Here is a 54,822-nt window from a genome sequence, read left to right on the forward strand (position 1 = left end):
AGGCTGAGAAGTACCTGGTGCTTGCCACGCTCAACCTCGTGGAGTGCATCGCCTTCGTCGGATCGGTCTCAGCAGTCAGATAGCTTCGCGCCCCGAACTGGTCAAGGTGGCGCGACTGGACGCTCACCATGTGGCTGTCGGCCGAGCCCATCGACATGCGTGCTGGCACCGAGCGACTGCTCGCCCGCGTCGTACAGGTATTCGGTGTCGCTCAGGCCCACCACGGCTACCTCTTCGCCAATGCGCGCGGCACGCGCATCAAGCTGCTCGTGCACGACGGTTTCGGCATCTGGTGCGCTGCCCGGCGACTCAATGCCGGCCGCTTCGTGTGGCCGGTGACAGCCAACGTCACGCCCTCGCTGGCGCTCACACCGGCGCAGTTCGACGCGCTGGTGTTGGGCCTGCCCTGGCAGCGCCTGCCCGAGCTGAGCGCCATCATGCGGGCCTGAGCAATGCGCGCACGTCGGCCGTGAATCGGTTGACAGTGCATGTGCCGATCGCTCCCATCGGCGAGCTCTGGCACGATGCCACGCATGCTTGGCATGCGTGGTCTCCCTCCCAACAGTCCTCAGGGCCTCTCGCCCGAGGTCGCCGCGCTCATCGCTCAGCTGCAGCAGCAGGTGCAAGACCAGGCGCAGCAGCTGTCAGAGCATGACGAGACCCTCGCGGCGCGAGATATCGAACTCGCCCAGCGCGACGCGCTGCTGCAGCGCAAGGACCGCGAGATCGCCCTGCGCGAGGCCAAGATCGAGAAGATCAACTTCGAGCTGGCCCGCTTGAAGCGCTGGACCTACGGGGCGAAGTCCGAGGCCATGAACGCTGACCAGCGGCGTCTCTTCGAAGAAACCTTGGCCGAGGACGAAGCCGCGCTGCAGGCCCAGCTGGAGCAGCTGCGCCGTGAAGCCGAGGCTGCTGCTGCCGCCGCGGCTGGCACCAAGCCCAAGGCGCCGCGCAAACCGCGTCGCCAGGCTCTGCCGGAGCACCTGCGTCGCGTCGAGCATCGCCATGAGCCCGACAGCACCGACTGCCAAGACCAGGACTGTGGACGGCCCATGAAGCGCATCGGTGAGGACGTCACTGAGCGGCTGGACATCGTGCCCGCCGAGTTCTTCGTTCACCGTCACATCTACGGCAAGTGGGCGTGCCGGCACTGCCAGGTCCTCAGGCAGGCGCCGAGCGTGCCGGAGATCGTCGAGAGCGGCATTGCGGCCAGCGGGCTGCTGGCGCACACGGCCATCAGCCGCTTCGTGGATCACGTGCCGTACTACCGGCAGGAGAGCATCAACGCGCGCTCTCGCGTGCACACCCCGCGCTCGACATTGGCGGCCGGGACGGGTCAGGTGGGCGCGGCGCTGGAGCCGCTGTACGAACTTCACAAGCGCTTCATCCTCGATTGCCGTGTCGTGCACGCCGACGAGACGCCGGTGGCCTTGTTGGACCCCGGAGCAGGCAAGACGCGCCGGGCCTACATGTGGGCCTACGCGCGAAGTTGGCACGACGCGGCGCCAGGCGTCATCTACGAGTTCTGTCGAGGACGCGGCGCTCAATACCCGGTCGCGTTCCTGAACGGCGACGAGAGGCTCGGCGAGCGACGATGGTCGGGAACGCTGCTCACCGACCGCTATGGCGCGTACGACACCGTCGTGGACCCGCAGCATTTCCCCGGGCGCATCAGCGCGGCATGCGCTGCCCACGCGCGCCGGAACTTCGAAGAGCTGACGAAAGACGGCACGAGCCCCGTGGGGCTGGACGCGCTGCGCAGGTTCGCTCGCATCTACCAAGTCGAGGGGGAGCTCAAAGACCTCAGCGACGACGAGCGCCGAGCTCAGCGACAGCGCCTGGCCAAGCCGTTATGGGACGAGCTGCGCCAGTGGCTGGAACTCGAGCGGCGCGTGGTTGCAGACGGCAGCGCGACGGCCAAGGCCATCAACTACACGCTGGGCCACTGGACCGCGCTCACGCACCACCTCGAGGACGGCGCCGTGGCGCTTGATAACAACCACTTGGAACGGCAGATCAAACCGTGGGCCATGGGGCGCAAGGCATGGCAGTTCGTGGGCAGTGAACTCGCAGGCCAGCGCGCCGCCATCATCATGAGCCTGGTGCAGTCGGCGCGCCCGAACGGGCATGAGCCCTGGGCCTACCTGCGCGACGTGCTGGAGCGGCTGCCAACGCAGCTCAACGGCCGTCTCGAAGAGCTGCTGCCGCATCGGTGGCAACTCCGATCGAGCGTCGTCACATGAACAACCTCGAGATCTTGATCGAGGACGGTGGCGACGTCTCTATCGGCCCAGAGGATGGCTATCCCTTCGTTGCGATTGCGCGTGACGCCGAAAATGTCGTCGCCCTGCTCGTACGCGAAAAAGGTGAAGCGCTGACCGCGTTGCTGCGTCGTCTTGATCGCGCCGTCGGCAAGTTCTTCGAGAACGGCGAGGTTGTTGACGAGGTCTACGACCTACCATTCACCACGCCCACTTCACCAAGGTGAGATAGCTAGCCGCTCAGTACCGATCTTCAAGATGGTCTGACCAGACGCTCACGCCGACCGAAAACTGGGCTCAAAGTTCGGTCGGCGCCAACAGGTCAAGCGCATCCTGCGCAAGTACAAGTACCCGCCGGACATGCAGGACGCGGCGGTGGAGTTGGTGCTGCAGCAGGCGCAGGCGTTGGGGGAGAGCTGGTCATAGCCAGTCAAAAACGCGGGCCATGTCCCAATGGTCGTTTCGCCGCACCATCAAAACGGCCAGGGCCACGCATGGGCCAAGTCTGGGCCACAGATGGGCCATGGAGCCAGAAACGACAAAGCCCGCACTTGGCGGGCTTTGCTAAGTCCTTGTCGGACTTGGTATTTCTTGGTTGCGGGGGCCGGATTTGAACCGACGACCTTTGGGTTATGAGCCCAACGAGCTACCAGACTGCTCCACCCCGCGACTGAAGCTGGCAGTATAGCGCACTTTTTGCGTCGCGCACAAGAACTTCGAAAATACCTCAGACCATGCTCCGCTGTTGCGCCATCACAGGCCCTGACCCCTCCATGCCGCCACACCGCAGGCAGTCGTTCTGAATCTCAAACGCGTGATGCCGCAGCCCTGAAAAAAGTGACCGTCGCGCCCTACGACTCAAGAGAGCCCAGCCCGTCGCCGAGGCACTCAAGCAGTAGCTCGACGAGTACTGGCAGAAGGTCGCGCTGCTGCCTTGCACCGCGCTCAGCGCCCAGGTGCTGCCGCGCGCGCTGGGCGTGCCCCGCTTGTTGAGCTGGTGGACGATGTGCTGCACGCTGTGCCCATCGACGAACTGCTCGAAGACCCAGCGCACCACCGCCGCTTCGGTCTCGTCGATGACCATGCGCCGGCTCTGCCCGTCCTCGGCGACGGCGCTCGTGCATCCGTAGACCCGGCCGCCAGCGTGGAAGCCGCGTTCGAACTGCCCGGCCAGGCCGCGATGCGTTCTCTCGCGGAGATCATCGAGATACAGCGCGTTCACCAGGCCACGCGCGATGCGCATGACCTTGCGGCCTTTGGTCTCGGTGTCGTAGCTATCGGCCGTGCCGATGAAGCGCACGCCGCGATGCTCCCCGTTCCCCTTGTAACTGCTGTCCGTGGCTCCCCGGCTTTGTCGTTTCTGTGCTTTGAGCCGATGGTCGTGTCGTCGCGGCTTTGGGTTCGATGGCTTGCTGCATCGGCTGCGCGGATACATCCACATCGTCTGCAGCATGGCTGCCGGGGCAGGCTCATGAAGTGCGCGTGGTCGGACAGCGCAGGCGCGAGACTCGTGGCGGCATCCGCGCGGGTTCGATGCCTGGCGGGTATCGAACCCGTCCCAAGCAGTCTTGGACGTCCGCAGGGCCGCTCCCTAGGATGCCTGTCGATGTTGCGCCGGACGGGCGGTGCCTTGCACCGGCACGGCGCAGCGCCAGGAGACACAAGCATGATCGACAAAAGGACGGCGTCCGCAGCGGCGGCACTGGCCGATGTGCGCGATGGCGCCACGGTGATGATCGGCGGCTTCGGCACCGCCGGCCTGCCCAATGAACTGACCGAGGCGCTCATCGACGGCGGCGCGCGCGATCTCGTCATCGTCAACAACAACGCGGGCAACGGTGACACCGGTCTGGCGGCACTACTGGCCGCCGGCCGCGTGCGCAAGATCATCTGCTCCTTCCCGCGACAGGCCGACAGCCATCATTTCGACGCGCTCTACCGCGCTGGCCGCATCGAGCTGGAACTGGTGCCCCAGGGCAACCTGGCCGAGCGCATCCGCGCGGCGGGCGCCGGCATAGGCGGCTTCTTCACGCCCACCGGCTACGGCACGGTGCTGGCCGCAGGCAAGGAGACGCGCGAGATCGACGGCCGCATGTACGTGCTGGAGTCACCCATCAGGGCGGACGTCGCCCTCATTAAGGCCGAGCGCGGCGACCGCTGGGGCAACCTGAGCTACCGCATGACGGCCCGCAACTTCGGCCCCATCATGGCCATGGCGGCCACCACCACCATCGCCAGCGTCCACGAGATCGTCGAACTCGGCGCGTTGGACCCAGAGGCCATCGTCACGCCGGGCCTCTTCGTGCAGCGCCTGGTGCTCGTGCCGCGCGCCGCCACGCGCGCGGGCGGCTTCAAGCAGGCGGCCTGAAGGAGATCCCATGACTGAACTTCTGAACGGCGTGCGCCGATGGACGCGCGACGAGATGGCCGCCCGCGTGGCCGCCGACATCCCCGACGGCGCCGTCGTCAATCTCGGCATCGGCCTGCCCACGGCCGTGGCCAACCACCTGGGCGCTGGCAAGGAGGTGGTGCTGCACTCCGAGAACGGCGTCATCGGCATGGGCCCCGCGCCCGCAGCCGGCGAGGAGGACTACGACCTCATCAACGCCGGCAAGCAGCCCGTCACGCTGTTGCCGGGTGGCTGCTTCTTTCACCATGCCGACAGCTTCGCGATGATGCGCGGCGGTCACCTCGACTACTGTGTGCTCGGCGCCTTCCAGGTGTCAGCCGGCGGCGACCTCGCCAACTGGCACACCGGTGCGCCCGACGCTATTCCCGCCGTGGGCGGCGCGATGGACCTGGCCATCGGCGCCAAGAAGACCTTCGTGATGATGGACTACCTCACCAAGGCCGGCGAGGCCAAGCTGGTGCCTGCTTGCACCTGCCCGCTTACCGGCATGGCGTGTGTGAGCCGCCTCTACAGCGACCTCGCGCTGATCGAAATCATGCCGCAGGGGCCGGTCGTCGTGGAACTCGCCCCGGGCCTCAGCCTGAGCGCGTTGCAAGCCCTGACCCCCGGCGTTCACCTGCTGGCCGCCCACACGCTGACGGAAGCCGCATGACCCGCCACGCCTACATTTGCGACGCCCTGCGCACGCCCTTCGGCCGCTACGGCGGCAGCCTCTCCGGTGTGCGCGCCGACGACCTCGGCGCCGTGCCGCTGCGCGCGCTGATGGCACGCCACCCGCAGCTGGACTGGGAAGTCGTGACCGATGTGATCTACGGCTGCGCCAACCAGGCCGGTGAAGACAACCGCAACGTGGCCCGCATGTCGGCTCTGCTGGCCGGCCTGCCCATGGCTGTGCCGGGCGCCACGGTCAACCGGCTGTGCGGTTCGGGCATGGATGCCGTGGGCAGCGCCGCCCGCGCCATCAAGAGCGGCGAGGCCGGCTTGATGATTGCCGGCGGCGTGGAGAGCATGAGCCGCGCCCCCTTCGTGATGCCCAAGGCCGAGAGCGCCTTCAGCCGCGCCAACGCGGTGTACGACACCACCATCGGCTGGCGCTTCGTCAACAAGCTGATGAAAGCCCAGTACGGCGTGGACGCCATGCCCGAAACGGCCGAGAACGTGGCCACCGACTTCCGTATTGGCCGTGAAGACCAGGACCTGATGGCGCTCGCCTCACAACGCAAGGCCGTCGCGGCGCAGCAGGCCGGCGTGTTCGACAGCGAGATCACGCCCGTCAGCGTGCCGCAGAAGAAGGGTGACGCCCTGTTGGTGGCGAAGGACGAGCATCCACGCGACACGTCTCTCGACACGCTGGCCAAGCTCAAACCCGTGGTGCGGCCAGACGGCACCGTCACCGCTGGCAATGCCTCCGGCGTGAACGACGGCGCCTGCGCGCTGCTGCTGGCCGACGAGGCCAGCGCCGCGCGCCACGGCCTCACGCCGCGCGCCCGCGTGGTGGCCATGGCCACGGCCGGTGTGGCGCCGCGCATCATGGGCATCGGCCCGGCGCCGGCCACGCTGAAGGTGCTGGCCCAGGCGGGCCTCACGCTGGACCAGATGGACGTCATCGAGCTCAACGAGGCCTTCGCCGCGCAAGGCCTGGCCGTGCTGCGCCAGCTCGGCCTGCGCGATGACGACCCGCGTGTGAACCCCAACGGTGGCGCGATTGCGCTGGGTCATCCGCTCGGTGCCAGCGGCGCCCGGCTCGTGATGACGGCCGTGAACCAGCTGCAGCGCAGCAGCGGCCGCTACGCGCTGTGCACGATGTGCATCGGCGTGGGGCAGGGCATTGCCGTCATCGTGGAGCGGGTGTGAGCAAGGCCGACCTGCATCACGATCTGCTGCTGCCCGCGGGCGGCACGCCGTCGGGCCTCACGCTCATGCTCAGCCATGCGCTGGGCTGCGACCTGCGCATGTGGGACGACCTGAGCGCTCACCTGAGCGCCCAGGGCCACCGCGTGCTGCGCTACGACCAGCGCGGCCACGGCCGCAGCGCGGCGCCGCCCGGGCCGTACACGATGGCGATGCTGGCCGACGACGCGGCTGCGTTGATCGAACGCCTGGGCGTGGGCCCGGTGGTATGGGTGGGCCTCTCCATGGGCGGCATGGTGGGGCAGGAACTCGCGCTGCGCCACCCGCGCGCCGTGCGCGCCCTGGTGTTCGCGAACACGACCTCAGGCTATCCGCCCGAGGCCCAGGCCGGCTGGGCGCAGCGCATCGAGGGCATCCGCCAGGGCGGCCTGGAGGCGGTGGTGGATGGTGCCTTGCAGCGCTGGCTCCACCAGGGCTTCCGTACCGCGCACCCGGGCACCGTCGCGCTGTGGCGGGAACGCGTGTTGCGGTGCGACGCCGCCGGCTACATCGCCTGCTGCGAGGCGATCAGCCAGGTCGACACCACGCGGCGCCTGCCGGCCATCGGCGTGCCGGCGCTCGTCATCGCCGGTGAGCTGGACGCCGGCACGCCGCCCGCCATGGCCGAGCGCATCGCCGATGCCATCCCGGGCGCGCTGCTCGTCGTGCTGCCGGGCGCTTCACACCTGAGCGTGCTGGAGCAGCAGGCCGCCTTCGCCACCGCGGTGGACACCTGGCTCGCCGGGCTGCCACGAGGCTGAGTGTGCTGGCCGCGCTCCGCCGCGACGCCTCGCTGTCGGCCATTGCCGCCGGCTTCCTGGCGGTGTTGATCTCCTACGCCGGGCCGCTGGTCATCGTGTTCCAGGCTGCGCAGGCCGCCCAGGTGTCGCCCGAGATGACGGCGTCGTGGGTCTGGGCCATCTCGGTGGGCGCGGGCTTGAGCGGCATCGTGCTGAGCCTGTGGCTGAAGGCGCCGGTCATCACCGCGTGGTCGGCGCCCGGCACGGCGCTACTCATCACGCTTTTCCCGGGGTTGTCGCTGAACGAAGCCGTGGGCGCCTACCTGACGGCGGCCGTACTCATCGGCCTCATTGGCTTCACGGGCAGCCTCGACCGCCTCATGCGCCACCTGCCACCGGCCATTGCCAGCGGCATGTTGGCCGGCATCCTGTTCCAGTTCGGCGCGCGGGCGTTCAAGGCCGTGGAGGCCGCGCCCCTGCTGGGCCTTGGCATGTTGGCCGGCTACCTCGTGTTCAAGCGGCTGTGGCCGCGCTATCACGTGGTGGCGGTGCTGGTGCTGGGGCTTGTGCTGACGGCGGCCCTCGGGCAATGGCCCGAGCGCGCGCTGACGTGGCAGTTGGCCGCGCCGAAGTTCATCTCGCCCGCATGGTCCTGGGCGTCGGCGCTGAGCCTGGCGCTGCCGCTGGTGCTCGTCAGCCTGTCGGGCCAGTTCCTGCCCGGTATGGCCATCCTGCGCTCGGCGGGCTACACCACGCCAGCCCGGCCCATCCTTGCGGTGACCAGCCTCGGGGCGCTGCTGACGGCGCCGTTCGGCGGCGTCACGACGGTGCTGGCCGCCATCACGGCGGCACTGTGCACCGGCCGCGAGGCCCATGCCGACCCGTCACGGCGCTACGTGGCCGGGGTGGCCAATGGCGTGTTCTACCTGTTGGCGGGCAGCCTGGGGGGCAGCCTCATTGCGCTCTTCCTGGCGCTGCCGCCGGCGCTGGTGGCGGTGCTGGCAGGGCTGGCGCTGCTGGGCGCTATCGGCGCCAACTTGACCGCGCTGGTGCAGGACGCTGCCCACCGCGAGGCCGGCCTCATCACCTTCCTGGCGACCGCCTCGGGGCTTAACTTCCTGGGGCTGGCTTCGGCCTTCTGGGGCGTGGTGTTCGGCGGCGCGGCCTATGTGCTGCTGAGGCCCTCGCGCGCCTGAGCCTCGGCCGCCTGGCGCGCGGCGAGTGCGGCGCGCTGCTCGGCGTAGATCTCGTCGATGAGCTGGCGCATCAGCGTGATGTCGGCTGACTGATCCTGCAGCCGCGTGCTCATGATGATGGGCGACACGGCCTGCGGCTCGGCCAGCGGGCGGTAGACGACCTCGTCGGGCCGCAGGCGATGCACGCTGGCGGGCACCACGCACAGGCCCATGCCGGAGGCCACGAGGCCGAGCGCGGTCTGCATCTCCTGCACCTCCAGCACGCTGGCCGGCTCCAGCGCCAGGTCGCGTAGCAGCGACAGCACCTGGTCGGCATAGCTGGGGCGTGGCGTGCGCGGGTAGACGAGCAGCGGGTGCGGAGCGACCTCGTGAAGCGTCAGTGGGCCCTCGTCGCGTGCGAGCTCATGCTCGCCGGGAATGGCCACCACGAGGCGCTCCTCGCGCAGGATCTCGCGCTTGATGGACGGGTCGTCCAGCCGCACGCGACCGAAACCCACGTCGATGCGTCCGGTCTTGAGCGCCTCGATCTGCTCGACGGTGCTCATCTCGGTCAGCGCGAGTTCGGTCTGCGGGCTGGCCGCGCGGAACTTGCGCACCAGCAGCGGCAGCGCGCCATACATCGTCGACGACACGAAACCCACCACCAGCCGCCGCTCCAGCTGTGCGATGCGTTTGGTGGAGCGCACCGCCTGCGCCGCCTGCTCCAGCAGCCGCGTGGCGTGGCCGTAGAAGAAGCGCCCGGCGTCGGTGAGCTTCAGCGGCCGTGAGCCGCGCTCGAACAGCGGCGTGCCCAGCTCCTCCTCCAGGTCCTGGATCTGGCGGCTCAGCGGCGGTTGGGAGATGTGCAGCCGCTCGGCAGCGCGGGTGAAGTTCTGCTCGTCGGCAACCGCGACGAAGTATTTGAGGTGGCGGAAGTCCATGGGGGTCCCCAGCTGGGGCATCGTCTATTCAATACCTAAGGGGTATCAAGGCAGTCTAAGACGGTCTTGGACGGCGGGCAAGGCGCTTCCTACCATCACTTCACTTTCCCTTCATGACACCGCCCACCATGTCGTCCAGCCCCCGTATCCACGCCGTCGAGACCTTGCTGGTGGATGTGCCGACGATCCGCCCGCACCGCCTGTCGGTGGCAACGATGAACCACCAGACGCTGGTGCTGGTGCGCCTTCAATGCTCCGACGGCATTGAAGGCTGGGGCGAGGCTACCACCATCGGCGGCCTGGCCTATGGCGAAGAGAGCCCCGAAAGCATCAAGGCCAACATCGACACCTACATCGCGCCGCTGCTGGAAGGGCAGGACGCCAGTGCCGTGGCTCAGCAACTCGCCCGCGTGGCGAGCCAGGTGCAGGGCAACCGCTTTGCCAAGTGCGCGATCGAGACGGCGCTGTACGACGCGCAGGCGCGGCGCCTCGGGGTGCCCTTGAGCGAACTGTTCGGCGGCCGCGTGCGCAGCAGCCTGCCGATTGCCTGGACGCTGGCCAGCGGCGACACCGCCCGCGACATTGCCGAGGCCGAGAAGATGCTGGACCTGCGCCGCCACAACATCTTCAAGCTCAAGATCGGCCTGCGCGCGGTGCGCGACGACGTGGCCCACGTGGCCGCCATCAAGGCCGCGCTGGGCGCCCGCGCCAGCGTGCGGGTGGATGCGAATCAGGCGTGGTCGGTCACGGAGGCGCTGGATGGCATGCGCGGCCTGGCCGATGCGGGCGTGGACATGGTGGAGCAGCCCATCGTCGCGCATGACAAGCTGGGCCTGAAGCGCCTGACCGACGCGAACATCATCCCCATCATGGCCGATGAGGCCCTGCACGGCCCGCGCGATGCCTTCGAGGTGGCTGCGGCGCAGGCGGCGGACATCTTCGCGGTGAAGATCAACCAGTCCGGCGGCCTGCGCGGCGCGGCCCGTGTGGCTGCCATTGCCGAGGCGGCCAACATCGCTTTGTACGGCGGCACGATGCTGGAAGGCGCCGTGGGCACCATGGCCTCGGCCCAGCTGTTCAGCACCTTCGGCGAGCTGGCCTGGAGCACCGAACTCTTTGGTCCGCTGCTGCTGACCGAGGAAATCCTGCAGGAGCCCCTGCAGTACCGCGACTTCGCGCTGCAGCTGCCCACCACGCCGGGCCTGGGCATCACGCTGGACACCGACAAGCTCAAGCGCCTGCGTCGCGCCTGAACCCCCACCCGAGGACACCGCCATGCTGTTCAAAGTCGAGATGACTGTGCGCCTGCCGGCCACGATGCCCGCCGCCGAAGCCGATGCGCTGAAGAAAACCGAGCGCGAGGTCGCCCAGGGCCTGATGCGCGATGGCACGTGGCGCCACCTGTGGCGCGTGGCGGGCCGCTACGCCAACGTGAGCATTTTTGATGTGGACAGCGTTGAGCAGCTGCACCAGCTGCTGTCGGGGCTGCCGCTCTTTCCGTACATGGACGTCGAGGTGGTGCCGCTGTGTCGCCACCCGTCGTCCATCCGTGACGACGACCGCTGATTCCAACCCCCATACCGACACCAGGAGACAAACCATGAATGCCCAACAGATCGACACCCTGCTCGACCGCTTTGAAACCACCGGCGTGACCGGCCCGGGCAACGCCCGCGTGAAGACCGTGGTGCGCCGCCTGCTGCGCGACCTGATGCTCGCGATGGAAGACCTGGACATCCAGCCCGAGGAGTTCTGGGCTGGCCTGAACTACCTCGGCCAGGCGGGCGCCCGCGGCGAGCTGGGCCTGATCGTGCCGGGCATCGGCCTGGAGCATTTCATCGACCTGCGCATGGACGAGGCCGAAGCCCGCGCCGGCCTGAAGGGCGGCACGCCGCGCACCATCGAGGGCCCGCTGTACGTGGCCGGCGCGCCGGTCTGTCAGGGCGAGGCGCGCATGGATGACGGCACGCTGCCGGGCGAGGTGGTGCTCATGTCGGGCGTGGTGCGCGGTGCCGATGGCAAGCCGCTGGCCGGCGCCAAGGTGGAAGCCTGGCATGCCAACCACCTGGGCAATTACTCCTACTTCGATCCGTCGCAAAGCGCGTTCAACCTGCGCCGCACCATCGTGACCGACGCGAACGGCCGCTACCAGTTCCGAAGCATCATGCCGCTGGGCTACAGCGTGCCCCCGGGCGGCTCCACCGAGCAGCTGCTGAACCTGCTGGGCCGCCACGGCCACCGCCCGGCGCACATCCACTTCTTCGTTAGCGCCCCTGGCCACCGCAAGCTCACCACGCAGATCAACATCGAGTCCGACCCGCACCTGTGGGACGACTTCGCATTCGGCACCCGCGAGGGCCTGGTGCCGCCGGTGCGCACCAACGCCGACCCGGTCGCGATGCAGGCGCTGGGCGTGGACCAACCCTTCCACGAGATCAGCTTCGACTTCGACCTCCTGAGCGATGAAGTCAAGGCCCCCGCCACCGACTTCGCCCGCCCGCGCGCCGCCGCCTGACGCGCCACACCTCCCACGAACGCTGCAGCTCCCGCCCACCGGCGTGACCGGTGGGGCGCGCGGAGCGCTGCGCGCACACCACGGAGACGCCAATGACCCACGCCACCGCCCCCGCGGACCTCGAGCAGCGCCTGGCCGGCATGCTGGTCGAGGACACGACCCGCCATGTCTACAAGCTGCACCGCGCCGCCTTCACCGATGCGGAGCTCTTTGACCTGGAGATGCAGCACATCTTCGAAGGCAATTGGATCTACCTCGCCCACGAGAGCCAGATCGCCAACGTGAACGACTACCTGACGACCCAGATCGGCCGCCAGCCCATCGTCATTACGCGCAACAAGGCTGGCGAGCTCAACGCCATCATCAATGCCTGCTCGCACCGCGGCGCCACGCTGTGCCGGCACAAGAAGGGCAACAAGGCCAACTTCACCTGCACCTTCCACGGCTGGACCTTCAACAACAGCGGCAAGCTGCTGAAGGTGAAGGACGCGAACGAGGCGGGCTACCCCGAGTCCTTCAACCAGGACGGCTGCCACGACCTGAAGAAGGTGGCGCGCTTCGAGAGCTACCGCGGCTTCCTGTTCGGCAGCCTCAACCCGGATGTGCTGCCGCTGACCGAGTTCCTGGGTGAGTCCACCAAGATCATCGACATGATCGTGGATCAGTCCCCCGAGGGGCTGGAAGTGCTGCGCGGGTCGAGTACCTACACCTTCGACGGCAACTGGAAGCTGCAGGCCGAGAACGGCGCGGACGGCTACCACGTCAGCTCGGTGCACTGGAACTACGCGGCCACCACCAACCACCGCAAGCAGTCCGCCGCCGGCGACAACATCAAGGCGATGGACGCTGGCAGCTGGGCCAAGCAGGGCGGCGGCTTCTACAGCTTCGAGCACGGCCATATGCTGCTGTGGACGCGTTGGGCCAACCCCGAGGACCGGCCCGCGTTCAAGCAGCGCGCCGAGCTCGTCGAGCGCTGCGGCCAGGCCACGGCCGACTGGATGATCAACCACTCGCGCAACCTGTGCCTCTACCCCAACGTCTACCTGATGGATCAGTTCAGCTCGCAGATCCGCGTGCTGCGCCCCATCGCGGTCGACAAGACCGAGGTGACGATCTACTGCATCGCACCCAAGGGTGAGCCGGCCGAAGCCCGCACGCGGCGCATCCGCCAGTACGAGGACTTCTTCAACGCCACCGGCATGGCCACGCCGGACGACCTGGAGGAGTTCCGCGCCTGTCAGCAGGGCTATGCCGGCATCGCGCTGCCCTGGAACGACATGTGCCGCGGCGCCACGCACTGGGTGCAGGGCGCCGACCCGGCCGCGCAGGAGATTGGCCTCAAGCCCGTGCTCAGCGGCGTGAAGACCGAAGACGAAGGCCTCTACACCGAGCAGCACCGCTACTGGCAGCAGAGCCTGCTGCAGGCCGTTCAAAAGAGCGCGCAAGGCGCGCCCGTGGGCTGCGGACACGACCACGCCCACGGCGACAGCTGCCACCACAGCGCCTGAAGGAGACCTCCATGAGCACCCTGACCCATGAGCAGGCGCAGGCTTTCCTGTACCGCGAAGCCCGCCTGCTGGACGACCGCCAGTGGGACGACTGGCTGGCTTGCTACCACCCCGATGCCGAGTTCTGGATGCCGTCGTGGGACGACGACGACCAGCTCACCACCGACCCGCAGCGCGAGATTTCGCTCATCTACTACCCGAGCCGCGCCGGGCTGGAGGACCGCGTCTTCCGCATCAAGACCGAGCGCTCCGCGGCCAGCATGCCGGAACCCCGCACGGGCCACAACCTGCACAACCTCGAGATCCTGTCGCAGACCGAGGGTGAGGTGCAGCTGCGCTTCAACTGGCACACGCTGAGCTACCGCTACAAGACCACGGACAGCTACTTCGGCACCTCGCACTACACGCTGGACACGACGGGCCCCGCGCCCCTCATCAAGCGCAAGCACATCGTGCTGAAGAACGACTACATCCACCACGTCGTCGACGTCTATCACGTCTGATCGGGACGCTGCCATGACTCACCAGATCGCACTGCAGTTCGAGGACGGGGTGACCCGCTTCATCGACGCCAAAACCACCGAGACCGTCGCCGACGCCGCCTACCGCCACGGCGTGAACCTGCCGCTGGACTGCCGTGACGGCGCCTGCGGCACCTGCAAATGCTTCGCCGAGTCGGGCCGTTATGAAATGGGCGAGTACATCGACGACGCGCTGAGCGAGTTGGAAGCGAAGCAGGGCTTCGTGCTGACCTGCCAGATGCGCGCGCAAAGCAACTGTGTGGTGCGCGTGCCGGCGTCGTCCGCCGTGTGCCGCACGCAGCAGGCCCGCTTTGATGCGGCCATCAGCCGCGTGGAGCAGCTGTCGCCCAGCACCATCTCGCTGTCGCTGCGAGGCGAGGCGCTGAACAAGCTGGCCTTCCTGCCGGGCCAGTACGTGAACCTGCAGGTGCCGGGCAGCACGCAGACCCGCGCCTACTCCTTCAGCTCGCTGCCGCGGGATGGCGAGGTGAGCTTCCTGATCCGCAACGTCTCCGGAGGGCTGATGAGCAGCTTTCTGACGCAGCTCGCCAAAACTGGCGACGCGATGACGCTGACCGGGCCGCTGGGCAGCTTCTACCTGCGCGACATCACGCGCCCGCTGCTGCTGCTGGCCGGCGGCACGGGCCTGGCGCCCTTCACCGCCATGCTGGAGAAGATCGCCGAGCAGGGCACGCCGTACCCGGTGCACCTCATCTACGGCGTGACGCACGACGCCGACCTGGTGGAGATGAACAAGCTCGAGGCCTTGGCCGCGCGCATTCCGCAGTTCACCTTCACCGCCTGCGTTGCGAGCGAAGACAGCGCCTGGCCCAAGAAGGGCTACGTGACGCAGCACCTGGAGCCGGCCCACCTGCACGACGGCGAGGTGGACGTGTACCTGTGCGGCCCGCCACCGATGGTGGAGGCCGTGAGCCTCTACATCCGCGAGCGAGGACTGCAACCCGCGAACTTCTTCTACGAAAAGTTCGCCGCCAGCGCCTGAGGTTCGCCATGAGTTCACAACGATTCACTGACCGCACGGCGGTTGTCACCGGCGCCGCGCAAGGCATCGGCCGCCGTGTCGTCGAGCGGCTGCTGGACGAAGGCGCGCAAGTGGCCGCCGTCGACCGCTCCGAGCTCGTGCACGAGCTGCGCGCGCTGCCCGGCGCGGCCGGCCGCGTGCTGACGCTGACGGCCGATCTGGAGAATTTCGCTGACTGCAGCGCCGTCATGGCTGCCACGCTGGAGCGCTTCGGCCGCATCGACGTGCTGGTCAACAACGTCGGCGGCACGATCTGGGCCAAGCCCTTCGAGCACTACGGCGAGCGCGAGATCGAGGCCGAGGTGCGGCGCTCGCTCTTTCCCACGCTCTGGTGCTGCCGCGCGGCGCTGCCGGCCATGCTGGAGCAGGGGCGCGGCGCCATCGTCAATGTGTCATCCATCGCTACGCGCGGCGTGAACCGGGTGCCCTATGGGGCGGCCAAGGGCGGCGTGAATGCGCTGACCGCGTGCCTGGCCTTCGAGACCGCGCAACGCGGTGTGCGCGTGAACGCCACAGCCCCCGGCGGCACCGAAGCACCACCGCGCCGCATCCCGCGCAACGCCGCGCCGCAAAGCGAGCAGGAGAAGGCCTGGTACCAGCAGATCGTGGACCAGACCGTCGAGTCCTCGCTGATGAAGCGTTACGGAACCATCGACGAGCAGGTCGGCGCCATCCTCTTCCTGGCCTCCGAAGAGGCGGCCTATATCACCGGCGTCACGCTGCCTGTCGGCGGCGGCGATCTCGGCTGAGCGCGTTCCCCTGACAAGCCCCGCAAAGACGGGGCTTTGCTTTTTTAACAACCACGGAGACAGGCCATGAGCCGAGAAACCATCGACGTGTCGCGCGTGATCGACGACGCGCGCTTCAACCGCTTTCACTGGATGGTGCTGTTCTGGTGCGCCCTCATCATCATCTTCGACGGCTATGACCTCGTCATCTACGGTGTCGTGCTGCCAGTGCTGATGAAGGAATGGGCGCTCACGCCGCTGCAGGCCGGCGCACTGGGCAGCTATGCGCTGTTCGGCATGATGGCCGGCGCGCTGCTGTTCGGGCCGCTCTCCGACAAGATCGGCCGCAAGAAGGCCATCACGATCTGCGTCGTGCTGTTCAGCGGCTTCACCGTGCTCAACGGCCTGGCGCGTAACCCGACGGAGTTCGGGCTGTGCCGCTTCATCGCCGGCCTGGGCATCGGCGGCGTGATGCCCAACGTGGTGGCGCTGATGAGTGAGTACGCGCCGCGCAAGATCCGCAGCACGCTGGTGGCCATCATGTTCAGCGGCTACTCGGTGGGCGGCATGCTGTCGGCGGGCTTGGGCATGGTGCTGCTGCCGAGCCATGGCTGGCAGTCGGTGTTCTTTGTCGCCGGCGTGCCGCTGCTGCTGCTGCCCATCATCATGAAGTTCCTGCCCGAGTCGGTCGGCTTCCTGATTCGCCAGGGCCGCATCGACGAGGCGCAGCGCATGCTGCAACGCGTGGAGCCCAGCCACCGCTCGCAGCCAGGCCAGATCCTCACCATGCCGGCGCTCAAGGCCGGTGGCGCACCGCTGCTGGAGCTGTTCCGCGATGGCCGCGCGCTGCGCACGCTGATGCTGTGGATTGCCTTCTTCAGCTGCCTGCTGATGGTCTACGCGCTGAACTCCTGGCTGCCCAAGCTGATGAACCAGGCCGGCTACGGCCTGGGCTCGTCGCTGAGCTTTCTGCTGGTGTTGAACTTCGGCGCGATCTTCGGCGCCGTGGGCGGCGGCTGGCTGGGTGACCGCTTCAACCTGCCTCGCGTGCTGGTGCTGTTCTTCGCCACGGCCGCTGTGTCCATCGGCCTGCTGGGCTTCAACAGCCCGAGCTGGCTGCTGTACACGCTGATCGCGGTGGCGGGCGCCACCACTATCGGCTCGCAGATCCTGCTCTACGCCTGTGGCGCGCAGTTCTACGGGCTGGCCATCCGCTCGACGGGCTTGGGCTGGGCGTCGGGCGTGGGCCGCAACGGCGCCATCCTCGGCCCCGTGCTCGGTGGCGCACTGCTGGGCATGGCCGTGCCGTTGCAGGTCAACTTCCTGGTGTTTGCGTTCACGGGCCTGGTGGCTTGCATCGCCATGGGCGCCTTCGCCTGGGCAGACCGTGCCAGCGCGTCGGCACGCCAGATGCGCTGGACGCTGGCGCCAGACGCACGCTGAAGGCGCAGCACTGATCGTTTCAGTGCTGCGCGCGGGACTCGATCAGTAGCGGCCGCCGCCGAAGCCGCCGTTGCCGTAGCCCACGTCCCGGCGGTTGCTGGCGCGGTAGCCGGTGTCGCTGCGGGTGCTGGGCGCGGCGCGCTCCTCGCGCGGCTTGGCCAGCGTGACGACGATGCTGCGGCCATCGACCGACACGCCGTGCAGCGCAGTGATCGCGGCTTGGGCGGCGTCTGCCGTGGTCATCTCGACAAAGCCGAAGCCCTTGGACTGACCGGTGTCGCGGTCCATCATGACCCGGGCCGATGACACGTCGCCGAACTCGGCGAAGTTGCTCTTGAGGCTGGCGTCGGTGACAGAGTAGGGCAGGTTGCCCACGTAGATCTTGCGGCTCATGTTGGCTTTCAAGTGATGAAGATGCATCGTCGCGATGCAGGCGTGCGAACGGGACGTTCGCGTGGAGGTTCCACGGGCATCAGCGTTCGCCCAGGCGGGCGGGCCAGCTCAATGGCAACGCGCCCAGGCCAGGCCGTGCTCGCGCGCATAGCGAAGCGCCGCGTGCGTGCTGCTGAATTTCGGGACAAAGCACATGACGCGGTCTACGCTGGCCATTCCTCGGCCGGACCGGATAGAGACGAGCGCATCGAAGGCGCCGTCTTTCCGTGCTCGGGACATCGGGCAGATCACAAAGCGCCCGAGTTCGATGTTGTTCTTGTTGTTGTGCAAGTTGTTCTTGTTGTGTGAGACGGGGCACCTGGCGGGTGCCCATGGCACGCTCAAAGCGTGCGGATGTTGGACGCCTGCGGGCCCTTGGCGCCTTGCGTCGCTTCGAATTCCACCTTGGCGCCTTCAGCCAGCGTGCGGAAGCCGCCGCCGTTCTTGATCTCGCTGTGGTGGGCGAAGAGGTCCTTGCCGCCGGTGTCCGGCGTGATGAAGCCGAAGCCCTTGCTGTCGTTGAACCACTTCACGGTGCCGGTTTGGGTTGTCATGGTGTTTCCTTTGGAAAAGTTGAGATGGAGAAAACCCTCCGCAGGCTCCCAGGCCTGGCAGAGACAGAAACACTCAAGAACAATCACCGGGGAGTTGCTGAAGCGAGCCGCTCGCGAGAAGGGCCAGGAGGTGGCCTGCGGGGCTGCAGTAAAGACCTTGAGAAAACGGTCTTGCGCGAATCTATGCCGATAGGTTAGCACGACTGTCAAGCTCCTCGCCGCCGGACCTGCGCGCCAGGGCGCCGGCTGACGGTGCGGCGCGGCAAGAAAAAGGGGCCTGGCAGCCCCTTCTGCACACCGACTTGACGCACTCGTCAGGCGCGGCCAGCGCTCACTCCACAGTCACCGATTTCGCCAGGTTGCGTGGCTTGTCGACGTCGGTGCCGCGCGCGCAGGCCGTGTGATACGCCAGCAGTTGCAGCGGCACCACGTGCAGGATGGGGGACAGCGCGCCGTAGTGCTCGGGCATGCGGATGACGTGCAGGCCGGCCTCGCTCTCGATGGCGGTGTCGCCGTCGGCGAAGACGTAGAGCTGGCCGCCGCGGGCGCGCACTTCCTGCATGTTGCTCTTGAGCTTCTCCAGCAGCGCGTCGTTGGGCGCCACGGTCACGACCGGCATCTCAGCCGTGACCAGCGCCAGCGGGCCGTGCTTGAGCTCGCCCGCGGCATAGGCCTCGGCGTGGATGTAGGTGATCTCCTTGAGCTTGAGCGCGCCCTCCATCGCGATGGGATAGTGCAGGCCGCGGGCCAGGAACAGCGCGTTCTCCTTGCGCGCGAACTCCTCGCTCCACGCGATGACCTGCGGCTCCAGCGCCAGCACGGCCTGGACGGCCACGGGCAGGTGGCGCAGGTCCTTCAAGTGCTCGGCTTCCTGCGCCTCGGTCAGGTGACCGCGCGTCTGGGCCAGCGCCAGCGTCAGCAGGAACAGGCCCACCAGCTGCGTCGTGAAGGCCTTGGTGGACGCGACGCCGATCTCCACACCGGCGCGCGTGATGTAGGCCAGCTCGCACTCGCGCACCATGGCGCTGGTGGCCACGTTGCAGATGGTCAGCGTATGCGGCATGCCCAGGCTGCGCGCGTGCTTGAGCGCGGCGATGGTGTCGGCCGTCTCGCCGCTCTGGCTGATGGTGACGACCAGCGTGCGCTCATTGGGAACGCTGTCCCTGTAGCGGTACTCGCTAGCGATCTCGACCGAGGTCGGGATCTTGGCGATGCTCTCCAGCCAGTACTTGGCCGTGGAGCCGGAGTAGTAGCTGGTGCCACAGGCCAGGATGAGGACGTTGTCGATCTCCCTGAACACGCGGTAGGCGCCATCGCCGAACAGCTCGGGGCTGATGCTGGTGATGGCTTCGAGCGTGTTGGCGATGGACGTGGGCTGCTCGAAGATTTCCTTCTGCATGTAGTGCCGGTACGGGCCCAGCTCGGCGGCGCCGCTGTGGGCGTGCACGGTCTTGACCTCGCGCGCCACGGCGGCGTAGCGGCCCGTGTCGGCGTCGCGGCGGCTGATCCAGTAGCGGCCCGGCTGCAGGTCCACCACGTCGCCTTCTTCCAGGTAGACGATCTGGTCGGTTACGCCGGCCAGCGCCATCGCGTCGGAGGCCACGAAGTTCTCGCCATCGGCCTGGCCCACGCCCAGCACCAGCGGCGAGCCTTCACGGGCCGCCACCACGCGGTGCGGTTCGTCGCGGCAGAACACCGCGACCGCGTAGGCGCCCTTCAGGCGCGGCAGAGCCTGCTGCACGGCGTCCAGCAGGTCGCCGTCGTACAGGTGGTCGACAAGGTGGGCGATGACCTCGGTGTCGGTCTGGCTGTGGAACACGTAGCCGCGTGCCTTCAATTCGGCGCGCAGTTCGTCGTGGTTCTCGATGATGCCGTTGTGGACCAGCGCGATGCGCCCCACGGCCTGCGTGTCGGCGCCCGGGCCGGTCGAGAAGTGCGGGTGGGCGTTGTGCACGGCCGGCGCGCCGTGCGTGGCCCAGCGCGTGTGGGCGATGCCGGTGCCGGCGGCGATGCCGTCCTGGTCGGCCTGCTGCTGCAGCTCGGCCACGCGCGAGGTGCTGCGGGCGCGGCGCAGTGCGCCGTCCTGGTGCACCGCCACGCCACATGAGTCATAGCCGCGGTACTCCAGCCGCTTCAGGCCCTCGACGAGGATGGGGACGATGTTGCGCTGACTGACCGCGCCGACGATGCCGCACATGGGTGGGTTCTCCGTTCTTGAGGAATGGCGCGCATGCTAGGCACTATGTGATGGCGAATGTGTGCAAAATTCATCCATCTCCGATGGAATATTTCACCGCCATGGTGGTGTGAAATATTCGTTCAAAAATAAGCTGAGCATGCCTGAATTTGATGTCGTCGACCTGCGCCTGCTGGCCGTGCTGCAAGAAGATACCGCGCTCAGCAATCAGGACCTGGCCGCGCGGGCGGCCGTGTCGCCGGCCACCTGCCTGCGCCGCGTGAAGCGGCTGGTGGACGAGGGTGTCATCGAGCGCCGCGTGGCGCTGCTGTCGCCGGCCAAGCTGGGCGCCGGGCTGCAGGCGCTGCTGGAGATCACGCTGGACCGCCAGGGCGCCGAGCACCTGGACGCTTTCGAGGCGCTGGCCGTGGCCGAGCCCGCCGTGCAGCAGTGCTGGCGGGTGTCGCCGGGTCCGGACTTCGTGCTCGTCGTGCAGGTGGCCGACATGCCGGCGTATCACGCCCTCACGCAACGGCTGCTGACCCAGCATGCCAACGTGCGCAACATCAAGGCTTTCTTCAGCGTGAAGCGGGCCAAGTTCACCACGCAGGTGCCCCTGCCGACGCTTGACCGTTGAGGGCTTGGCGGGCCTCAGTTCGGCCAGTTCAGCGCTTGAGGATGCCCAGGCCCTTGAGGTAGTCGCCTTCCGGGAAGCACACGGTCTGCGGGTGGTCGGCCGCGGCGGCGAGGCGCTCGACGATGTAGCCGTCCACGCCCGCGTCCAGGCCGGCGCCCGCGACAATCTTGTGGAATAGGTCGGGCGCGATGCCGCCCGAGCACGAGAAGGTGTAGAGCAGCCCGCCCTCGTTCAGCAGCATGAAGGCCAGCCGGTTGATGTCCTTGTAGGCGCGCGAGGCTCGCTCGGCATGCGCGGCGGTCGGCGCGAACTTGGGCGGGTCCAGCACGATGGCGTCGAAGCGCCGGCCTTCCTGCAGGCAGCGTCTCAACGTCGCATTCACGTCGGCGTCCCAGGCCTCGTGGCGGGCGGCGTCGAAGCCGTTGAGCGCCACGTGGGCGGTGGCGCGTGCCAGCGCCGGGCCGGACGAATCCACGCTGACGACCTGGCTCGCGCCGCCAGCCAGCGCCGCCACCGAGAAGCCGCCCGTGTAGCTGAAGCAGTTCAGCACGGTCTGACAGCCGTACTGCCGCACCGCATCGGCAAAGCGCTTGCGGCTGTCGCGCTGGTCGAGGTAGTAGCCGGTCTTGTGGCCTACGGCCACGTCCAGCGTCAGCTGCCAGTCGTGCTCCTGGATGGTCAGCGCCGTCGCGCCCTCACCGCGCAGCCAGCCAGTCTGTGCGGGCAGGCCTTCCCACTCGCGGGCCTGGGCGTCGGAGCGCTCGTACAGCCGCGCGAGGCCAGTCTCGGCCAGCAGCGCGTCGGCGATCACGGCCTTCCAGCGCTCGGCACCGGCGCTGCCGAACTGGGCCACCAGCGTGTCGCCATAGCGGTCCACCACCAGGCCCGGCAGGCCGTCGGCCTCGCCGTGGATCAGCCGCCAGGCGTCGGACGCGATAGCCAGTCGCGTGCGCATGGCCACGGCCTTGGCGATGCGGCGGCGGAAGAAGGCCGCGTCGATGCGTTCGGCCTCGTCGAAGCTCCAGGCGCGCAGCCGGATCAGCGATTGGGGGCTGAACGCCGCCCAGGCGAGGAACTGGCCGTCGGCCGACTCCACGCGCACGGTCTCGCCCGAGTCGCCGCCGCCGCGGGCGATGGAGCTCTCGAACACCCATGGGTGGCGCTTGACGAGTGAGCGCTCCTTGCCGGGGCGCAGCTGGATCTTCTTCATCGCCGGGCCGTCCCGAGATGAAGCGGGCCGCCTCGGGGGGCGGTGGCCACTGGTGGAGCAGGTCTCATCGTTGCAGTGCGCCGAAGGCGTAGTTGAGTTGCAGGTGGGTCAGCGGTGCTGACTGGTCATCGCTGCGCAGTGTGCGGAACTGGCCCAGGCCGGCGCGAAGGCGCAGGCGCTCGGCGGGTTGCCACTGGGCCCACAGCTCGGCCTGCGTGACGGCGCCGCCGCCAACCTTGATGCCGCCGCCGCCTGCCGCGCCTACCAGCCACTCGGCGCCCAGGCGCAGGTTGCCCCACAGCGGGTCGCTCTGCACGCCCAGCCCGAACAGGCCGAAGGAATAGGCGCCTGCGCTGCCCACTGCCGCGCTGCCGGCCTGGGCCGCGCCGTAGGTGTGCCGCGAGAACTCGCGCGACATGTTGACGGCCAGGTGGCTGACGGCCTCCTCGCGGCCGTCCTTGAAGCGCACGCGCGGCAGGCGCATCACGCTGATGCCCAGCTGCTGCTCGCGCACGGTGCCGCCGGGGTCGTCGGCGATCAGTCGGGGTGTGCGGTCCAGCGGCATGGCCAGCACGGCGCGCAGGAAGGGCGCGCGGTAAGCGCCACTGGGCGCGTAGGTGTAGCCGCCGTCCAGCCGCAGCGTGGGGCCCCAGGGCGTGATCCAGCGCAGCGTCGGCCCGGCACGCAGCAGCCAGCCGTTGCCGGTGTCCACGTCGCCGCCGCCGCCCAGGCCACCGGCCAACTGGCCGCCCATGCGCAGCCGCGGGCTGCCCAGCAGCGGCCAGTCCTGGCCGATCTGGCCCAGCACCTCCATGTAGCCGTCCACGCCCCCCTGGGCAGCGCCGGCCGCCTCGAAGCCCCACCAGCTGCCGTCGGCGATGTACTGCCGCATGTCCGCGCCGGCCTTGCCGACGCGGCCCGTGTAGGCGCGCCCGCCGCGCGTGCGGCTGCCGGCCGAGGGCTTCTCGACGCCGCCGGTCAGCGCGATCTCATCGAAGCCTATACCTGCCCTGCGCCCCGCTCGGCCTTGCCGGCCAGCGTCCTCAGGCGAGAAGCTGACGAAGTCCATCGCCCGGCCCACCGTGAAGGCCAAGCCCACGCCGCTCTTGACGTTGCCACTGGGGAAGCGGATCTGCGAGAGTCCCACGCCCGTGTACCAGGGGCCGTGCTCGGTGCGCAGCGAGATCTCGGGGCGCAGCATCAGCCCACCGCCGAAGCTCATCCGCTGGCTGGATAGGCCGCCGCCCGCGCCCACGTACAGGCTGGCCGCCAGGTGCGTGTTGCTGGACAGCCGCCAGCGCCGCTGGCCCGTGAAGCCCACCGTGAAGATGCCGCCGTAGTTGCCCTTGGCCGTGCCGTAGAAGCCGGGGCCGAAGCCCCAGTCGTCGTCGAAGGCCATCAGGTAGCTGAGGGACGCGAACGCCGTGCGGCCGCCGTCGGGCATCTTCATGGCCGTCCAGTTGCCCTCGATGGCGGCGGGGCGCACCGTGTCGATGCGCGCCGGGTTCGCGAAGGGCGCGTCGTCGGGCGTGGCTGAGGCCGCCAGCGCCGTCAGCGCGGCAAGTGCCACCGCGGATCGCGCGAACGTCACCGGGCTGGTGTGGCCGCCCGGCCGTCGCGAAGCGTGGAAGGGGTAGGTCATTTTTTTGCGCGGGGATGCGCGGCGTCGTAGATGCGCGCGAGGTGTTGGTGGTCCAGCTGCGTGTAGACCTGGGTCGTCGTGATGTGGGCGTGGCCCAGAAGCTCCTGCACCGCGCGCAGGTCGCCGCTGGATTGCAGCAGGTGCGACGCGAAGCTGTGCCGCAGCATGTGCGGGTGCACATGGGCCGGCATGCCGGCGCTGACGGCGCGCGTCTTCAGCATCGCGCGTAGCACCGAGCCCGCCATGCGATGGCCCCGCGCACCTACGAACAGCGCCGGCTCGCCCGGCGCGGCCAGCTGCCCGCGCACGGCCAGCCAGTCGCCCAGCGCGTCGGCGGCGGCGCGGCCCAGCGGCGTGCTGCGGCGCTTGCCGCCCTTGCCCAGCACATGCACCTCGCCGGCCTGACTGTCCACCCAGCCGGCGGCGTGGGCGCTGGCTTGGGCGTCAAGCCCGATCAGCTCGGCCGCGCGCAGGCCGGCGCCGTACAGCAGCTCCACCATGGCGCGGTCGCGCGCTTCCAGGCGGGAGTCGTCAATCTCGTCGGGCACATGGCTGGCCAGTTGCACGGCATCGTCCACGCCCAGCGCCTTGGGCAGCGGCTTGGGCGCCTTGGGCGCCTTGAGGCCGCCGAAGGGGTTCAGCGTCACGCGGCCCTGCAGGCCCAGCCAGCGGTAGCAGCTGCGCCAGACCGACAGCAGCAGCGCAATGGACTTGGGTGCCAGCCCCTCGCGGTGCAGCTGCGCGGCCAGTCGGCGGGCTTGTGCAAGGGTCAGCGCGCGCGCGTCGAGGGCCGCATCCGCCAGCATGCGCTGCAGGCGTTGTAGGCCGTCCGTGTAGAGGCGCAGCGTGCGCGGACTCAGGCGCTGCTGCACGCGGGCGTGCTGCAAGAACTCCTGGTAGTCCGCGCAGAGATGAAGCCCCTCGGCCGCCGAGTACGTCGGCCGGTCCCCCGAGGGGCCGGCCGGCCGGCTTGGGGCGGCCCGGCGCTCGGCCGGCTCCATCAGGCCAGCAGCCCCGCCAGGCCTGCGCTGGCGATCTCGCCCACGCGGGTCAGGAAGTCCGTGCCCATCTCGGCCGTGTAGCGCGTCGGGTCGGGCGAGCCCAGCACCAGCAGGCCGAAGGGCTTGCCCCCGTTGACCTTGGCCAGCGACAGCGGGATCAGCGCCAGCGAGGTCGCCGTGCCGCCGCTCTCGCTGAGGCCCAGCCAGCGTGCCGCCTCGAAGCCGGAGTTCACGCCGCAGTAGGGCTGGCTCAGGCTGGCCGCAAAGCTCTTCACGTCGGCGCCGACAGTGGCCGCGAACTCGGCCGACTCATGCGCGGCGGCCACGCCCCACAGCCGCAGGCTGGCCTGCGGGATCATGAACTGGTGGCGCAGCTCAGACAGCAGCACCTCCGGCAGCTCGGTCGGCGTGCCGGCGGCGCGCATGACGGCCAGCGTCCAGCGGTGCAGGCGGTCGGCGATGGCCACGTTGTCCTGGCCGTTGCGGATCATCTCGACGATGCGCTGCTCCAGGCCCTTGATCTTGTCGCGCAGCATCTCGGCCTGGCGCTCCTGCAGCGACACGGCGCGTGCGCCGTGCGGGTGCTGCAACTGCACCGTGGCCAGCAGCGCCGCGTGGCGCTCGAAGAAGCCGGGCGTGGTCGCCAGGTAGTTGGCGATGTCGGTTTCGGTGATGCCTTGCACCGCGTCGGCGGCCGGGTTGGAACTCACAGCGTGATCTCTCCGTCAAAAACTTTGGTCGCGGGCCCGGTCATCAGCACCGGTGCGTCGCCGCCCGCCCATTCAATCTTCAGCAGGCCGCCACGGGTCTGCACTTCCACGGCCGCGTCCAGCCAGCCGGCGCGGATGCCGGCCACGACGGCCGCGCAGGCGCCGGTGCCGCAGGCCAGTGTCTCGCCGGCATCGCGCTCGTAGACGCGCAGCGCGATGCGGTCGCGGGCCAGGATCTGCATGAAGCCGGCGTTCACGCGGCGCGGGAAGCGCGCATGGCCCTCAATCAGCGGGCCCTGCGTCAGCACCGGCGCGGCCTCGACATCGGCCACACGCTGCACCGCATGCGGGTTGCCCATGGACACCAGGCCCAGCTCGACGCCCTGGAGCTCGTCCAGAGGCCACAGCGCGAAGCCGTTCTCCAGCCGCGGCGTCAGGCCCTGGGGGTCGAAGGGCAGGGCAGCGGGCTCGAACACCGGCGCGCCCATGTTGACCGTTACGCGACCGTCGTCCTGCAGCGTCAGCCGCAGGCGGCGGTTCATGGTGTCGACCTGGATGTCACGCTTGGCCGTCAGGCCGGCGTCGACGACGAAGCGCACGAAGCAGCGCGCGCCGTTGCCGCAGTGCTCCACCTCGTCGCCGGTGTTGTTGAAGATGCGGTAGCGGAAGTCCGCGTCGGCGCTCGTGGCGGGCTCGATGACGAGGATCTGGTCGCATCCGACGCCGAAGCGCCGGTCGCCCAGCCGGCGCATCTGCTCGGGGCTCAGGCGGAAGGGCTGCTGCGTCGCATCGATGACGACGAAGTCGTTGCCCGCGCCGTGCATCTTGGTGAAGCGCAATCTCATGGGTGGCGATTATCCGGCGCCGTATGGGCCTGGCCCGAGTGGCATGAATTGATCAAGGGGCCACCGCAGAACCGGCTTTGCCGGGCTGCCAGTGGCGCCCCGTTCAGGGGACAGGTTGGGCCCATCACTCCGGCGCGGCGCCGATGTCCAGCCCGCGCGGCGCCTTGTAGCGGTGATAGCCCCACAGGTACTGGCCAGGCGCGCGGCGGATCAGGCTTTCCATGGCCTGGTTGATGGTGGTGGCCGCGGCCTCGGGAGGCGCATCCGCGGCGATCTCGGGCGCCGGCAGCACGTGCACCACATAGCCCTGGCCGGCCGGCAGCCGCTCGCCCCACAGCAGCACGACGGCCGCGCCGGTCTGCTGCACCAGCCGCGCTGCCAGCGTCATCGTGTAGGCCGGCTTGCCGAAGAAGGGCGCCCACACGCCCAGGCCGTCGGGCGGCACCTGGTCGGGCAGCAGGCCAATGACCTCGCCACGGCGCAGGGCACGAATCATCTGCCGAACGCCGGCCAGCGAGGCCGGCGCCGTGGCCAGGCCCGGGCGCTCGCGCGAGCCTGCCATCACCTCGCGCAGCGCCGCCTGGCGGGCGGGGCGGTACAGCACCGTGATGGGCGCCTGCGGCGTCGTGAAACGCTCGGCAATCGCCTGCGCGCAGATCTCGAAGCAGCCCAGGTGCGGCGTCATGACGATGAGCCCGCGGCGCTCGGCCAGGGCAGCCTCGATAAGCTCGGCGCCCTGCCAGCGCAGGCGCTCACCCAGCGGCTGGCGCTTGGTGGCGATCCACAGCCAGGGCAGTTCGGCCGCCATGCGGCCCGCCGCCGCGATGGCCGGCCGCGCCGCCGCCCAGGGCAGGCCGGCCTGGGCCACGTTGGCCTGGAAGCGGCGTCGGTAGGTGGGCGAGACGGCATAGACCAGCCAGCCCAGCCAGGCACCCAAAGCGTGCAAAAGCGCCAGAGGCGCCCGGGACATGCTGCGAAAGAACCAGCCCATGTTTTCTATACTTGGCGCATCGCCGAGTTAATGAACTACTTGCGGGGCGATTCACAAATCCTGCTAAAGCGTTCGCCGCACCTCCTGAGGTCAGGCAACGCCGACCGACCAGCAAACAGGAGTTTAAAAGTGGCCACCAACGATTTCCTCTTCACGTCTGAATCCGTCTCGGAAGGGCACCCCGACAAGGTCGCCGACCAGATCTCGGACGCCATCCTCGACGCCATCTTCGAGCAGGACCCGCTGTCCCGCGTGGCGGCCGAGACGCTTTGCAACACCGGTCTGGTGGTGCTGGCAGGCGAGATCACGACGCAGGCCAATGTCGACTACATCCAGGTCGCGCGCGACACCATCAAGCGCATCGGCTACGACAACACCGAGTACGGCATCGACTACAAGGGCTGCGCGGTGCTGGTGGCCTACGACAAGCAGAGCAACGATATTGCCCAGGGCGTGGACCGCGCCAGCGACGACTACCTGAACCTCGGCGCAGGCGACCAGGGCCTGATGTTCGGCTACGCCTGCGACGAGACGCCCGAGCTGATGCCCGCGCCCATCTACTACGCCCACCGGCTGGTCGAGCGCCAGGCCCAGCTGCGCAAGGACGGCCGCCTGCCCTTCCTGCGCCCGGACGCCAAGAGTCAGGTCACGATGCGCTATGTGGACGGCAAGCCACACAGCATCGACACCGTCGTGCTGTCCACCCAGCACGCACCGGAGTACTCCCTGGGCGACCGCATGACGGACGAGTTCTACGAGGCCATCCGCGAAGAGCTCATTAAGCCTGTGCTGCCCAAGGACTGGCTGACCGCCGACACCAAGTACCTGATCAACCCGACCGGCCGCTTTGTCATCGGCGGCCCGCAGGGCGACTGCGGTCTGACCGGCCGCAAGATCATCGTCGACACCTACGGCGGCGCCTGCCCGCACGGCGGCGGCGCGTTCTCGGGCAAGGATCCCTCTAAGGTCGACCGCAGTGCCGCCTACGCGGCGCGCTACGTTGCCAAGAACGTCGTGGCCGCTGGCCTGGCCCGCCAGTGCCAGGTGCAAGTGGCCTACGCCATCGGCGTGGCCCGCCCCATGAACGTGACGGTCTACACCGAGGGCACGGGTGTCATCCCCGACGAGCAGATCGCCAAGCTCGTCAACGAACACTTCGACCTGCGGCCCAAGGGCATCATCCAGATGCTGGACCTGCTGCGCCCCATCTACGCCAAGACCGCCGCCTACGGCCACTTCGGCCGCGAGGAGCCGGAGTTCACGTGGGAACGCACCGATAAAGCAGCCGCCTTGAAGGCCGCAGCCGGCCTGTAAAGTCTGCTGCACTGCTGCTGGGTTGTCAGCCCACCGCGTAGCGGCCGGGCTGTCGGCCCGGCGTTCGCGCCAGCGACGCTGTGGCCTGGGGCACAGTGTCGTGAGCGCGCACCACAAGGCTGTCGCGCGTGGCTGCTGCGCGCCATCGAGGTGTGACACGACTTGCCACGCCCGAAGCCGCGCGATATGTTGAAAACTGCCGCCACAAGCCTGCAAGTCTTCGCGATCAAATTGACCAAATTTGCCGAAATTTCCTACAGTCGTGTCAGGCCGATAACTCAACTATTCGCGGTAGCGCCGCAGCAAGGATCCCAACATGAAACTGGTCTCACTCCGCATCGGCACTCGATTGGCCGCAGGGTTTGGCGTGGTCTTGCTGCTGCTGGCGCTTTCCGTGGCGCTGAGCTATCGGGAGGTCGGTTTGGTCGGGCCGCACCTGGATTTGCTGCTGGAGCTGGAAGAGCGGCAGCAGGTTGCCCAGGACTGGCGTTCACTGACGCAGCTCAACGTGACGCGCACCGATGCCGTGGCACGCGCGGGCGGCTCGGGCCCCGTGGCGGAGTTCTTCTCCCCCGTCATCAAGACCACCAGCGCCAAGATCAATGAACTGCAGGAGCAGCTCTCCAAGTCCATTGACAGCGAAGAGGGCAAGGGCTTGATGACAGAGATCGCCCAGGCTCGCAAGGCCTATATCGACATCCGCAACCAGGTCTTTGCGCAGCTCAAGGAGGGCAATGCCGAGTCGGCCGTGAAGATGCTGGACGGCACGATGCGCCCGGCATCCGATGCCTACATCGCCAAGCTGACTGCCATGGCGGACTACCAGTCCAAGCGCGTCCACCAGGAGACCGAGGTGGTGCGCGCCGAGGCGCGGCGCACGCAGCTGATCATGGTGTTCATGGCCGCGGGCTGTCTGGCGATGGGCATCGCGGCCGCGTGGTTGATCACGCGCTCGGTGGTGCGGCCGCTGGCTACCGCTGTCGAGGAGGCCCGGCTGGTGGGCGAAGGCGACCTGTCGCGCCCCATCCATTCCGAGGGCCAGGACGAAACGGCCGACCTCACGCAGGCGCTGGGCCAGATGCAGCAGGCGCTGCGCAACCTGGTGGGCTCGGTGCGCTCCAACGCCAACGAAGTCTCGACAGCCAGCGCCGAGATCGCGATGGGCAGCAACGACCTGTCCGCGCGCACCGAGCAGCAGGCCAGCGCCATCCAGCAGACCGCCGCCTCCATGGAGCAGCTGTCCGCCACGGTGCGCTTGAACGCGGACAACGCCAGCGAGGCCGACCAATTGGCGCAGAACGCCAGCGACGTGGCCCGCCAGAGCGGCGAGGTGGTGGGCGAGGCCGTGCAGCGCATGCGTGGCATCGAGGAAAGCTCGCGCCGCATCGCCGACATCATCACCACCATCGATGGCATTGCCTTTCAGACCAATATCCTGGCCCTGAACGCGGCCGTCGAGGCGGCACGGGCGGGTGAGCAGGGCCGGGGCTTCGCGGTCGTGGCAGGCGAGGTTCGCACGCTGGCGCAGCGCTCGGCCGAGGCGGCCAAGGAGATCAAGGTGCTGATCGGCGACAGCGTGGAGCGTGTGGAGCAGGGTGCGTCCCTCGTCAACCGCGCGGGCGAGACCATGAGCCAGGTGGTCGGTGCCATCGGCCGCGTGGCGCAGATCGTGCGCGAGATCAGCTCGGCCAGCCAGGAGCAGAGCTCCGGCGTCAGCCAGGTCGGCGAGGCCATCGCGCTGATGGACCAGGCAACGCAGCAGAACGCGGCCCTCGTCGAGGAAAGCGCTGCCGCGGCAGAGAGCCTGCGTCACCAGGCCGATGAGCTAGTGAAGCTGGTGTCGACCTTCAAGACCTGACATCCCGACGCGCTGGCCGGTGTGTGTGTGGGTCAGACGCCGCGCAGCGCGTCGTCCAGCACTTCCACCCAGTGCCGCACCGGCGTGTCGGTGCCGCTCTGCAGGTGCTGGATGCAGCCGACATTGGCCGACACGATCTGCCGGGCCTGCAGCGGCGCCAGCGCCGCGAGCTTGCGGTCGCGCAGCTGCTCGGACAGCGCCGGCTGCAGCACCGAGTAGGTGCCGGCCGAGCCGCAGCACAGGTGGCTGTCGCTGGGCGCGCAGTCGATCCGGAAGCCCAGCTCGCGCATCGCCGTCTCCACGCCGCCCTTGAGCTTCTGGCCATGCTGCAGCGTGCAAGGCGGGTGGTAGGCCAGGTGATGGCCAACGCCCGCATGATGCAGCCGGAGCTTCAGCGCCGGCACCAGCTCGGGCAGCAGTTCGCTGAGGTCCCGGGTGAGCTCGCTGATGCGCCGGGCCTTGGCGGCGTAGGCCGGGTCATCGCGCAGCGCGTGGGCATAGCCCTTGACCGCGACGCCGCAGCCCGACGCGTTCATCACCAGCGCCTCGACGCGTTCGCCCGGTCCGGCCACCAGCGGCCACCAGGCGTCGATGTTGCGGCGCATGTCGTCCAGTGCGCTGGCGTGGTCGCCCAGGTGCTCGCGGATGGCGCCGCAGCAGCCGGCATCGTCGGCCACCACGGTCTGGATGCCGGCGGCGTCCAGCACGCGCGCGGTGGCGCTGTTGATGTTGGGCGCCATGGCCGGCTGCACGCAGCCCAGCAGCAGCCCCACCTTGCGGTTCAGCTGGCGCGTGGGCCAGTCGTGCGCCGTTGCCGGCGGCCGGGCCGGCACCTTGTCCTTCAGCCCGGCCGGCACCAGCGGCCGCAGTGCCTGGCCCAGCCGCAGCGCCGGCTTGAACAGCGGTGATGTCAGTCCCTCCTTCAGCAGCCAGCGCGTGCGCCGCTCGGCGGCGGGGCGTTCGACCTTGGCGTCCACCACGCGCCGGCCGATGTCCAGCAGGTGGCCGTACTCGACGCCCGAGGGGCAGGTGGTCTCGCAGTTGCGGCAGGTCAGGCAGCGGTCCAGGTGCGTCTGCGTTTCGCGCGTCGGCGTCTCGCCTTCCAGCACCTGCTTGATCAGGTAGATGCGGCCACGCGGGCCGTCCAACTCGTCGCCCAGCAACTGGTAGGTCGGGCAGGTGGCGGTGCAGAAGCCGCAGTGCACGCAGCGGCGCAGGATGGCCTCGGCCTCGGCGCCTTCGGGCGTGCCGGCGAATTCGGGGGCGAGCGTGGTCTGCATCAGAGGTCTGGGTAGAGGCGGCCGGAGTTGAAGACGCCGTTCGGATCGAAGCTCGCCTTCAGGCGCTGATGGATGGCCGCCTGCGGCGCGCTTAGCGGCGCGAACACGCCGCAGGCCTTGTCCAGTGCGCGGAACAGCGTGGCGTGGCCGCCCACGGCTGCCACGGTCTCGCGCAGCGCCGTAGGCTCCATGGGCGTGACCACCCAGCGCTGAGCGCCGCCCCAGTCCACCAGCTGTTCGCCGTGCAGCCGGAGCTCGGGCGCCGTGCTGGGCAGGCTGAGCCGCCACAGCCGGGCACCGCCGGCCACCGCGCGCTGCGCGCCGATGAAGAACTCGTCGCGTTGGTCGCGCAGGCCCAGCCAGAAGGCGCCGGCCAGCTCGGGCGGGATCACGTCGCCGCCCAGCTTGGCGCATGCGGCCTCGACGGCCGCCGCCGCGCCCGCCAGCCGCACGAGCAGCGCGCCGTCCCACCAGGCGCTGGCCTCCAGGGGCAGCGGCTCGCCGCCCCAGCGGTTCATGGCCATCAGCGCGGCGGCCTGGTCGAACTCGAAGCGCAGCGTCGTCACGGCAGCCGGCAGCGGCATCACCTTCAGCGTGACCTCGGTGATCAGGCCGAGTTGCCCCAGCGACCCGGCTAACACGCGGCTGACGTCGAAGCCGGCCACGTTCTTCATGACGGTGCCGCCAAAGCTCAGCAGCTCGCCGCGACCGTTGATGAGCACGGCGCCCAGCAGGTGGTCGCGCACCGAGCCCAGCGCTGCGCGGGCCGGGCCGGACAGGCCGGCAGCCACCATGCCGCCGATGCTGCCCTTGCCGTCAAAGCGCGGCGGCTCGAAGGCGAAGCGCTGCTGGTGCTGCGCCAGCAGCGCCTCCACATCGAACAGCGGCGTGCCGGCCAGCACGCTGATGTAGAGCTCGCTGGGCTCGTAGGCCGTCACGCCATTCAGCGCCAATGTGGACAGCGGCTCGCCCTGCAGCGCGCCGCCGTAGAAGTCCTTGCTGCCGTGGCCGGTGATGCGCAGCGGCGCGCGGGCGTCGCGGATGCGGGCTTGCAGGTCGGCGAAGTTCAAAACCGCTCCAGTTCGGGAAACGCCAGCAGCCCGCGCTTCACATGCATGCGGCCGTACTCGGCGCAGCGGCTCAAGGACGGGATCTGCTTGCCCGGGTTCAAGGTGCCGGCCGGGTCGAAGGCGGCCTTCAAGGCCAGCATCTGCTCGCGCTCCTCGTCGCTGAACTGCACGCACATGGAGTTCAGCTTCTCGACGCCCACGCCGTGTTCGCCCGTCACCGTGCCGCCTAAAGCGACGCTGCGCTCCAGGATCTCGGCGCCGAACAGCTCGCAGCGGTGCAGCTGGTCGGGGTCGTTGGCGTCAAACAGGATCAGCGGGTGCAGGTTGCCGTCGCCCGCATGGAAGACGTTGGCGCAGCGCAGGCCGTACTTCTTCTCCATCTGCTGGATGTCCAGCAGGATGGTGGCCAGGTGCTTGCGCGGGATGGTGGAGTCCATGCACATGTAGTCGGGGCTGATGCGGCCGCTCGCCGGGAAGGCGTTCTTGCGGCCGCTCCAGAACTTCAGGCGCTGGGCTTCGTCGGCGCTGACCTGGACGGCCGTGGCGCCGCTGGCGCGCAGCACCGCTTCCATGCGGGCGACTTCCTCGGCCACCTCCTCGGGCGTGCCGTCGCTCTCGCACAGCAGGATGGCCTCTGCGTCCAAGTCGTAGCCGGCGTGCACGAAGTCCTCGACGGCCGCCGTCATCGGCTTGTCCATCATCTCCAGCCCGGCCGGGATGATGCCGGCCGCAATGATGGCGGCCACCGCGTCGCCGGCCTTGCGCATGTCGTCGAAGCTGGCCATCAGGCAGCGCGCCAGCTGCGGCCTGGGCACCAGCTTGACGGTGACCTCGGTGACGACGGCCAGCATGCCCTCGCTGCCGACGACGAGCGCCAGCAGGTCCAGCCCCGGCGCGTCCAGCGCCTCCGAGCCGAACTCGATGGCCTCGCCCTCGGCCGTGAAGCCGCGCACGCGCAGCACGTTGTGCAACGTCAGGCCGTACTTCAGGCAGTGCACGCCGCCGGAGTTCTCGGCGATGTTGCCGCCGATGGTGCAGGCGATCTGGCTGCTGGGGTCGGGCGCGTAGTACAGGCCGTGCGCGGCCGCGGCCTCGCTGATGGCGAGGTTGCGCACGCCGCACTGCACGCGCGCCGTGCGGGCCAGCTTGTCGATGGACAGGATCTGGTTGAACTTGGCCAGCGCCAGCGTCACGCCGGCCTCATGCGGCATCGCACCGCCGGAAAGCCCGGTGCCCGCGCCGCGCGCGACAACGGGCACGCCCAGACGGTGGCAGGCCTTGAGCACGGCGCCGACCTGCGCTTCGGTCTCGGGCAACGCCACGGCCAGCGGGCGCTGGCGGTAGGCGGTCAGGCCGTCGCACTCGTAGGGGCGGGTCTGCTCGGTCTGGCACAGCAGCGCGTGCGCCGGCAGCAGGGGCCCGAGGGCATCGATCAGGGCGGCGCGGCGGGCGTGCAGGTCCAGCGGGGCATTCATGGCGGGCCGACTTTAGCCGCCCGTCACCAGCCAGTAGGCGGGTTTGTCCAGCGGTGTTGCCGGGGGCAGCAAGGGGTTGTTCAGGCGCAGCTGCACGCGCCTGGCCACCTGGTGGCGCTGCAGCAGGTCGCCGAAGCGTTTGTCGAACAGCCGCTTCAGGCTGCCGTCGGTTGCAGCAGCGTCCAGGCCGCGCTGCAGGTCGGCGGCCAGCGTGGGCTGGTCGGGCCGCACGAACAGGTAGGACGCCGCCGGGTAGCGCAGCAGCACATGGGGCTCGATGACAAGGCCGTGGGCCAGCTCGGAAGCGGCCTCGTCGTCGATCTCGAACAGCGCGCGCGGGAAGTAGTCGGCGCGCCCCAGGCGCACCATCTCCAGCAGCGCCTCGAAGCGGTTGCCCTCGCGCACCGGCAGGCCGTTGGCGCGCAGGATCTCGGTGTCGGGCCAGTCGTGTCCCTGCACGGCGACATGGCGGCGCAGCTCGTCCAGGCTGCGCAGGCCGCTCCAGCGCTGGGCGTCGGCCGCGCGGACGAAGGCGATGCGCCAGCCGATCAGCCCACGGTCCAGCGGCACGCGCACCGGCAGCAGCTGCGCCTCGCGTTCGATGCTGGTCATGGTCCAGCCCAGGTCGAGCCGCCCGGTGGCGTCGGCCAGCTCGCGCACTACGCGCGCCTGGGTCATGAACTCGCGCGACTCCACCAGCTCATAGCCGCCACCACCGCGCTCGATGGCGAGCTGCAGCACCTGCTGCAGGTAGGTCCAGACCGCTGAGCGGCCGGCGTCTGGCTGTGGGTAGACGATGCGCCGGCCGGCCTCGACACCGGCCGGTGCAGCCAGGGCGGTGAGCAGCAGGGCGCGGCGTTTCATGGCGATGTGGCGTGCACAGGTCGCCGGCCGGGAGTCAGGCCTTGCGGCGTGCCGGTGCGCGGCGCGGGCGCGGGGCCGGCGTCTCGGCGCCGGGGGACAGGCCCTTGGTCACGCTGCCGACCACGCTGGCCGGCACCGAAGCCGCGCGGCGCAGCGTGTCGCTGGCGGCGTCGAAGCTCTGCTTGACCAGCGTGCCGGCGAGGCTCTTGGCCGCGTCGGTGGCGGTGTCCTTCATGGCCGTCGTGGCCAGCTGCGTGAACTGCTGGCTCAGTGCCGTCCACCACTGCGTGGGGTCGATGGCGGCGGCCGGGTTGGCGGCGGCATCCTGGACGGCCTTGGCCGCCACGCGGGCCGATTTGGCAGCACCCTGGGCCGCCCCTTTGGCCACACCCTTGGCCGCTGACTTCGCCGCCGTCTTGGCCACCGGCATCGCCGCCGCCGCCGCAGCGATCTCGGGCGGCACGCCCGGCCAGGCGGGCGTCTCGGCGCCGGTGGGCAGCTTGAGGCTGTCGCGCAGCTGGGCCAGCGGCACGTTCATGGTCTGCAGCGTGGACAGCGTCATGCGCTGCACCTCCAGGGCCTGGATGGTGGCGGCCAGCATGCGCGCGTTCTGCTCCAGCCAGAACTGCACGGTGCGCAGCTCCTCGATGCGTTTGCCCAGCTCCTCGGGGTTGAGCGTTGGCGCCACCCATTGGCCGATGCCCGGCAGCGCGGAGCCGGCGTTCTTGACCAGGCCTTGCAGGAAATCGAATCCGGGCACGAACTTGGTGAAGCTGTTGTCGGTCATCGCGGTCTCCTCGGCGTGGGCCCTGATCCTACTTGGCGGGCACGATGGCTTGCACGTGAAAGCCGCGTTCGGCCAGCAGCCGGGGCAGGGCCTGCGGCCCGCCCATGTGCAGCGCGCCCACGGCCACCAGCACGCGCTGTCCCTGGGCGTGCAGCGCGGTGATGCGCTCGGCCAGAGGGCCGTTGCGGTCGTCATTGAGGCGGGTGAGCCAGGCGCGCTCGGCCGGCGTGTCGGCGCACTGGCACCAGGCGGGGTAGTCGGCCAGCGCCTGCATGTCACCGCGGGCCCAGGCGTCGGCCAGCCGGCGCAGCGGGCCGCGCACCTGGCCGCGCTGCAGCTGGGTCAGGGCGCCGTCGACGATGTCGGTCAGCTCGTCCTCTGCGGGCTCCAGCGCGGCCAGCTGCTCGGCCGCGCTTTCCAGCGCCCGCACGGGCCGGCCTTCGGCGCGGGCGCGGGCCATCAAGGCCATGTCCTGGCCGAAGCCGGCGTCGAAGCCATCGCGGCGCGCCTCCAGCAGCGTCAGCGTGCTGAGTTGCAGCACGGGCGGGAAGGCCGCCAGCACACCCGGCGGCAGGCAGGCCTTGGCAGCCTGCGCCTCCATGCGGCGGGCCAGCGGCGCGGGCAGCGTCGCCGCGGGCGGCCGGGCGGCCAGCACGGGCATCAGGTCCGCCGGGTCCAGCTCGACGGCCAGCACCTCGGTCTCGGCCCAGGCGCGGCGCAGCGCCGGGCCTGCGTAGGGCCAGTCCGCCTTGCCCAGGTGCAGCGTGCCGTACAGCCAGCTGCTGCGGCCGTCGCGCGTGATGCGCCACAGCGGACCGCGGTCGGGCGCGTGGGCGGCCCAGGCGGCTGCCTGGGCGGCGCTGGGCGGGGCCGGGGTGGGCGGGCAGTCGGCGCGGGCGCCGCCGACGAACAGGGCCAGCAGCAGCAGGGTGGTGCGGATCATGGTTGCGGCTGGATGCGAAGCTCGCCGGGCTTCTGGGTGAAGTGCAGCCGGCCCAGCACGTCCATGCCCAGCAGCGGCGCATGCAGCTGCGGCAGCACGGCCACCGGAAGGCGCTGGGCGCGCACGCCGCCGTCCAGCGCGATGTCGGCCCGGGCGGCGAAGCCCTGGGCGGGGCCGCCGGCCGTGCGGGTGCTCAGCGTGCCCAGCGGCTGCAGGCCGGCGCGCTCGGCCAGGGCCTGGGGCAGCGCGGTGGTGGTGGCACCGGTGTCGACGAGGAAATCCACCTCGACATCGCCCACGCGGCCGGGCCAGTGGAAGTGGCCGTCCGGCGCGCGCGTCAGCACGATGACGCCGCCCGCCAGCTGGAAGCGGCTGGCCTCGCGTTCGCGCTCCCAGTACTTGAAGCCCAGGAAGACCACCAGCGTGACCAGCAGCCACAGGGTGATCAGCTTGAAGGTGTGGGGCAGGTCGGAGCGGGACACGGGGCCGATCGGGATGGCGCGGGGCGTCAACGATAACCGCGCCGGCCGGCGTGTTGCCCGCTCAGAGCCCGAACAGCGTGCTAAGCGCTTCCCGGTACTGCGCCTGCCCCACCGCGTTGGTGTTGTGGTGCGAGCCGCCCTCCACCAGCACGAAGCGCTTGGGCTCGCGGGCGCGTTCGTAGAGCTGCTGGCCCAGGCGGGGCGGGATCAGGCTGTCGCGGCTGCCGTGCACCACCAGCAGCGGCGAGCCGATGTCGGCCACGCGCGAGGCGGCATCAAAGCGCTGCGTGATCAGCGGCGACACCGGCAGCCAGCCCCAACGGAAGCTGCTGACGACGTCGGGGATGGACGTGAAGCTGCCCTCGACGATGAGGCCGGCCTCGTCGCCCACCTGGCTGGCCAGGTTGACACCGATGGCGCCGCCCAGCGAGTGGCCAAAGATGAAGCGGCGCGCGCCCGGGTGGCGCTGAGCGACCCAGTCCCACGCGGCGCGCGCATCCTCGGCTGCCATGGCCTCGGACGGCAGGCCGGGCGTGCTCTTGCCGAAGCCGCGGTAGTCCACGCCCAGGACCGAGAAGCCCAGTGCGTGAAGGCGGCGCATGCGCGGCGCGCTGCCGCGCACGTCGTAGCGGGCGCCGTGCAGGTACAGCAGCACGGGTGCCCGGGCGTCGAGCTGCGGCAGCCACAGGCCGTGCAGGCGCACGTCACTGCCGTCAGCCGTGCTCTTGAAGCCTATCCAGACATCCTCCATGCCCTCGGCCGCCGCCAGGCCGCCGGCCCAGGTGCGGTCGCTGGGCTGGAAGATCCAGCCGCGCTGGCGCTCGTCCAGCGAGGCGCAGCCGGCCTGCAGGCCCAGGAGCATCAGTGCGAGCAGGGCAAGGCCGGTCAGCCGGCGTAGCGAGGCAAGACGTGTCATGCCGTCATGGTGCCAGCCTGTGCCAGGCCGAGCGCGCCGCCGGGTTTCAGCTCCGCAGTGCGGCGACGGGCGACAGGCGAGCGGCGCGCCGCGCAGGCACCCAGACCGCAGACTGCCCCAACAGCCACAAGGCCAGCGCGCCTGCTGGCAGGTAGGCCCAGGGCAGCCGCGGCAGCGCATAGCTCTGCATCAGCAGCTGGCTCAAGGCCACCGCACCCGCCGTGCCGATGACGATGCCGGCGCTGGTCAGCAACAGGTTCTCCAGCTGGAAATAGCGCCGGATCTGCCGCTCGGTGGCGCCCAGTGCGCGGCGCGTGCCGATCATGCGCGTGCGCTGCTGCACCCAGAAGCTGGCCAGGCCCACGATGCCCATGGCGGTCACCAGCAGCAGCAGAACGCAGACACCGCCCATCAGCCAGGCCATCGCGCGATCCTGGGCGTAGAACTCGTTGCGCATCTGCGTCAGCGGCCGGGCCTGGGTGACGACGCGACCGCGGTCGGTGGACTCCAGCGCGGCAGTGGCCGCCTTGATGACGGCATCGCGCTGGCCGGGCTCGGTGCGCAGCACATAGCTGCCGCCGCCCAGCAAGGGAAAGATCATGGCCGCACCATCGTTGTCACCGCCGCGGGCGCGGTGCAGCTGGGTGTGGGTCAGCGTCTGGACGACGCCGACGATGGTCGTCGGCGCTCCGAAGACGTAGACGCTGCGCCCCACCGCCGAACGGCCCGGGAACAGCTTGTCAGCCATGATCTGGTTCACGATCACCTGGCCGACGCGCGGCTCGGGCACCGCGAAGACCTTGAAGTTGTCCTGCACCTCGTCGGGCTGGAAGTTGCGCCCCGCCATCAGCTTGAGGCCGAAGGCGGGCAGCATGTGGTTGTCGGCCGTGTACTGCGCTGCCACAACGCGCAGGCCCTTGTTGTCGGGCTCCAGCGTCACATAGCTGTTGTTGCTGTTGTTGCCGTAGACGATCTGGTTGGCCACCGTGGCCGCCTTCACGCCCGGCAGCGTGCGCAGCCGGGCCAGGTCCCCGGCCACGATGCCGGCCGTGCGCTCGGGTGGCACTGGCTTGCTGCCGCGCAGGTTCAGCACCACCAGCTCGGACTCGGCCAGGCCGCTGTCGGTGCTCAGCGCCTCGACACGGGTCTGGATCAGGTGCAGCGCGTTGGTGACGATGGCGCAGGTCAGCGCCACCTCCAGCACGATGAGGCCGGCCGCAATCTTGTGGCGGCGCAGCGTGGAGAGGATGGGCATCAGGTCTTTGAACATGATCACTGCACTTTCAACTGAACCGCAGGCGTCACCAGCGCTGCGCGCCAGGCCGGCAGCAGGCCGGCGATGAGGCTGGCGGTGAGGGCCAGGCTCAGCGTCAGCGCCAGCATGGCGGCATCCAGCTCGGCCAGGCGGGCATAGTCGTTGGGGCTCTGGCGCACCAGCCACAGCCCGCCCTGTGCGAACAGCAAGCCCAGCAGCGCGCCGGCCCCGCCCAGTAGGACGGCCTCGACGAGGAACTGCCGGAAGATGTCGCCGCGCGTGGCGCCCAAGGCGCGGCGCACGCCGATCTCGCCGCTGCGGCGCAGCGTCTTGGCCAGCAGCAGGCCCACCATGTTGACGATGCACACGGCCAGGAAACCGAAGGCCAGCCAGGTCTGCAGCCGCACGTCGGCCGGCAGCACCTGCTGCGCGCCCAGCCAGTCCATCACGTTGCGCAACCGCACGTTGGTGGGCCGCTCGAAGCGACCGGCCTGGCGCTGCGCCTCGGAGTAGGCCTCCAGGTAGTCACGGTAGGCGGCGGCGTCCGAGGGCTTCTCGAACTCCACCCAGTACTGCACCCAGGCGCAGGCGGCGTTCAGGTCCAGTGAGCTGCCGCCGTTGGCGCCGCGGGCCCAGCAATTCATGTTGCCCCAGTGGCCCATCTTCAGCGCCATGGCGGTAGAGAAGGGCAGGAACAGGTCCTCCGTGTCGGTGTAGCTGCCCAGCGTCAGGTCCCAGTAGTGCGGTTTGACGTGCCAGGGCTTGAGCACGCCGATGACGCGCAGCGGCTGGCCGCGCACGATGACCTCGCGGCCCACGCTGTTGGCGCCGCCGAACAGCTTGTCGTTGAGGTTGGCCGAGATGACGGCCACGCGCGCCTCGGCGGCGTCGTCGGCTGCGCTCCAGCCGGCGCCGAACTGCCACGGCGCGTCGAACATCGCGAAGAAGTCTGCCGAGGTGTAGCGCGTGGGCGAGAACACCGGCTTGGTGTCCGCATCGGGCAGGCCCACTGCGGTGTTGAAGCCGCTGGACATGGCCTGGCGCTTGGCCTTGGCGTCGCGCAGCAGCGCGGTGGCGTCGAAGCGGGTCAGGTCGAAGGTGGGCTCGTCGCCGGCCTTCCAGCCGACCTTGTCGCCGGCGTCCAGCTGCACGTTGAACAGCCGCGCGCTCTTGTGCGGAATGGGGTCGCCGGAGAGCACGTGGTAGACGGTCAGCGTCGTCATGCAGGCGCCGATGCCTAAAGCCAGCGCCAGCACCATCAGCGCCGACAGGCCCTTGCTGGCGAGCACGTTGCGCCAGGCGAGTTCAAGGTAGTGAAGAAACATCAGCGTGCCTCCAGCAAGGCGTTGACGGCGGCCAGCTCGGTGTCGCCCAGCGAGCCGGCGGCCTGGTGCAGCGCCAGCAGCGCGAGCACGTGGTGGTGACGGGCCTGGGTCTGCGCGTTCTGCGCGGCGGTCAGGGTCTGGATGGCGAGCAGCAGGTCGGTCGTGGAGCGCGTGCCCAGCGTGAGGCCGGTGCGGGTGGCGTCCAGCGCGCGCTGAGCGGCGGCCACGGCGGCCTGGGTGGCGCGCAGCTGGGCCTCGCCCTGGCCGACGGCCAGGTGGCGGGCGCGCACCTCGCGCAGCACGGCCCGCTGGCCGGCCTCCAGTTGCTCACGTGCCGCCTCGCGCTGGAAGCCGGCGCGGTCGGTCGCCGCGGCCGTCGCGCCGCCGGCGAACAGCGGCACGGTCAGCCGCACGACCAACTGCGTGGGCGTGCGACCGGCGTCCGCCAGCGGCACGCCGTCGCCGCGCTGGCGCTGCGTGTCCAGCCCCAGGCTCAGCGTGGGCAGGTGGCCGGCGCGGGCCGAGGACAGGCGCTGCTCGCTGGCCTGCATGGCCAGGCGCAGCGCCTGCAGCTCGGGGTTGGCGTGCAGCGCGCGCGCGGCCCAGGCGTCGGCGCCGTCAGGCAGCGGTTGTGCGGCCAGCGTGGCGTGCAGCGGCTGCAGTGCCGGCGCCGCAGCGCCGGTCAGCTGGGCCAGCGCCTCGCGGGCATCGGCCAGCTGCGCTTCGGCGGCCAGCGTGCTGGTGCGGGCCAGCTCGCGGTAGGCGCGGGACTGGTCGGCCTCCACCTGCGCCGACAGGCCGGACTGGAAACGCGCCTGGGCGTCGCTCACTTGGCGGGCGAAGGCGTCCTCGTTGGCGCGCGCGGTGGCCAGTTGGGCCTGGGCCGACAGCAGGCCGAAGTAGGCCTCGGCCACCCGGGCCCGCGCGCTCTGCTCGGCTGCGACGAGGCGGGCTGCCTGCGCCGACGCGAGGCTGCGGCTGGCATCCCAGTCGCGCAGCGCGGCGAGGTCGACGAGGGCCTGGCTGAGGTGGCTGGTGGTGACGTTCCAGCGTGCGCCGCCGTGCTCGCGCAGCTCGCTGCGGGCCAGCTGCCACTGCGGCAGCAGCGCGGCGCGGGCCTCGCGGGCGCTGGCGTCCTGCGCGCCGCTCAGCGCGGCTGCCTGGCGTAGCAGCGGGTCGGCCGCGCGGGCCTGGGCCCAGACCTGCAGCAGGTCGTCGGCGCGGGCCGCGCCCGCGGCCAGCAGCGCGAGCGTGCACGTCAGTGCGGCGAGGCGCAGGGGCGTCTTCATGCGGTGGCGGCGAGGTCCGCGACCTGGCCGTCGATGACATGCACGTTGCGCTGCGCGCGCGCGGCGAGCTGCGGGTCGTGCGTGACCATGACGATGGTGGCGCCGTCGCGGTGCAGCTCCTCCAGCAACTCCATGACGCTGCGGGCCATCGCGCTGTCCAGGTTGCCGGTGGGCTCGTCGGCCAGCAGCAGGCGTGGCTCGCCGGCCAGCGCGCGGGCGATGGCCACGCGCTGCTGCTGGCCGCCGGACAGCTCCGCCGGGTAGTGCTTGCCGCGCGCCGACAGGCCCACGCGGGCCAGCGCGTCGGCGGCGCACTTGCGGCGCTCGGCCCCGCCCATGCCGCGGTAGCGCAGCGGCACCTCGATGTTGTCGAGCACGTTCAGGTCGGGGATGAGGTTGAAGGCCTGGAAGATGAAGCCGATCTTCTGGTTGCGGATGCGCGAGCGCTCCGCGTCGCCCATGCGGCTGACGTCGATGCCGTCCAGCTTGTAGGTGCCGGCACTGAAGGCTTCCAGCAGCCCGGCGATGGTGAGGAAGGTGGTCTTGCCGGAGCCGGACGGCCCGGTCACGGCGACGAACTCGCCCTCGCGGACGGTGAGATTGAGGTCGCGCAGCGCGTAGGTCTCGACCATCTCGGTGCGGTAGACCTTCTGCAGTTTTTCCATCTGGAGCATGGGATGTCCTTGTTTCTCAATCGGCGATCAGGACGCGGTCCGCGCCCTTGAAGTTGTCGGCGCCGGTGACGACGACGCGGTCGCCGACCTTCAGGCCCGACACCACCTCGACCCGCTCCAGCGAGCGCGCGCCCAGCTGGATGGCCACCTTCTCGGCCACGCCGTTGCGCACCACGTAGGCGTGGCTGCCACCGCCTTCGTCGACGAAGCTGCCGCGCGCGACGCCCAGCACCTGGTCGCGCCGGTCCAGCAGCACGCGCACCGACAGGCGTTGGTTCTGGCGCAGCTGCTCCGGCTGCGCACCGGCAAAGCGCAGCCGCGCAGCCACCTCGCCGTTGACGACTTCCGGCGACACCGAGCTGACCTGGCCCGCCCAGCGCTGACCGGCGGCCGAGCCGCCGGAGATCTCGCCCGGCATGCCCGGCTGCAGCTCGCGCGCAAAGCTCTCGGCGACCTGCATCTGCACCTCGAGGGCCGACAGGTCGACGACCGACAGCAGCCGCGCGTCGCGCGTGACGTTGGTGCGGTCGGCGATGAAGAGCTGGCCCACCTGGCCGTCCACCGGCGAGCGCACCTGCAGCTCGGCCACCTGGCGCTCCAGGTCGGCCACCAGCAGCTGCTGGCGCGCCAGCGCGCTGTGCTTGGCCTGCACGTCCAGCTTCAGGCTGTCGGTCTTCAGCCCTCGCAGGGACTGGGCCTGCTCCAGCGCCAGCCGGGCCTTGGCCAGCGCGTCCTGCGCGCGCTCGACCTGCATGCGCGCCGTCGCTCCGGCCTCGAAGGCCTGGGTCTGGCGGGCCAGGTCGTTCTGCGCGGTCTGGTGGTCGATGCGGGCGTTCTCGAACGCGCTGTGCAAGGCCGCCGCCTGCTGGCGCGCCTCGACCTCGGCGCGGGCCAGGTCGGCGCGCAGCGCGTCCACCTGGCTGCGCTCCTGCGCGAGGCGGTTGGTGAGTTCCGGCGAGTCCACGCGCGCCAGCACCTGGCCCTGCCGCACCGGGTCGCCGGCCTTGACCATCAGGGTTGCCGTGCCGCCGCCCTGCGCGTACAGCGTGGGGCTTTGCGCGGCGACGACGCGGCCCTCGCCGGCCACGTCGCGCGTCAGCGGCCCGATGCCGACGGTGGCGATGCCCAGCCGCGCGGCGCTGACGGCAGCGTCGGCGGACAGCGCCTGGCGCAGGCGCCCACCGGCCCCCAGCGCGACGGCAGTGATGATCAGCACGCCGCCGCCCAGCAGCAACGGCCAGCGGCGGGCGCGGGGGGCGAGCGGGCGGTCCTGCTCGGAGGTGTCGCGGAAGTGGGAGTTCATGGGCCCAACATCGCAAGCGCCGTGCCCGGCCAGGCGCTACGCGGCATCAAGCACTTGGGCGCTGCGGTGGTGTCCGCGGACAGCGTGCGGACAGTCCGGCCCCCGGCGCGGTCAGCGCCGGCCTACCCGCGCCAAATGCGGCATATGTCTCGCTACCGGAGCGAGTCCCTGCTGCGTTTGACGCAGGTCAATCGCCTCCGCAATCGGCCTCCCTAGGATGAATCCGTTCCAGTTTCCTAGCCCGCCATGCCGAATCTCGCTGCAGCCCCGATCGGGTTGCCCGTCTCTGTCCGCTCGCCCAGCGCCCACGCCGCTGGTGGCTTCTTCTCCCACCACGGTTTCTGGGCGCCCGGCGTGCGCTTGTTCCGCAGCCTGCGCTTCGGCGCCAAGGCGCTGGTCATCTCGGCGGCCTTCCTGGTGCCGCTGCTGGGGCTGATCGCCTGGCTCATCCATGACGAGGCCGAGACCCGGCTGCAGGAGCGCCAGGCCGCGCTGCGCCAGCATGTCGAGATTGCGCACAACGTGCTGAGCTGGGCCCAGGGGCTGGAGGCCGGCGGGCTGTCGCGCGAGGAGGCCCAGGCCCAGGCGCGCCAGGCCATCGCCAAGCTGCGCTACGGCGGCCAGGAGTATTTCTGGATCAATGACATGCAGTCCCGCATCGTCATGCACCCGATCAAGCCCGAGCTCGACGGCAAGGACGGCAGCGGCATCAAGGACCCCAACGGCGTCGCGCTGTTCAACGCCTTCGTCGCCGAGGTGCGACGCAACGGCCAGGGCTTCGTGAGCTACCAGTGGCCCAAGCCGGGCCAGGCTGAGCCGGCCGACAAGATCGCCTTCGTCAAGGGCCTGGACGCGTGGGGCTGGGTGGTGGGCTCGGGTCTGTACGTGGACGACCTGCGCGACGCCGAGCTGCGCCTCATCTACCGGACCGGCGTCGTGCTGGTCTTCATGCTGTGCGTGGCGGGCTACCTGTTCCTGAGCTTCTTCAAGGTCATGGACGGCGGCCTGGACGAGACGCGGCGCCACCTGCGCGCGATGACGGCCGGCGACCTGACCACCACGCCCGCCCCGTGGGGCCGCGACGAGGCGGCCGACCTGATGCGCGAGCTGGCCACGATGCAGGACTCGCTGCGCCACATGGTGCTGCGTGTGAGCCGCTCCAGCGACCAGATCCTGCACTCCAGCGACGAGATCGCCAGCGGCGCGATGGATCTGTCGGCCCGCACCGAGCAGGCTGCCGCCAACCTGGAGGAGTCGGCCGCGTCGATGGAGGAGATCTCGGCCACCGTGCGCCACAGCGCCGAGCACACGGCCGAGGCCTCGCAGCTGGCACGCCAGAACGCCCGCATCGCCAGCGACGGCGGCCGCGTGATGGAGGAGGTGGCGCAGACCATGCAGGCCATCCGCGACTCGTCCACGCGCATCGCCGACATCATCGGCACCATCGACGGCATCGCCTTCCAGACCAACATCCTGGCGCTGAACGCCGCGGTCGAGGCCGCGCGCGCCGGTGAGCAGGGCCGCGGCTTCGCCGTGGTGGCCAGCGAGGTGCGCATGCTGGCGCAGCGCAGCGCCGAGGCGGCCAAGGAGATCAAGACGCTGATCGGCCGCAGCGTGGAGCAGGTGGAGTCCGGCACGGCCATCGTGGGCCGCGCGGGCGAGACCATCGTGCAGATCGTCGACGGCTCGCAGCGCGTGGACCAGCTGCTGGGCGACGTGGCCCAGGCCTCGCGCGAGCAGAGCCAGGGCATCGCCCAGATCGGCCAGGCTGTGCAGGAGCTGGACCGCGCCACGCAGCAGAACGCCGCGCTCGTGGAGGAGACGGCTGCCGCCGCCGCGTCCATGAAGTCGCAGGCTGGCAGCCTGGTGGGCGAGGTGGCGCGCTTCTCGATGCCGGCCGGCCTGTCACTGGACATCGAGGACGAGCCGATCGAGCGTGCCGACTTCGATTTCGACAGCGCCATCAACGCCCACCGCGACTGGAAGGTGCGCTTGCGCCAGGCCATCGCCGACCGCGCCCGGCTCGACGCCGACACCATCTGCCGCGACGACCAGTGCCCTCTGGGCCGCTGGCTGCACGGCGACGGTCAGCGCCGCTGGGGCTCGCGCCCCACCTTTGTGGCGTTGATGGACAAGCATGCCCAGTTCCACGAGGCGGCCGGTGACGTCGCGCGCCGCATCAACGGCGGCCAGTACGAGCAGGCCGAACGCCTGATCGGCGCCGGCTCGGTGTTTGCCGGCCGCTCCACCGAGGTGTCGACGCTGCTGACCCAGGCCAAGCGCGGCCTGTGAGCTGCGGCGCCGCTCAGGCGGCCAGGACGAGGACGAAGTAGGCCAGCACCGCGCCGCACAGGCACAGGCCGAACAGGGGCGGTGTCGTGCGGGGCATGCCGGCCTCCTAGCTGCGGATGAGCTCGCCAGCCTGGCGCCACATGGCGCCAGGCTGCGGGAACACGCTGGCCAGTGCGCTGTCCGGCAGCCCCAGGTGGCGCTGCAGCACGGCAGCCAGCACCTGGCGGAAGTCGGTGGTCACGGCCAGGTCGCGGCCGTCGGCCAGCGCGGCGCGGTCCAGCCCAGGCCATTCGCCCAGCACGCGCCCGCCCGCTACCGGGCCGCCCAGCAGCCACATGACGTTGCCGCGGCCGTGGTCCGTGCCGCCGTTGCCGTTCTGGCGCACGGTGCGGCCGAACTCGCTGGCCACGACGATGACGGTGTCCCGGTAGGCATCGCCCAGACCGGTGGCCAGCGCGTCCAGTCCCTGGCCCAGGCTGGCCAGGCGGTTGGCCAACTGGCCGCGCGCGGCGCCCTGGTTGACGTGCGTGTCCCAGCCGCCCACGGCCGTGAAGGCGAGCTGGGTGTGCGGGTCCTTGCGGATCAGCGTGCCCAGCCGCAGCGCGTCGGCAGCGAAGCTGCGGGCCGACGGCGCGCCGGCATCGGCCGTCGGGTCCATGCTGCGTTCGCCCGGCGCCATGCCCGAGGCCATGCTGCGCGCCATCTCGCCGCGGCCCTCGGTGGTGTCCCGCAGCGTGGCGCTGAGCGCCGGGTCCTGCGCGTACAGCTTGGCGAGGCCGGCCTGCATCTGCGGGTTGTCGATGCTGCGGCGCTGCAGCGCGTTGGGTCCCAGGCCCAGGTTGGCGACGCTGGCCGTGCCGGCAAAGATGCGCGGCGGCGTGCTCCCCTGGCTGATGGCTCGCGTGGGTGCGGGCTCGCCTGGCAGCGCGGCCAGCAGGCGGTTCATCCAGCCGTCGGGCGTGGACTTGCGGCCCGGCGTGCCGGACTCGAAGTAGTCCTGCGCGTCGAAGTGCGAGCGCGTCGCATCGGGCGAGCCGCTGGCGTGCACGAAGGCCAGCTGGCCGCCGTCCCAGTGGCGCTTGAGCATCGCCAGCGACGGGTGCAGGCCGAACAGCGAGTCCAGCTTGAGCAGGCCGTCCTCGGCGCCGGGCACGGGCAGCGCGATCTGCGGGCGGCCGGCTGCGTAGTCGCGCTCGCCGTGGGGCGCGACGACGGACAGGCCGTCCACCGCGCCGCGCAACATGACGACGACGAGCTTTTTCGGGGCGGCGGTTTGCGCGCGCAGCAGCGAGACGGGCAGGCCGCCCAGCGCGAGTGCGCTGGCCTGCAGGAGTTGGCGGCGGTGCATGGACAGCTCCTGGTAACGAGGGTGCATGGACATGGGCGTCAGCGCTTCATGAAGTCGGGCGACGCGAGCATTAGGGCCACTTGCTGGCCGGCCGGCTCGCTGGCCAGCGTGCGGCGCGTGGCCGCGCTGACCGAGGCGCCCAGCGTGCTGCCCAGCCGCTCGGCGCTCACGCCGCTGCGCTGGCCCAGCGTGGCGGCGAGTTGCACGCGCTGCGTCAGCGCCTCGGGGTTGCGCCAGGCGGCGGCGATGGTCTTGTAGCCGTCCGGCGTCTGCGCGCCATACAGCGGCTGGCCGGCCTGGGACAGCGCCTGCAGCAGCGGCTGCGGGTTGGCCAGCGGCAGGTCCAGCGCGCGCAGGCTGGACAGCAGGTACTGGTAGGGCGTCTTGAACTTGGCCTGGAAGGCCTCGCGCTGCCAGAACTCGTCGGCGCGCATCAACACGCGCGTGAACTCGCGCAGGTCGCCGCCGCTGGTCAGGAAGCTGTCGGCCAGCTTCTGCACCAGGCTGGCCGGCGGCTCGTCGGCCACAAAGGCCTGGGCGAACTTGTGGGCCAGTCGACGCGCGGTGGCCGGGTGGGCGGCCAGCATGTCCAGCGCCCGCTCGCCCTCGGCCTGGCCGGCGCCCGCGATGCTCTGGCCCAGCCAGGTCTTGGTGCCGTTGTCGTGGCGGCGCGGGTCGAACGCGAAGGCGTCACCCGTGGCGCCGGCCAGCAGCTTGCGTGGCTCCAGCCCCCAGCCGGTCAGCATGCGGGCCAGCTCGGTCACGTCGCGCTGCGTGTAGCCGCCGTCCACGCCCAGCGTGTGCAGCTCCATCAGCTCGCGGGCGTAGTTCTCGTTCAGGCCATTGGCGCGTTGCGGGTTGGCGACGGTGCGGCGCGGAGGTCGGTCGGCCGCCACGCTCTGCGCGTTGTCCAGGTAGATGAGCATGGCCGGATGCTTGGCCGTGGCGCCCAGCATGTCGCGAAAGCGCCCCAGCACATGCGGCCGGATGGCCTGGTGCTCGTAGTTCGCGATCAGCACGCCGACGGCGTTCTTGCCGGCGAACACATTGAAGTGGTTGAACCAGAACTCGGTCAGCACCTCCTCCAGCTGCGCCGGGCTGTGCAGCGCGCGGGCCAGTCGCGCGGTGGCGGCCTGGGCCAGCAGCGGGCGCACTTGCTCGCGCACGGCGTTCAGTGCGTCGGCGTCAGGCTTGCCGCCCTGGGCCTGCTCGCGGCGCGCCTCGCGGGCGGCCTTCACGGCCTCGCGGTAGCGGCCCAGCAGCTCGGCCTGGCCCAGTTGCAGCACTTCCATGCCGGCCAGGCGCTCGCTCAGCGCCGCTGGCGCGGCCAGGAGGCGCGGCGTCAGCTGTTCGGTCAGGAAGCGCTCCAGCCAGGCGTCGGCGCCCTGGTCGGCAATGGCGGCCGCATCGGCCGGCCGCGGGCCGTAGCCCAGGCGGTTCAGCGCATGCAGCGCACGCTCTTCTGCGCTCAGCGGGGCGGCGCTGCCGGCCAGGGCAGTCGGCAGGCGCAGGCCGGCCAGCGCGGCCGTACCCAGCATGAGTCGGCGTCGGGGGTTCATCGGCGGTCTCCGTCGTCGTGACGGCGCAGCATCCCGCGCTTTGCGCAAGCCGGTGTGGCCCCTGCGCAAAGTTTTGTGTCAGCCCAGCCAGCGCTCCAGGCTGCGCAGCGTAGCGGCCACGTCCAGCGGCTTGGACCAGTAGCCGTCGAACCCGCCCCGGCGGGCCAGGTCGGCCGCCACGTACTCGGGCTCGGCCGTCACCAGCAGCGCCGGCGCGTCCGTCGCGAGGCCGGCCTGGCGCAGCTGCGGCAGCAGCGCGTCGCCGCTGACGTCAGGCAGGCGCAGGTCGCACAGCAGCAGGTCCACGCCCTGGCTGGCCACGATGCGCCGCGCCTCGGCGCCACTGCGGGCCACCTGCACGCGGCAGCCCGGCCGCAGTTCCACGATGCCCTGCATGAGCAGGGCGTTGACCGGGTCGTCCTCGACGTACAGCACCACCGTCATCACCGCCCCCGGGACCGCAGAGGCTGCGTAGGCGGGGAGGTCGGGCGCTGGGCAGTGGGCTGGTCGGCGGGCATCGTGTGGCTGCAGGCGTTGGATGCCAGCATTATCAAATTCATTGATAGGGTCGAACAGGAATGCACTGCAAATACGGTGTAAACCCGGATATTTGCCAGATGCGGCAGGCGCTCGACCGCTCAGTGTGCGGCCTGCCGCAGTGCCTGCAGGCCGCGACGCAGCACCGCCCAGCCGGCGGCCTGCAGTGCCGAGCCGTGGGTGGCAGCGTCCTCCAGCGCCAGGGCCTGGCGGGAGAGGTCCGGATGGCCCAGCAGCTCCAGCACCGCTTTCAGGCCGTGGGCCACGCGCCGCAGCGCCTCGGTATCGCTGGCGGCGATGGCGGCATCTCCCTGGGCGATGTCGTCGGCGAAGCGCGCCAGGCAGCCGGTGCGAAAGCGCTCGAACAGATCCAGGTCGCCGCCGAAATGGGTTTGCAGGGTGGCGGGCGCCGACGGTGCCGGCGCCGGGGCAGGGCCGGCCGCAGCGGCGCGGCGCGGCAGCAGTTCCGTGACGGTGCTCAGCAGCTGGGCCAGCGGCACGGGCTTGCGCAGTGTTCGCGCGACACCCAGTGCCTGCAGCGCGAGCAGCCGCTCGGGCTGCAGGCCGGCGCTGAACACCACCCAGGGCGGCGCGTCGGCGCCCTGGGCACGGCCCTCGGCCAGCAAGGCCTCGGCGGAGCCATCGGGCAGCATCAGGTCGCTGATGACCAACTGCCAGCCGCCGCCCGACAGGGCCGTGCGGGCCTGCGCCAGATGGGTCACGACCTGCAGCTCCACGCCGGGCAGGTCTTCCAGTGCCATCTCCACGAACCTGGCGATCGAGGCGTCGTCCTCGATGAGCAGCAGGCGGGCGGGCATGGGGTTCAGGCTGTTGCGGGCGCCTGGGCCTGGGCCAGCAGGCGCGGCAGCTCGGTCACCAGCCCGGTCTTGTGCACCAGCGGCACACCGTCCAGCGCGAAGCGGTAGGGCTCGCGCTGGGCTTCGTCCAGCGCGGTGACGACGATGAGCCGGCTGCGGGCGAACTGGGGATGCGAGCGCAGGCTGGTGATCAGCGCGGCGCCGTCGATGCCGGGCAGCAGGATGTCGATCAGCAGCACGTCAGGCTCCAGCCGGCCGGCCAGCGCCAGTCCGGCGATGCCGTCCGAGGCGATGTGCAGATCGGCGTCGGGCAGTTCGCGCTTGACGATGAGGCTGATGAGGTTCTGGAAGTGCACCGAGTCCTCGATCAGCAGCAGTGTGAGCGGCCGCGCTGCCGCAGATGCGGCCTGTGGTGCACCTGCTGCGGCCACGCTGCCGCGCGAGGCCAGCCAGGCCTGCAGCGAGCTGAGCAGGATGCGGCGGTGGCCGCCCGGCGTCTTCCAGGCCTGCAGCTCGCCGCGGTCCACCATCAGTTGCACGGAGCGCACCGCGAGGCCCAGGCGCTGAGCGGCCTCGGTGGTGGAGCAGGTGTCGGGCACGGAAGGGCTGGCGTTCACGCGCCATATTTTGCCGTTTTTGCGGGCTGGTGCGTTGGCTTCTCATTTGATAAAAAACTCGGTGATGGACAATTCGGTCAAATTTCGGAGATCACCCATGCCGATCCTCGCCAACACCGACTGCACGGCCACACCCGGTGGGGCTGCGGCTCTGATGACGGGGCATGCCGCGACGCCGGCTGAGATGGGCGCGCACCGGGTGCGCCTGGGGCGCCTGGCGGAGGCGCTGGCCTGCCGGCTGGGGCTGGACGGCGACGCGGCGCAGCTGCTGCGCCTGGCCGCGCCATTGCACGACGTGGGTGAGACCGACGCGGCGGCTGCCTTCGAGCCCGACTGGCCGCTGACGGCCGCCGAGGAGCGCCGCCGCCGCCAGGCCCAGCCCGAACGAGGGGCCGCGTTGCTGAGCCACTCGCGGCTGCCGCTGTTCGCGTTGGCGGCCGAGATCGCGCTGCATCACCGGGAGCGCTGGGATGGCAGCGGCTACCCGCAGGGGCTCAAGGGCCGGGCGATTCCGCTGTCGGCCCGCATCGTGGCGGTGGTGGATTGTTTCGATGCCCTGACGATGCGGCGCAGTTTCCGGCCGGCCCGGGCCGACGACGTGGCGCTGGCCATGCTGGCCGAGCAGGCCGGCACGGCGTTCGACCCCGAGGTCGTCGACGCCTTCCTGGCGCACGCGCCGGCGCTGATCGCGCTGCGCGACCATGTGGCCGGGGGCCAGGCGGCACTGCGCTGAGCGCCGGTTCGGCGCGCAGGGCTCGGCGATGTTCTGAGCGCCGCACAATGTGGCGCACGCCATCTCCGCCACCCCATGCGCCTGCTCCTCGTTGAAGACGACTCCATGATCGGCGACAGCCTGCGCGAGGCGCTGCGCCGCCAGGGCTTCGCGGCCGACTGGGTGCGCGACGGCCAGGCTGCCGAGTCGGTGCTGGCCAGCGGCGAGCGCTTCGAGGTCGTGCTGCTGGACCTGGGCCTGCCCAAGCGTGGCGGGCTGGAGGTGCTGCGCGCGCTGCGAGCCCGCGGCGACGCCACGCCGGTCATCGTGCTGACGGCACGCGACGCGACGTCCGACAAGGTGGCCGGGCTGGACGCCGGCGCCGACGACTACCTCGTCAAACCCTTCGAGCTGGACGAGCTGCTGGCGCGGCTGCGCGTCATCTCGCGCCGCCAGAACGGCCGCACCGACAGCGCCCTCGCGGTGGCCGACCTGCGGCTGGACCCGGCCACCCGCGAGGTGACCCGCGCTGGCCGGCCCATCCTGCTGTCGGCGCGCGAGTTCGCGCTGCTGCAGGCGCTGCTAGAGCGGCCCGGCGCCATCGTGTCGCGCGCGCAGCTGGAAGACCGGCTCTATGGCTGGGGCGAGGAGCTGGAGAGCAACGCCATCAGCGTCTACATGCACCAGTTGCGCAAGAAGCTGGGCGCGGACCTGCTGCACACGGTCCGCGGCCTCGGGTACTACGCCGGCCCCGAGAAATCATGAAGTGGCTCTCCACGCTGCGCGGCCGCCTGTTCGCGCTGCTGGCCGTGCTGGGCGCCGTGACGGCAGCGGCCGTGGCCGGCGCCACCTATGTCAGCGTGCGCGCCGAGGCCGACCAGCTGTTCGACTACCAGCTGCGCCAGACGGCGCTGTCGCTGCGCGACCAGGGCCGCGTCGCGCCCGACGAGGCCGCCGCGCTGGCCGACCCGGGGCTGGACTATGTCGTGCAGATCTGGTCGGTGCAGGGGCTGGAGCTGTATTCCAGCCGGCCGCAGGGCATGACCGAGCCGCTGCCGGCGCGCGCCGTGCTGGGCTACTCCAATCTGCGCCTGGGCGGACAGGATTGGCGCGTGTTCAGCGCCGCCACGCCGCTGCGCGTCGTGCAGGTGGCGCAGCCGCTGGCCGTGCGCCAGAAGCTCGCCGCGCTGGCTGCGCTGCGCAGCGTGGTGCCGGTGGCCGTGGCGCTGCCGCTAGTGGCCGCGGCCATGTGGTGGCTGATCGGCGTGTCGCTGGCGCCGCTGGCCCGTGTGACGCACGCCGCCAAGGCCCGCGGTGCGACGGCGCTGGATGCGCTGCCCACCGCTGGCCTGCCCGGCGAGGTGGCGCCGCTGGTGGACGCCTTCAACGGCCTGCTGGCTCGGCTGGCCGATGCCTTCGACGCGCAACGCAGCTTCGTCGCCGATGCCGCCCACGAGCTGCGCTCGCCGCTGACCGCACTGAAGCTGCAGCTGGGTCTGCTGCGCGACTCGGCGCCGGGCGAGCAGCAGGACGCGGCGATCGCCCGCCTGCGCAGCGGCATCGACCGCGCCGTGCGCCTGGTGGAGCAGCTGCTGGCGCTGGCGCGCGCCGAGCCCGGCGCGGACACCGCCGCGCTGCCGCTGGACCTGGCCGATCTGGCCCGCCAGGCCGTGGCCGACGTGCAGCCGCTGGCCGACAAGGCAGGCGTGGCGCTGGCGCTGCATGCGCCTGACCCGCTGCCGTTGACCGGCGATCCGCAGGCGCTGCGCGGCGCTTGCCGCAACCTCATCGACAACGCGGTGAAGTACGGCGCCACCGCCGTGCAGGTCGCAGCGCTGCGCGGCCCGCGCGGCGCGCCGCTGCTGCGCGTGGACGACGACGGCCCGGGCATCCCGCCGGCTGCCCGCGAGCGCGTGTTCGACCGCTTCCAGCGCGGCGACGATGCGTCGGTGGAAGGCAGCGGCCTGGGCCTGGCCATCGTGAAGGCCGCTGCGCGGCAGCAGGGGGCGACGGTGCGGCTGGCGGACTCGCCGCTGGGCGGCCTGCGCGCGGAGATCGGCTGGCCCGCCTGAGCGCTGTGTGGGTGCCGGCGTTGATACAGCACGCCGCGCGCCCCGCACCGCTGTCCCTTCCCGTCCGCCCCGGCAGCCGCTGCAATGGCGGCATGCACGAACTGCTGCCGCTGCTGACCTACTGCACGCTGATGTCCGGTACGCCGGGCCCCAACAACATGATGCTGGTGGCCAGCGGGGCACACCACGGCTACCGGCGCACGCTGCCGGCCATCCTGGGCATCAACGCCGGCGGCGCGGTGCAAACCTTCGTGACCTGCCTGGGCCTGGGGGCGCTGTTCCTGGCCTGGCCGGCGCTGCATGCGGCGCTCAAGCTGGCGGGCACGGCCTACATGCTGGTGCTGGCCTGGAAGCTGGCCGGCGCGCCCGCCGCGCAGGACCGGCCGCCCGCGCGGGTGCGCTTCGTGGAGGCCGCGCTGTTCCAGGCCGTCAACCCCAAGAGCTGGATCAAGGCCATCACCATCGCGTCGGTCTTCATGCCCGTCGGCCTTGGCATCGTCGAAGGCGCCGTGCTCGTCAGCCTGGTCGGTGCGCTCGTCGGCTTTCCGTGCATCTCGATGTGGGCGCTGTTCGGTGCGTGCATAGGCCGCTTCCTGAAGAGCCCGCGGCGGCGGCGTGTGTTCAATGCCATCATGGCCGTCTCCCTGGCTGTACTGGCCT

Annotated in this window: 54 protein-coding genes, 1 tRNA gene and 1 pseudogene (1 of these 56 only partly in view); 25 read left to right on the forward strand and 31 right to left on the reverse strand. The window is 70.3% G+C overall.

From position 1 onward, the window contains the following. Positions 1 to 128 precede the first annotated feature (128 nt). The 4 genes and pseudogenes from tnpB to ACG0Z3_RS14935 all read left to right on the forward strand — a co-directional run. Complete coding sequence (gene tnpB / locus ACG0Z3_RS14920) at positions 129 to 449, forward strand: IS66 family insertion sequence element accessory protein TnpB (RefSeq protein WP_394398766.1); 321 nt, start codon at positions 129 to 131, stop codon at positions 447 to 449. 93 nt (positions 450 to 542) lie between these two features. Beyond that, positions 543 to 2,243, forward strand: a complete 1,701-nt coding sequence (tnpC, locus tag ACG0Z3_RS14925; protein WP_394398768.1) for an IS66 family transposase — start codon at positions 543 to 545, stop codon at positions 2,241 to 2,243. Further along, complete coding sequence (locus ACG0Z3_RS14930; RefSeq protein ID WP_394398770.1) at positions 2,240 to 2,488, forward strand: hypothetical protein; 249 nt, start codon at positions 2,240 to 2,242, stop codon at positions 2,486 to 2,488. The genes tnpC and ACG0Z3_RS14930 overlap by 4 nt, the downstream gene beginning before the upstream one ends. 85 nt (positions 2,489 to 2,573) lie before the next feature. Beyond that, positions 2,574 to 2,687 (forward strand): annotated as a pseudogene (locus tag ACG0Z3_RS14935) (type I restriction enzyme endonuclease domain-containing protein); the annotation flags it as partial. Positions 2,688 to 2,853: 166 nt separating this feature from the next. On the opposite strand, the gene ACG0Z3_RS14940 reads toward ACG0Z3_RS14935, so the two are convergent. Further along, a tRNA-Met gene (locus ACG0Z3_RS14940) sits at positions 2,854 to 2,930 on the reverse strand. A gap of 58 nt (positions 2,931 to 2,988) precedes the next feature. Beyond that, complete coding sequence (locus ACG0Z3_RS14945; protein WP_394398772.1) at positions 2,989 to 3,714, reverse strand: recombinase family protein; 726 nt, start codon at positions 3,712 to 3,714, stop codon at positions 2,989 to 2,991. Between the two features lie 213 nt (positions 3,715 to 3,927). Between ACG0Z3_RS14945 and ACG0Z3_RS14950 the strand changes: the two genes are divergently transcribed. Genes ACG0Z3_RS14950 through ACG0Z3_RS14970 form a run of 5 tightly spaced genes read left to right on the forward strand, consistent with a single transcriptional unit; the run spans position 3,928 to position 8,497 of the window. Further along, positions 3,928 to 4,629: a 3-oxoacid CoA-transferase subunit A gene (locus ACG0Z3_RS14950; protein ID WP_394398774.1), complete on the forward strand. Its 702-nt coding sequence runs from the start codon at positions 3,928 to 3,930 to the stop codon at positions 4,627 to 4,629. Positions 4,630 to 4,639: 10 nt separating this feature from the next. Continuing rightward, positions 4,640 to 5,323: a 3-oxoacid CoA-transferase subunit B gene (locus ACG0Z3_RS14955; RefSeq protein ID WP_394398776.1), complete on the forward strand. Its 684-nt coding sequence runs from the start codon at positions 4,640 to 4,642 to the stop codon at positions 5,321 to 5,323. After that, positions 5,320 to 6,525 (forward strand): 3-oxoadipyl-CoA thiolase, encoded by a 1,206-nt coding sequence (pcaF, locus tag ACG0Z3_RS14960; protein WP_394398777.1) that lies wholly within the window; start codon positions 5,320 to 5,322, stop codon positions 6,523 to 6,525. Before ACG0Z3_RS14955 ends, pcaF begins: the two co-directional genes overlap by 4 nt. Beyond that, positions 6,522 to 7,322, forward strand: coding sequence for an alpha/beta fold hydrolase (locus tag ACG0Z3_RS14965; protein ID WP_394398779.1), 801 nt, complete (start codon positions 6,522 to 6,524; stop codon positions 7,320 to 7,322). The genes pcaF and ACG0Z3_RS14965 overlap by 4 nt, the downstream gene beginning before the upstream one ends. A gap of 5 nt (positions 7,323 to 7,327) precedes the next feature. After that, the gene (locus ACG0Z3_RS14970) at positions 7,328 to 8,497 is read left to right on the forward strand and encodes a benzoate/H(+) symporter BenE family transporter (protein ID WP_394399178.1); all 1,170 of its coding nucleotides are present in this window, start codon (positions 7,328 to 7,330) and stop codon (positions 8,495 to 8,497) included. Here ACG0Z3_RS14970 and ACG0Z3_RS14975 read toward each other — a convergent pair. After that, positions 8,467 to 9,417, reverse strand: coding sequence for a LysR family transcriptional regulator (locus tag ACG0Z3_RS14975; protein ID WP_394398781.1), 951 nt, complete (start codon positions 9,415 to 9,417; stop codon positions 8,467 to 8,469). The two genes, ACG0Z3_RS14970 and ACG0Z3_RS14975, sit on opposite strands and share 31 nt — an antisense overlap. 128 nt (positions 9,418 to 9,545) lie before the next feature. Between ACG0Z3_RS14975 and ACG0Z3_RS14980 the strand changes: the two genes are divergently transcribed. From ACG0Z3_RS14980 to ACG0Z3_RS15015, 8 genes are all read left to right on the forward strand, one after another. Continuing rightward, positions 9,546 to 10,670 (forward strand): muconate/chloromuconate family cycloisomerase, encoded by a 1,125-nt coding sequence (locus ACG0Z3_RS14980; protein ID WP_394398783.1) that lies wholly within the window; start codon positions 9,546 to 9,548, stop codon positions 10,668 to 10,670. A gap of 22 nt (positions 10,671 to 10,692) precedes the next feature. Next, the gene (catC, locus tag ACG0Z3_RS14985; RefSeq protein WP_394398785.1) at positions 10,693 to 10,983 is read left to right on the forward strand and encodes a muconolactone Delta-isomerase; all 291 of its coding nucleotides are present in this window, start codon (positions 10,693 to 10,695) and stop codon (positions 10,981 to 10,983) included. Positions 10,984 to 11,017: 34 nt separating this feature from the next. Further along, the gene (gene catA / locus ACG0Z3_RS14990; protein ID WP_394398787.1) at positions 11,018 to 11,932 is read left to right on the forward strand and encodes a catechol 1,2-dioxygenase; all 915 of its coding nucleotides are present in this window, start codon (positions 11,018 to 11,020) and stop codon (positions 11,930 to 11,932) included. A 92-nt stretch (positions 11,933 to 12,024) separates the two neighbouring features. After that, positions 12,025 to 13,440 (forward strand): benzoate 1,2-dioxygenase large subunit, encoded by a 1,416-nt coding sequence (gene benA / locus ACG0Z3_RS14995; protein ID WP_394398789.1) that lies wholly within the window; start codon positions 12,025 to 12,027, stop codon positions 13,438 to 13,440. Between the two features lie 11 nt (positions 13,441 to 13,451). Next, positions 13,452 to 13,943, forward strand: a complete 492-nt coding sequence (benB, locus tag ACG0Z3_RS15000) for a benzoate 1,2-dioxygenase small subunit (protein ID WP_394398791.1) — start codon at positions 13,452 to 13,454, stop codon at positions 13,941 to 13,943. A gap of 13 nt (positions 13,944 to 13,956) precedes the next feature. Next, positions 13,957 to 14,964: a benzoate 1,2-dioxygenase electron transfer component BenC gene (gene benC / locus ACG0Z3_RS15005; protein ID WP_394398793.1), complete on the forward strand. Its 1,008-nt coding sequence runs from the start codon at positions 13,957 to 13,959 to the stop codon at positions 14,962 to 14,964. 8 nt (positions 14,965 to 14,972) lie between these two features. After that, positions 14,973 to 15,752, forward strand: coding sequence for a 1,6-dihydroxycyclohexa-2,4-diene-1-carboxylate dehydrogenase (locus tag ACG0Z3_RS15010; RefSeq protein WP_394398795.1), 780 nt, complete (start codon positions 14,973 to 14,975; stop codon positions 15,750 to 15,752). 66 nt (positions 15,753 to 15,818) lie between these two features. Beyond that, complete coding sequence (locus tag ACG0Z3_RS15015; RefSeq protein ID WP_394398797.1) at positions 15,819 to 17,174, forward strand: MFS transporter; 1,356 nt, start codon at positions 15,819 to 15,821, stop codon at positions 17,172 to 17,174. Between the two features lie 42 nt (positions 17,175 to 17,216). On the opposite strand, the gene ACG0Z3_RS15020 is transcribed toward ACG0Z3_RS15015, so the two are convergent. From ACG0Z3_RS15020 to glmS, 4 genes are all read right to left on the reverse strand, one after another. Continuing rightward, entirely contained in the window at positions 17,217 to 17,567 is a 351-nt protein-coding gene (locus ACG0Z3_RS15020; protein ID WP_394398799.1) for an RNA recognition motif domain-containing protein, read from the reverse strand. A gap of 108 nt (positions 17,568 to 17,675) precedes the next feature. Beyond that, the gene (locus ACG0Z3_RS15025) at positions 17,676 to 17,897 is read right to left on the reverse strand and encodes a hypothetical protein (protein WP_394398801.1); all 222 of its coding nucleotides are present in this window, start codon (positions 17,895 to 17,897) and stop codon (positions 17,676 to 17,678) included. A 50-nt stretch (positions 17,898 to 17,947) separates the two neighbouring features. After that, positions 17,948 to 18,160 carry a cold-shock protein gene (locus tag ACG0Z3_RS15030; RefSeq protein ID WP_394398803.1) on the reverse strand — a complete coding sequence of 71 codons (213 nt, stop codon included), beginning with the start codon at positions 18,158 to 18,160 and terminating at the stop codon, positions 17,948 to 17,950. Positions 18,161 to 18,491: 331 nt separating this feature from the next. Then, a complete protein-coding gene (gene glmS, locus ACG0Z3_RS15035; protein WP_394398805.1) occupies positions 18,492 to 20,357 on the reverse strand; it encodes a glutamine--fructose-6-phosphate transaminase (isomerizing) in 1,866 nt (621 codons plus the stop codon). A 139-nt stretch (positions 20,358 to 20,496) separates the two neighbouring features. On the opposite strand from glmS, the gene ACG0Z3_RS15040 reads away from it, so the two are divergent. After that, positions 20,497 to 20,973: an Lrp/AsnC family transcriptional regulator gene (locus tag ACG0Z3_RS15040; RefSeq protein WP_394398807.1), complete on the forward strand. Its 477-nt coding sequence runs from the start codon at positions 20,497 to 20,499 to the stop codon at positions 20,971 to 20,973. Between the two features lie 28 nt (positions 20,974 to 21,001). Here ACG0Z3_RS15040 and ACG0Z3_RS15045 read toward each other — a convergent pair whose 3' ends face one another. The 6 genes from ACG0Z3_RS15045 to ACG0Z3_RS15070 all read right to left on the reverse strand — a co-directional run bounded on the left by ACG0Z3_RS15045 (position 21,002) and on the right by ACG0Z3_RS15070 (position 27,372). Beyond that, entirely contained in the window at positions 21,002 to 22,183 is a 1,182-nt protein-coding gene (locus tag ACG0Z3_RS15045; RefSeq protein ID WP_394398809.1) for a class I SAM-dependent rRNA methyltransferase, read from the reverse strand. Between the two features lie 64 nt (positions 22,184 to 22,247). Next, positions 22,248 to 23,774 (reverse strand): hypothetical protein, encoded by a 1,527-nt coding sequence (locus ACG0Z3_RS15050; RefSeq protein ID WP_394398811.1) that lies wholly within the window; start codon positions 23,772 to 23,774, stop codon positions 22,248 to 22,250. A 47-nt stretch (positions 23,775 to 23,821) separates the two neighbouring features. Then, positions 23,822 to 24,712: a tyrosine recombinase XerC gene (locus tag ACG0Z3_RS15055; protein WP_394398813.1), complete on the reverse strand. Its 891-nt coding sequence runs from the start codon at positions 24,710 to 24,712 to the stop codon at positions 23,822 to 23,824. Positions 24,713 to 24,825: 113 nt separating this feature from the next. Next, complete coding sequence (locus ACG0Z3_RS15060; RefSeq protein WP_394398815.1) at positions 24,826 to 25,536, reverse strand: DUF484 family protein; 711 nt, start codon at positions 25,534 to 25,536, stop codon at positions 24,826 to 24,828. After that, a complete protein-coding gene (dapF, locus tag ACG0Z3_RS15065) occupies positions 25,533 to 26,381 on the reverse strand; it encodes a diaminopimelate epimerase (RefSeq protein WP_394398817.1) in 849 nt (282 codons plus the stop codon). Before dapF ends, ACG0Z3_RS15060 begins: the two co-directional genes overlap by 4 nt. 124 nt (positions 26,382 to 26,505) lie before the next feature. After that, positions 26,506 to 27,372 (reverse strand): lysophospholipid acyltransferase family protein, encoded by an 867-nt coding sequence (locus tag ACG0Z3_RS15070; RefSeq protein ID WP_394398819.1) that lies wholly within the window; start codon positions 27,370 to 27,372, stop codon positions 26,506 to 26,508. Positions 27,373 to 27,501: 129 nt separating this feature from the next. On the opposite strand from ACG0Z3_RS15070, the gene metK reads away from it, so the two are divergent. Both metK and ACG0Z3_RS15080 read left to right on the forward strand, forming a co-directional pair. Then, the gene (gene metK, locus ACG0Z3_RS15075) at positions 27,502 to 28,686 is read left to right on the forward strand and encodes a methionine adenosyltransferase (RefSeq protein ID WP_394398821.1); all 1,185 of its coding nucleotides are present in this window, start codon (positions 27,502 to 27,504) and stop codon (positions 28,684 to 28,686) included. 316 nt (positions 28,687 to 29,002) lie between these two features. Continuing rightward, the gene (locus tag ACG0Z3_RS15080) at positions 29,003 to 30,544 is read left to right on the forward strand and encodes a methyl-accepting chemotaxis protein (RefSeq protein ID WP_394398823.1); all 1,542 of its coding nucleotides are present in this window, start codon (positions 29,003 to 29,005) and stop codon (positions 30,542 to 30,544) included. A gap of 32 nt (positions 30,545 to 30,576) precedes the next feature. Here ACG0Z3_RS15080 and glcF read toward each other — a convergent pair whose 3' ends face one another. From glcF to ACG0Z3_RS15145, 13 genes are all read right to left on the reverse strand, one after another. Beyond that, positions 30,577 to 31,824, reverse strand: coding sequence for a glycolate oxidase subunit GlcF (gene glcF, locus ACG0Z3_RS15085; RefSeq protein WP_394398825.1), 1,248 nt, complete (start codon positions 31,822 to 31,824; stop codon positions 30,577 to 30,579). Continuing rightward, entirely contained in the window at positions 31,824 to 32,894 is a 1,071-nt protein-coding gene (gene glcE / locus ACG0Z3_RS15090) for a glycolate oxidase subunit GlcE (RefSeq protein ID WP_394398827.1), read from the reverse strand. The genes glcF and glcE overlap by 1 nt, the downstream gene beginning before the upstream one ends. Next, positions 32,891 to 34,369, reverse strand: a complete 1,479-nt coding sequence (locus ACG0Z3_RS15095; RefSeq protein ID WP_394398829.1) for an FAD-linked oxidase C-terminal domain-containing protein — start codon at positions 34,367 to 34,369, stop codon at positions 32,891 to 32,893. Before ACG0Z3_RS15095 ends, glcE begins: the two co-directional genes overlap by 4 nt. A gap of 12 nt (positions 34,370 to 34,381) precedes the next feature. After that, positions 34,382 to 35,233, reverse strand: coding sequence for a substrate-binding periplasmic protein (locus ACG0Z3_RS15100; RefSeq protein ID WP_394398831.1), 852 nt, complete (start codon positions 35,231 to 35,233; stop codon positions 34,382 to 34,384). Between the two features lie 34 nt (positions 35,234 to 35,267). Next, the gene (locus ACG0Z3_RS15105) at positions 35,268 to 36,020 is read right to left on the reverse strand and encodes a PhaM family polyhydroxyalkanoate granule multifunctional regulatory protein (RefSeq protein ID WP_394398833.1); all 753 of its coding nucleotides are present in this window, start codon (positions 36,018 to 36,020) and stop codon (positions 35,268 to 35,270) included. 28 nt (positions 36,021 to 36,048) lie between these two features. Beyond that, positions 36,049 to 36,963 carry a TraB/GumN family protein gene (locus tag ACG0Z3_RS15110; RefSeq protein WP_394398835.1) on the reverse strand — a complete coding sequence of 305 codons (915 nt, stop codon included), beginning with the start codon at positions 36,961 to 36,963 and terminating at the stop codon, positions 36,049 to 36,051. Then, positions 36,960 to 37,445, reverse strand: coding sequence for a retropepsin-like aspartic protease family protein (locus ACG0Z3_RS15115; RefSeq protein ID WP_394398837.1), 486 nt, complete (start codon positions 37,443 to 37,445; stop codon positions 36,960 to 36,962). Before ACG0Z3_RS15115 ends, ACG0Z3_RS15110 begins: the two co-directional genes overlap by 4 nt. 61 nt (positions 37,446 to 37,506) lie before the next feature. Continuing rightward, entirely contained in the window at positions 37,507 to 38,361 is an 855-nt protein-coding gene (locus ACG0Z3_RS15120) for an alpha/beta hydrolase (protein ID WP_394398839.1), read from the reverse strand. Positions 38,362 to 38,407: 46 nt separating this feature from the next. Continuing rightward, positions 38,408 to 39,631, reverse strand: coding sequence for an ABC transporter permease (locus ACG0Z3_RS15125; RefSeq protein WP_394398841.1), 1,224 nt, complete (start codon positions 39,629 to 39,631; stop codon positions 38,408 to 38,410). A gap of 2 nt (positions 39,632 to 39,633) precedes the next feature. After that, positions 39,634 to 40,941 carry an ABC transporter permease gene (locus ACG0Z3_RS15130; RefSeq protein WP_394398843.1) on the reverse strand — a complete coding sequence of 436 codons (1,308 nt, stop codon included), beginning with the start codon at positions 40,939 to 40,941 and terminating at the stop codon, positions 39,634 to 39,636. After that, positions 40,941 to 42,230 (reverse strand): TolC family outer membrane protein, encoded by a 1,290-nt coding sequence (locus ACG0Z3_RS15135; RefSeq protein WP_394398845.1) that lies wholly within the window; start codon positions 42,228 to 42,230, stop codon positions 40,941 to 40,943. Before ACG0Z3_RS15135 ends, ACG0Z3_RS15130 begins: the two co-directional genes overlap by 1 nt. Then, entirely contained in the window at positions 42,227 to 42,904 is a 678-nt protein-coding gene (locus ACG0Z3_RS15140; protein ID WP_394398847.1) for an ABC transporter ATP-binding protein, read from the reverse strand. The genes ACG0Z3_RS15135 and ACG0Z3_RS15140 overlap by 4 nt, the downstream gene beginning before the upstream one ends. A 16-nt stretch (positions 42,905 to 42,920) precedes the next feature. Beyond that, positions 42,921 to 44,207 carry an efflux RND transporter periplasmic adaptor subunit gene (locus tag ACG0Z3_RS15145; RefSeq protein WP_394398849.1) on the reverse strand — a complete coding sequence of 429 codons (1,287 nt, stop codon included), beginning with the start codon at positions 44,205 to 44,207 and terminating at the stop codon, positions 42,921 to 42,923. Positions 44,208 to 44,453: 246 nt separating this feature from the next. On the opposite strand from ACG0Z3_RS15145, the gene ACG0Z3_RS15150 reads away from it, so the two are divergent. Beyond that, on the forward strand, positions 44,454 to 46,499 hold the full coding sequence (locus tag ACG0Z3_RS15150) for a methyl-accepting chemotaxis protein (protein WP_394398852.1): 2,046 nt from the start codon (positions 44,454 to 44,456) through the stop codon (positions 46,497 to 46,499). 106 nt (positions 46,500 to 46,605) lie between these two features. Here the strand turns inward: ACG0Z3_RS15150 and ACG0Z3_RS15155 are convergent, their stop codons facing one another. The 5 genes from ACG0Z3_RS15155 to ACG0Z3_RS15175 form a co-directional block, all read right to left on the reverse strand. Beyond that, positions 46,606 to 47,880: a DUF1501 domain-containing protein gene (locus ACG0Z3_RS15155; protein ID WP_394398854.1), complete on the reverse strand. Its 1,275-nt coding sequence runs from the start codon at positions 47,878 to 47,880 to the stop codon at positions 46,606 to 46,608. A 5-nt stretch (positions 47,881 to 47,885) separates the two neighbouring features. After that, positions 47,886 to 49,406, reverse strand: coding sequence for a DUF1800 domain-containing protein (locus tag ACG0Z3_RS15160; RefSeq protein WP_394398856.1), 1,521 nt, complete (start codon positions 49,404 to 49,406; stop codon positions 47,886 to 47,888). 78 nt (positions 49,407 to 49,484) lie between these two features. Then, positions 49,485 to 49,850, reverse strand: coding sequence for a response regulator (locus tag ACG0Z3_RS15165; RefSeq protein WP_394398858.1), 366 nt, complete (start codon positions 49,848 to 49,850; stop codon positions 49,485 to 49,487). A 194-nt stretch (positions 49,851 to 50,044) separates the two neighbouring features. Next, a complete protein-coding gene (locus ACG0Z3_RS15170) occupies positions 50,045 to 50,761 on the reverse strand; it encodes a response regulator (RefSeq protein WP_394398860.1) in 717 nt (238 codons plus the stop codon). 5 nt (positions 50,762 to 50,766) lie between these two features. Next, the gene (locus ACG0Z3_RS15175; protein WP_394398862.1) at positions 50,767 to 51,378 is read right to left on the reverse strand and encodes a helix-turn-helix domain-containing protein; all 612 of its coding nucleotides are present in this window, start codon (positions 51,376 to 51,378) and stop codon (positions 50,767 to 50,769) included. A 97-nt stretch (positions 51,379 to 51,475) separates the two neighbouring features. On the opposite strand from ACG0Z3_RS15175, the gene ACG0Z3_RS15180 reads away from it, so the two are divergent. The 4 genes from ACG0Z3_RS15180 to ACG0Z3_RS15195 all read left to right on the forward strand — a co-directional run. Continuing rightward, on the forward strand, positions 51,476 to 52,111 hold the full coding sequence (locus ACG0Z3_RS15180) for an HD-GYP domain-containing protein (protein ID WP_394398864.1): 636 nt from the start codon (positions 51,476 to 51,478) through the stop codon (positions 52,109 to 52,111). A 75-nt stretch (positions 52,112 to 52,186) separates the two neighbouring features. Then, positions 52,187 to 52,855 carry a response regulator gene (locus tag ACG0Z3_RS15185; protein WP_394398866.1) on the forward strand — a complete coding sequence of 223 codons (669 nt, stop codon included), beginning with the start codon at positions 52,187 to 52,189 and terminating at the stop codon, positions 52,853 to 52,855. Beyond that, positions 52,852 to 54,162 carry an ATP-binding protein gene (locus tag ACG0Z3_RS15190; RefSeq protein WP_394398868.1) on the forward strand — a complete coding sequence of 437 codons (1,311 nt, stop codon included), beginning with the start codon at positions 52,852 to 52,854 and terminating at the stop codon, positions 54,160 to 54,162. The genes ACG0Z3_RS15185 and ACG0Z3_RS15190 overlap by 4 nt, the downstream gene beginning before the upstream one ends. A gap of 92 nt (positions 54,163 to 54,254) precedes the next feature. Then, on the forward strand, positions 54,255 to 54,822 hold the 5' portion of the coding sequence (locus ACG0Z3_RS15195; protein WP_394398870.1) for a LysE family translocator. Its footprint extends 17 nt past the window's final position; the window shows 568 of its 585 coding nt (coding positions 1-568); the start codon lies at positions 54,255 to 54,257; the stop codon falls past the right edge of the window.

This window comes from Pelomonas margarita, assembly GCF_043555875.1.
Lineage (GTDB): Bacteria > Pseudomonadota > Gammaproteobacteria > Burkholderiales > Burkholderiaceae_C > Pelomonas > Pelomonas margarita.

Coding starts and splice junctions, on each gene's coding strand:
- ACG0Z3_RS15100 (WP_394398831.1), bottom strand. CDS start 35,233: ATGAAACGCCGCGCCCTGCTGCTCACCGCCCTGGCTGCACCGGCCGGT.
- ACG0Z3_RS15120 (WP_394398839.1), bottom strand. CDS start 38,361: ATGACACGTCTTGCCTCGCTACGCCGGCTGACCGGCCTTGCCCTGCTC.
- ACG0Z3_RS15010 (WP_394398795.1), top strand. CDS start 14,973: ATGAGTTCACAACGATTCACTGACCGCACGGCGGTTGTCACCGGCGCC.
- ACG0Z3_RS14950 (WP_394398774.1), top strand. CDS start 3,928: ATGATCGACAAAAGGACGGCGTCCGCAGCGGCGGCACTGGCCGATGTG.
- benC (WP_394398793.1), top strand. CDS start 13,957: ATGACTCACCAGATCGCACTGCAGTTCGAGGACGGGGTGACCCGCTTC.
- ACG0Z3_RS15170 (WP_394398860.1), bottom strand. CDS start 50,761: ATGCCCGCCCGCCTGCTGCTCATCGAGGACGACGCCTCGATCGCCAGG.
- ACG0Z3_RS15135 (WP_394398845.1), bottom strand. CDS start 42,230: ATGAAGACGCCCCTGCGCCTCGCCGCACTGACGTGCACGCTCGCGCTG.
- ACG0Z3_RS15080 (WP_394398823.1), top strand. CDS start 29,003: ATGAAACTGGTCTCACTCCGCATCGGCACTCGATTGGCCGCAGGGTTT.
- ACG0Z3_RS14945 (WP_394398772.1), bottom strand. CDS start 3,714: ATGCTGCAGACGATGTGGATGTATCCGCGCAGCCGATGCAGCAAGCCA.
- ACG0Z3_RS15015 (WP_394398797.1), top strand. CDS start 15,819: ATGAGCCGAGAAACCATCGACGTGTCGCGCGTGATCGACGACGCGCGC.
- ACG0Z3_RS15105 (WP_394398833.1), bottom strand. CDS start 36,020: ATGACCGACAACAGCTTCACCAAGTTCGTGCCCGGATTCGATTTCCTG.
- ACG0Z3_RS15155 (WP_394398854.1), bottom strand. CDS start 47,880: ATGTCCATGCACCCTCGTTACCAGGAGCTGTCCATGCACCGCCGCCAA.
- ACG0Z3_RS14955 (WP_394398776.1), top strand. CDS start 4,640: ATGACTGAACTTCTGAACGGCGTGCGCCGATGGACGCGCGACGAGATG.
- ACG0Z3_RS15165 (WP_394398858.1), bottom strand. CDS start 49,850: ATGACGGTGGTGCTGTACGTCGAGGACGACCCGGTCAACGCCCTGCTC.
- ACG0Z3_RS15095 (WP_394398829.1), bottom strand. CDS start 34,369: ATGAATGCCCCGCTGGACCTGCACGCCCGCCGCGCCGCCCTGATCGAT.
- dapF (WP_394398817.1), bottom strand. CDS start 26,381: ATGAGATTGCGCTTCACCAAGATGCACGGCGCGGGCAACGACTTCGTC.
- tnpB (WP_394398766.1), top strand. CDS start 129: ATGTGGCTGTCGGCCGAGCCCATCGACATGCGTGCTGGCACCGAGCGA.
- ACG0Z3_RS14975 (WP_394398781.1), bottom strand. CDS start 9,417: ATGGACTTCCGCCACCTCAAATACTTCGTCGCGGTTGCCGACGAGCAG.
- ACG0Z3_RS15030 (WP_394398803.1), bottom strand. CDS start 18,160: ATGACAACCCAAACCGGCACCGTGAAGTGGTTCAACGACAGCAAGGGC.
- tnpC (WP_394398768.1), top strand. CDS start 543: ATGCGTGGTCTCCCTCCCAACAGTCCTCAGGGCCTCTCGCCCGAGGTC.
- benB (WP_394398791.1), top strand. CDS start 13,452: ATGAGCACCCTGACCCATGAGCAGGCGCAGGCTTTCCTGTACCGCGAA.
- ACG0Z3_RS15185 (WP_394398866.1), top strand. CDS start 52,187: ATGCGCCTGCTCCTCGTTGAAGACGACTCCATGATCGGCGACAGCCTG.
- ACG0Z3_RS15150 (WP_394398852.1), top strand. CDS start 44,454: ATGCCGAATCTCGCTGCAGCCCCGATCGGGTTGCCCGTCTCTGTCCGC.
- ACG0Z3_RS15125 (WP_394398841.1), bottom strand. CDS start 39,631: ATGTTCAAAGACCTGATGCCCATCCTCTCCACGCTGCGCCGCCACAAG.
- ACG0Z3_RS15045 (WP_394398809.1), bottom strand. CDS start 22,183: ATGAAGAAGATCCAGCTGCGCCCCGGCAAGGAGCGCTCACTCGTCAAG.
- ACG0Z3_RS15145 (WP_394398849.1), bottom strand. CDS start 44,207: ATGAACTCCCACTTCCGCGACACCTCCGAGCAGGACCGCCCGCTCGCC.
- glmS (WP_394398805.1), bottom strand. CDS start 20,357: ATGTGCGGCATCGTCGGCGCGGTCAGTCAGCGCAACATCGTCCCCATC.
- ACG0Z3_RS14930 (WP_394398770.1), top strand. CDS start 2,240: ATGAACAACCTCGAGATCTTGATCGAGGACGGTGGCGACGTCTCTATC.
- ACG0Z3_RS15160 (WP_394398856.1), bottom strand. CDS start 49,406: ATGAACCCCCGACGCCGACTCATGCTGGGTACGGCCGCGCTGGCCGGC.
- ACG0Z3_RS15140 (WP_394398847.1), bottom strand. CDS start 42,904: ATGCTCCAGATGGAAAAACTGCAGAAGGTCTACCGCACCGAGATGGTC.
- ACG0Z3_RS15110 (WP_394398835.1), bottom strand. CDS start 36,963: ATGATCCGCACCACCCTGCTGCTGCTGGCCCTGTTCGTCGGCGGCGCC.
- pcaF (WP_394398777.1), top strand. CDS start 5,320: ATGACCCGCCACGCCTACATTTGCGACGCCCTGCGCACGCCCTTCGGC.
- catA (WP_394398787.1), top strand. CDS start 11,018: ATGAATGCCCAACAGATCGACACCCTGCTCGACCGCTTTGAAACCACC.
- glcF (WP_394398825.1), bottom strand. CDS start 31,824: ATGCAGACCACGCTCGCCCCCGAATTCGCCGGCACGCCCGAAGGCGCC.
- ACG0Z3_RS15020 (WP_394398799.1), bottom strand. CDS start 17,567: ATGAGCCGCAAGATCTACGTGGGCAACCTGCCCTACTCTGTCACCGAC.
- catC (WP_394398785.1), top strand. CDS start 10,693: ATGCTGTTCAAAGTCGAGATGACTGTGCGCCTGCCGGCCACGATGCCC.
- ACG0Z3_RS14980 (WP_394398783.1), top strand. CDS start 9,546: ATGTCGTCCAGCCCCCGTATCCACGCCGTCGAGACCTTGCTGGTGGAT.
- benA (WP_394398789.1), top strand. CDS start 12,025: ATGACCCACGCCACCGCCCCCGCGGACCTCGAGCAGCGCCTGGCCGGC.
- ACG0Z3_RS15190 (WP_394398868.1), top strand. CDS start 52,852: ATGAAGTGGCTCTCCACGCTGCGCGGCCGCCTGTTCGCGCTGCTGGCC.
- ACG0Z3_RS15130 (WP_394398843.1), bottom strand. CDS start 40,941: ATGTTTCTTCACTACCTTGAACTCGCCTGGCGCAACGTGCTCGCCAGC.
- ACG0Z3_RS15040 (WP_394398807.1), top strand. CDS start 20,497: ATGCCTGAATTTGATGTCGTCGACCTGCGCCTGCTGGCCGTGCTGCAA.
- ACG0Z3_RS15180 (WP_394398864.1), top strand. CDS start 51,476: ATGCCGATCCTCGCCAACACCGACTGCACGGCCACACCCGGTGGGGCT.
- ACG0Z3_RS15070 (WP_394398819.1), bottom strand. CDS start 27,372: ATGGGCTGGTTCTTTCGCAGCATGTCCCGGGCGCCTCTGGCGCTTTTG.